We start from the raw sequence: 57,671 nt of genomic DNA on the forward strand, positions 1-57,671 counted from the left end.
ATAGATCAAGGAACGGGTGGCTGCCTGTTCCTTTGGACTTGTAAAACAGCAGTTGTCACATTACTATAAGTATATAAAGTGTTAGGGAGTAGGAAATGACATGAGTGATATACATAAAAAAATAAAGAAAAAGCAATTTGCTTCGTTATACTTGTTATATGGAACAGAGGCATATTTTATAAATGAAACACTTCGGCTTTTGACATCAGAAGCGTTAGCTGAGGAGGATCGTGAGTTTAATGTCGTTACGTATGACTTGGAAGAATCATATATAGAGGAAGTTGTTGAGGACGCAAGGACGCTTCCTTTTTTTGGAGAACGTAAAATTATCGTTGTAAAATCACCGTTGTTTTTAACATCACAAAAAGCCAAAATTGAGCAAAACGTCAAAGTGCTAGAAGAATATATTGCTGAACCTTCGCCATTTTCGATCCTTGTGTTTATTGCTCCGTTTGAAAAATTGGACGAGCGTAAAAAAGTTACGAAGCTCTTGAAAAAAACAGCGGATGTAGTAGAAGCAAATGCTATGCAAGTGCAAGATGTACGTAAATGGATTATAAGCCGTACGGAAGAAATGCATATTCAAATAGAAGAAGCGGCAGTTAGTTTGTTATTAGAGTTTGTTGGAAGTAATGTAACGATGCTTGCTAAGGAAATGGATAAACTAACATTATATGTGGGAACAGGCGGTGAAATTACGGCAAAGCTTGTCGCAGAACTCGTTCCAAAGTCTGTTGAACAAAATGTATTTTCTTTAACAGAAAAGGTAGTAAAAAAAGATATTGCAGGTGCGATGCGTATTTTAGAAGGGTTATTCACACAACAAGAAGAGCCGATTAAACTGCTTGCGCTTCTTGTGAGTCAATTTCGTTTGTTATATCAAGTGAAAGAACTTCAGCAGCGTGGTTATGGGCAAAATCAAATTGCATCTCACATCGGTGTACATCCGTATCGTGTGAAGCTGGCTATGAATCAAACAAATTTTTTCTCGTTTGAAGCGTTAAAACGAGTGATTCACGAACTTGCTGAGGCAGATTACAATATGAAGACAGGAAGAATGGATAAACGTCTTGTGCTAGAATTTTTTCTTATGCGTTTAAATCATATTGGATAGTGGAAAAATGTTCATGTAAACATCTGCATGAACATTTTTTTTTTGTAAATAAAAAACGACCCATACGGATCGTTTTTAAACGCCTTACGCGTTTACTTGTTTCGCTAAGCGAGATTTTTGACGAGATGCAACGTTTTGGTGGATAAGACCTTTACGAGCTGCTTTGTCAAGTTTTTTAGAAGCTACTTTGTATGCTTCTTTTGCTGTTTCAAGATCGTTATTGTTAACTAAAGCTTCTACAGTTTTAACAGCTGTACGCATGTCAGACTTGATAGAAGCGTTATGTGCACGACGCTCTTCACTAAGTTTAGCACGTTTGATAGCAGATTTAATGTTTGCCATATATTTCACCTCCCTGGTGCAATCGAGTGACTCGATTCTTACATAGAACAAGTGATATTCTATCAAACGGAGAAGAGAATTGCAATAGTGGGAACGATGAAATTTCAATATAGGAAAAGAATGTCTGAAAATAAATTGGGGAATTCTAATAAATATTATTATAAATAGTGGAGGAGATTGTATGAACGGACCGCTTGATTTAAGTAAATATGGGATTCGAACAGATCTTGCATTAGAAGCCCACCAAATGCTGCAAGAGAAGCAAGAAGAAAAAACAGCGATTCAAGGTGTAATTGTAAAAGAGCGCGAAGAAGAAGGGATTACAATTACAAAGGTGACAATCGATGAAAGTGCCGCTCCGACGATGGGAAAGAAACCAGGGAATTATTTAACTTTAGAAGTGCAAGGAATTCGTCAGCAAGATACAGCGCTGCAACAAAAAGTAGAAGGGATTTTTGCAAAGGAATTTTCGCACTTTCTAAAAGAAATTGGAATAAGTGAAGAAGCAAGTTGCTTAATTGTTGGTCTAGGTAATTGGAATGTAACGCCGGATGCTTTAGGTCCAATTGTTGTAGAGAATGTCCTTGTTACGCGCCATTTGTTTCAGCTGCAGCCGGAAAGTGTTGAGGAAGGGTTTCGGCCTGTCAGTGCAATTAGGCCGGGGGTTATGGGGATTACAGGTATTGAAACGAGCGATATGATTTATGGGGTCATTGAAAAGACGAAACCAGATTTTGTAATTGCGATTGATGCGCTTGCTGCTCGTTCTATTGAACGAGTAAATAGTACCATCCAAATTTCAGATACTGGTATTCATCCTGGTTCTGGTGTTGGGAATAAACGAAAAGAATTGAGTAAGGATACGCTAGGTATACCGGTGATTGCAATTGGCGTTCCGACCGTTGTAGATGCAGTTTCAATTACAAGTGACACAATTGATTTTATCTTAAAGCATTTTGGGCGTGAGATGCGTGAGGGTGTAAAACCATCTCGTTCTTTACTCCCAGCCGGTTTTACATTTGGTGAAAAGAAGAAACTGACAGAAGAAGATATGCCAGATGAAAAAAGCCGCAATATGTTTTTGGGAGCGGTTGGTACGCTAGAAGAAGAAGAGAAGAGAAAGCTAATTTATGAAGTGCTAGCCCCACTAGGACATAATTTAATGGTAACACCTAAAGAAGTGGATGCGTTTATTGAAGATATGGCGAATTTAATTGCGAGTGGCTTGAACGCAGCTCTTCATCATCAAGTTGATCAAGGCAACACAGGGGCATATACGCATTGATTGAAAAAGGAGAAATAAGAAGTGGGGCAGTTTACACGCAAATGCATCATTGTCGTTGTGAGTGCATTTTTTATAACGTTAGCCGGGATGCAAGTTGCCAATAGTGGATTGAAACGAATGAAGGGCTATAATAATCCCACATATGAGCAAATTGCTCACATAACAGGAACAAACTACGGGGATATAGAAAAAATAATTCCTGGAAATGCATTTTCCGTTGAAGAAAAACAAGCGCAACTAGAAAAATTAAAAAGCTTTAATATGCTCGAAAGTATGGGAAGAGGATTGACTTCTTTGGTGCAAAATGTTATTCGTAGCATAACATGTACCATAGTTGATAAAATAAAAGGTATATTTCATTAATTTAAAGTATAAAAAAGCGGCTATCTTACGTACGAGTAAGGTAGCTTTTTGGATTTTTAGGAAAGGTTTGTCTATTGTTTACAAATTGCATATGATAATAGTAAGAGTACTTGCTTATATCGTAACACCAGTTTTCATTGAATCTTTTTCCTTGTATTGATATAATCAGTGCTAGTGTATATTGGCGAGATTAGTAGGAGTGATAAATAGATGAACAAAGAAGAAAGAGCAAAAAGGCAGTCTAAAATTCGTAACTTTTCCATTATTGCTCACATTGACCATGGGAAGTCCACGTTGGCAGACCGTATTTTGGAGAAAACAAATGCGTTAGCACAACGCGAGATGAAAGCACAGTTGCTTGACTCCATGGATTTAGAGCGTGAGCGCGGGATTACAATTAAATTAAATGCAGTACAATTAACGTATAAAGCGAAAGACGGAGAAGAATATATTCTTCACTTAATTGATACACCAGGACACGTCGACTTTACGTATGAAGTGTCTCGTAGTTTAGCGGCTTGTGAAGGTGCGATCCTTGTTGTGGATGCGGCGCAAGGAATTGAGGCTCAAACATTAGCAAACGTATATTTAGCACTTGATAATAACTTAGAAATTTTACCGGTTATTAACAAGATTGACTTACCAAGCGCTGATCCAGAACGTGTTCGTCAAGAGGTAGAAGATGTAATTGGATTAGATGCGTCTGAAGCGGTTCTTGCTTCTGCAAAAGCGGGTATTGGTATTGAGGAGATTTTAGAGCAAATCGTTGAAAAAGTACCAGCTCCAGCAGGTGATTCGGAAGAACCATTACAATGTATGATTTTCGACTCTTTATATGATCCATATCGCGGTGTAATTGCTTATATCCGTGTTGTAAATGGAACGGTAAAAGTTGGCGATAAAGTACGCATGATGGCAACGGGTAAAGAGTTTGAAGTAACAGAAGTTGGTGTATTCACACCGAAAACAACACAACGTAAAGAGTTAACAGTAGGTGATGTAGGGTTCTTAGCAGCATCGATTAAAAATGTTGGCGACACGCGTGTAGGTGATACGATTACACATGCAAAACGTCCAGCAGCAGAACCTTTGCCGGGGTATCGTAAATTAAACCCAATGGTATTCTGTGGTTTATATCCAATTGATTCGGCACGTTATAATGATTTACGTGATGCATTAGAAAAGTTAGAATTAAATGACTCTGCTCTTGAATTTGAACCAGAAACGTCTCAAGCACTTGGATTTGGTTTCCGCTGTGGATTTTTAGGCTTACTTCATATGGAAATTATTCAAGAACGTATTGAACGTGAATTTAAAATTGATTTAATTACAACAGCACCAAGTGTTATTTATAAAGTATATTTAACAAACGGTGAAGACATGATAGTTGATAACCCATCTAACATGCCAGATCCGCAATCTATTGATCGTGTAGAAGAGCCGTATGTAAAAGCATCTATTATGGTTCCAAACGATTATGTTGGAGCAGTTATGGAAATTTGCCAAGGAAAACGCGGAACATTTATTGATATGCAATATTTAGATGAAACACGCGTTACTTTGACATACGAAATTCCGCTTTCTGAAATCGTATATGATTTCTTCGATCAATTAAAGTCGAATACGAAAGGATATGCATCCTTTGATTACGAGTTAATTGGCTATAAACCATCTAAGCTTGTGAAGATGGATATTTTATTGAATGGTGAGCAAGTTGATGCACTATCCTTTATTGTGCATCGTGATTCAGCATATGACCGCGGAAAAGTGATTGTAGAAAAGTTAAAAGAGTTAATTCCAAGACAGCAGTTTGAAGTGCCTATACAAGCGACAATCGGAAATAAAGTTGTGGCGCGTTCTACAATTAAAGCGATGCGTAAAAACGTATTAGCGAAATGTTACGGCGGTGACATTTCTCGTAAACGTAAACTTCTTGAAAAACAAAAAGAAGGTAAGAAGCGTATGAAGTCTGTTGGTTCTGTAGAAGTACCACAAGAGGCATTTATGGCTGTACTGAAAATGGATGATAACTAATAAAAAGAAGCCGTACAAACGGCTTCTTTTTATTTAGGGAGCAGAAATCAAAGTATTTAAAGTTTTGGTTAATATTTAGACATCTTTGTATCTCTCCTTTACAATAGTGATGAAGCTTTTGATTGTAAGAAGAAAAGTTATTTGGGGAAGAATGCGAATAGATAAAGTTCGCATAGGATTACAGAAGTAAATAAACCTCCGAAATGCGGAGGTTTTCTTTTTAGAAAGGTAGGAACAGAATTTGATACAAGCTGCATATATTCATATTCCGTTTTGTCAGCATATTTGTCACTATTGTGATTTTAATAAAGTGTTTATTGAACGTCAGCCAGTTGAACAATACTTGCAATATTTAGAGAAAGAAATTGTGAATACAATCAACAAAACGTCTTTTAAAGAAATGAAAACGATTTTTGTTGGTGGAGGAACGCCAACAGCGCTAAATATGGAACAGACAAAGCAATTGCTAGACATTATTAATCGTCGTTTACGTCCGTTTGCGCCAAATTGTGAACTAACTTTTGAAGCGAATCCAGGAGATTTACCAAAAGAGAAATTAAATCTTCTACTAGAAGGCGGTGTAAACCGGATTAGTTTTGGTGTTCAAACATTTCGTGATGAATTATTGAAAAAAATTGGACGGAGGCATACGAGAGAAGATGCGTTTATAGCGATTCGTGAGGCGAAGGAAATAGGTTTTGCAAATATTAATGTTGATTTAATTTATGCATTGCCTGGTCAAACGATAGAAGATGTGAAAGAAACGTTAGAGATTGCATTTACACTTGGGGTTCAACATTTCTCTGCGTATTCTTTAATTGTTGAACCGAAAACGGTCTTTTATAATTTAATGAACAAAGGAAAGTTGAGACTTCCAGGTGAAGACAGTGAAGCTAAAATGTATGAAATTGTGATGGATGCCATGGAAAAGCATGGTTACCAGCAGTATGAAATTAGTAATTTTTCGAAAGAGGGCTATGAAAGTAGACATAACCTCACTTATTGGAATAATGAAGAATACTTCGGTTTCGGAGCGGGTGCTCATAGTTACGTAAATGGCGAGCGGATTCAAAATGTAGGTCCACTAAAGCAATATTTTACGAAAATTGATGAGACAGGTTTGCCCTATTTAGATGTTCATACAGTAACGACACAAGAAAAAATGGAAGAAGAGTTATTTTTAGGGCTTCGAAAAACAGCAGGTGTTTCAAAAGTAGAATTTAGCAAAAAATTCGGCGTAGAGATGAACGACATCTTTGCAAAACAATTACGTCATAATAAAGAACATGAATTGCTTCAAGAAACAAACACTCATGTCTGTTTAACAAGAAAAGGGAAGTTATTAGGAAATGAAGTCTTTCAATCATTCTTGGTGGATTAAACGCTGTATCCCGCTCAAACAGACGGTACATAGAGGTAAATCGAGAAGAGAAACCGTCTGTTTGAGCCCGATTGGCAGGGCTAATTAGTAGCAAAAAAAAACGCTGCTAAAAGTTTCACCTTATCTCATCACGTTTCCGTTGACAATTCAATAGCAACTTTGGTAAGTTAGTAATAGATTTAGCACTCGAAACATAAGAGTGCTAACAGAGGTGATGATGAAATGCTTACGGAACGTCAGCTCTTAATTTTACAGACGATAATTGATGATTTTATCGGATCAGCACAACCTGTTGGATCAAGAACATTATCTAAGAAAGAAGTAATTACATTTAGCTCAGCAACAATTCGAAATGAAATGGCTGACTTAGAAGAATTAGGGTTTATTGAAAAAACACATAGTTCTTCAGGGCGCGTTCCTTCTGAAAAAGGGTATCGCTTTTATGTAGATCATCTTCTTGCACCGCAACATTTGCCTAGTGAAGATGTTGTACAAATTAAAGACTTGTTCGCTCAAAGAGTTTTTGAAGCAGAAAAGCTTGCGCAGCAATCCGCGCAAATCTTGTCAGAACTCACGAGTTATACGGCAATTGTTCTTGGGCCAAAAGTTAGTGCGAATAAGCTGAGAAATGTACAAATTCTTCCACTTGGTCATCAAACAGCGGTTGCAATTATTGTAACTGATACAGGACATGTGCAAAGTAAAACCATCACAGTTCCAGAATCTGTTGATTTGCAAGATTTGGAAAAAATGGTTAACATTTTGAATGACAAGTTGTCTGGTGTACCGATTTCAGAACTGCATAATAAAATTTTTAAAGAAATTGTAATGGTTTTGCGTCAGTACGTTCATAATTATGATAGTGTCATGAAGATGTTAGACGGTACATTCCAATTTCCGTTATCTGAAAAAGTATATTTTGGTGGAAAAACAAATATGCTTGCGCAGCCAGAATTCCATGATATTCAAAAGGTCCGATCATTACTCAATATGATTGAAAATGAAGATGCTTTTTATGACATCTTAAAGAGTAAACAAATTGGCATTCAAGTGAAAATTGGCCGTGAGAATTCTTCTGCTGCAATGGAAAATTGTAGTTTAATTTCTGCGACATACTCAATTGGAGATGAGCAGCTCGGAACAATTGCGATTTTAGGACCGACAAGAATGCAATATTCTCGTGTTATTAGTTTGTTACAATTGTTTACAAAACAATTTACAGATGGCCTCAACGGTTTGTATAAACCGAAATAATAAGAAACTTTCATTTGTAGCGGAGATATCTCCCGCTGCTGATGATTAGTTGAATATAAGAAATTAGATGGCTTGGTTCGTGCTGATTTGTGCCTGCCCTGCCTTTTTAAGGAGGTGAAAGTTGTGGAAGAGCGTAATGAACAAGTGGTAGAAGAAGTAAAAGAAGCGCAAACAGAAGAAGCTGTAGCACCAGAAAATAGCGAAGAAACTGTTGAAGAAAAAAGTGAAGCTGCTCTTTTACAAGAAAAAGTAGATGAATTACAAGCGAAATTGACGGAAACGGAAGGTCGCATGCTTCGTCTACAAGCTGATTTTGAAAACCATAAGCGCCGCGTTCAACTAGATAAGCAAGCGGCTGAAAAATATAGATCACAAAGCCTTGTGTCAGATATTTTGCCGGCTCTTGATAATTTTGAAAGAGCAATGCAAGTAGAAGCAAATGATGAGCAGATGAAATCTTTATTACAAGGGATGGAAATGGTATATCGTCAGTTGCAAGAGGCGCTAGTAAAAGAAGGTGTTGAAGCGATTGAAGCTGTTGGAAAGCAGTTTGATCCACATGAACATCAAGCTGTTATGCAAGTAGAAGACAGTGAATTTGAATCAAATGCGGTTGTGGAGGAATTCCAAAAAGGCTATAAGCTAAAAGATCGTGTGATTCGACCATCAATGGTAAAAGTAAATCAATAATTACATAAATGTAGGAGGTTTCCCCATGAGTAAAATCATCGGTATTGACTTAGGTACAACAAACTCTTGTGTAGCTGTTATGGAAGGCGGAGAGCCAAAAGTTATTCCAAATCCAGAAGGTAACCGTACAACTCCTTCTGTTGTAGCTTTCAAAAATGAAGAGCGTCAAGTAGGGGAAGTAGCGAAGCGTCAAGCGATTACGAACCCAAATACAATCATGTCTGTTAAACGTCATATGGGTACAGATTACAAAGTAGAAGTTGAAGGTAAAAACTATACACCTCAAGAAATTTCTGCAATCATTTTACAAAACTTAAAAGCTTCTGCTGAAGCATACTTAGGTGAAACAGTAACAAAAGCTGTTATCACAGTACCAGCATATTTTAACGATGCAGAACGCCAAGCAACAAAAGACGCTGGCCGAATTGCTGGTTTAGAAGTGGAACGTATTATTAACGAGCCAACAGCAGCTGCACTTGCTTACGGTTTAGAAAAACAAGACGAAGAGCAAAAAATTCTAGTATATGACTTAGGTGGCGGTACATTCGACGTATCTATCCTTGAATTAGCAGATGGAACATTTGAAGTTATTTCAACTGCTGGTGACAACCGTCTTGGTGGTGACGACTTTGATCAAGTTATTATCGATCATTTAGTAGCTGAATTTAAAAAAGAAAACAATATTGACTTAAGTCAAGACAAAATGGCACTTCAACGTTTGAAAGACGCTGCTGAAAAAGCGAAAAAAGATCTTTCTGGTGTAACACAAACACAAATTTCATTACCGTTCATTAGTGCTGGAGCTGCTGGTCCATTACACTTAGAATTAAACTTAACAAGAGCGAAATTCGAAGAGCTTTCAGCTAACCTTGTTGAAAGAACACTAGAACCAACTCGTCGTGCGTTAAAAGACGCTGGTCTTTCTGCGAGCGAGTTAGACAAAGTAATTCTTGTTGGTGGTTCTACTCGTATCCCAGCTGTACAAGAAGCGATTAAACGTGAAACTGGTAAAGAGCCATATAAAGGAGTAAACCCTGATGAAGTTGTAGCTTTAGGAGCTGCAGTTCAAGGCGGCGTACTTACAGGTGATGTAAAAGGCGTTCTATTATTAGACGTGACTCCACTTTCTTTAGGTATCGAAACTATGGGTGGCGTATTCACAAAATTAATTGAGCGTAATACAACAATTCCGACAAGTAAGTCACAAGTATTCTCAACTGCGGCTGATAACCAACCTGCAGTTGACATTCACGTACTACAAGGTGAGCGTCCAATGTCAGCGGACAACAAAACACTAGGTCGCTTCCAATTAACAGATATTCCACCAGCACCACGTGGTATCCCGCAAATCGAAGTAACATTCGATATTGATGCGAACGGTATCGTTAATGTACGTGCGAAAGACTTAGGAACAAGTAAAGAACAAGCAATTACAATCCAATCTTCTTCAGGTCTTTCTGATGAAGAGGTAGATCGTATGGTAAAAGAAGCAGAAGCAAATGCTGATGCTGATCAAAAACGTAAAGAAGAAGTTGAACTTCGTAACGAAGCTAACCAACTTGTATTCCAAACAGATAAAGTTGTAAAAGATTTAGAAGGCAAAGTAGATGCATCTGAAGTAGCGAAGGCAACAGAAGCGAAAGATGCATTACAAGCGGCAATCGAGAAAAATGATCTTGATGAAATTCGTGCGAAAAAAGATGCACTTCAGGAAATCGTACAGCAATTAACTGTAAAATTATATGAGCAAGCTCAAGCTGCTGCAGGAGCACAGCAAGCAGAAGGCGCACAAGACAATGCGGGCGCGAAAAACGACAATGTAGTCGATGCTGAGTTTGAAGAAGTTAAAGAAGATAAGTAATAAAATAAGTAAGATGACAAAAAGTCAAAGTCAAGCGTGCCTTGGCTTTGGCTTTTTTCACGAGTGAAGAAAAGACTGAGGGTACGCGAAGACTTTCGCGTGGGAGTCCAATGTTTTTCTTTTTGCATACTGTAAGTGAGGAAACAGTGTTGCAAAGCACTTTCTTTCGATGTTAAAATTACGTTTATGTGAAAGGATTCGGGGGTTGCAAACTTATGAATAAACGAGATTACTATGAGGTGCTCGGCGTTAGCAAGGGTGCTTCAAAAGATGAGATTAAAAAAGCATATCGCCGTTTGGCGAAAAAGTATCATCCAGATGTAAGTACTGAAGAAAATGCAATTGAAAAGTTTAAAGAAGTGCAAGAAGCATATGAAGTATTAAGTGATGATTCAAAACGTGCGCAGTACGATCAATTTGGTCATGCTAATCCAAATCAAGGATTTGGCGGAGGCGACTTTGGTGGTGGCTTTGGCTTTGAAGACATCTTCAGTTCATTCTTTGGTGGTGGAGGCGGTAGACGTCGTGATCCAAATGCACCGCGTCAAGGGGCAGACCTTCAATATCAAGTTACTTTAAATTTTGAAGAAGCAATTTCTGGTAAGGAAATGGATATTGAAATTCCTGCTGAAGATCCTTGTAATACATGTAACGGTAGCGGAGCAAAACCTGGAACTTCTAAGGATACATGTTCACATTGTTCTGGAACAGGTCAAGTTAGCGTGGAGCAAAACACACCATTTGGTCGTATTGTGAATCGTCAAACTTGTAGACACTGCTCTGGAGCAGGTCAAATTATTAAAGAGAAATGTACAACATGTCATGGATCTGGAAAAGTACGCAAACGCAAAAAAATTAATGTTAAAATTCCAGCAGGTATTGATAACGGTCAACAAATTCGCGTTACTGGTAAAGGGGAAGCTGGCATCAACGGCGGCCCGGCAGGAGATCTATATGTAGTTGTTCGTGTGAAAGATCACGAATTCTTCCATCGCGAAGGTGATGATATTATTTGCGAAATGCCATTCACATTTGCGCAAGTAGCACTTGGGGATGAAGTGGAAGTTCCGACTGTGCAGGGGAAAGTGAAATTGAAAATCCCAGCAGGAACACAAACAGGAACAGAATTCCGTTTAAAAGGAAAAGGTGCGCCAAATGTACGCGGCTATGGGCAAGGTGATCAATACGTAGTGGTACGTGTTGTTACACCAACGAAATTAACATCGCACCAAAAAGATTTATTAAAAGAATTTACAGGTCAAGAGGATAAAGATGATAGCCTATTTGGAAAGCTTAAGCGAGCTTTTAAAGGGGAATAATGGAAATAAAAAATGGAGTTGGTAAATTGTGAAATGGTCAGAAATTAGTATTCATACAGCAGAGGAAGCAGTAGAAGCAATCTCGCATATTTTACACGAAGCAGGTGCAAGTGGTGTTGCGATTGAAGATCCTGCGGAATTAACGAAAGAGCGTGAACAACAATTTGGCGAGATTTATGCATTAAATCCAGCTGAATATCCAGCGGAAGGTGTACTTGTAAAAGCGTATTTCCCAAAGAATGATGCCCTGCAAGAAACAATTACAAATGTAAAATCATCCATTGATTTGCTACCTTCTTATGGAATCGAGATTGGAGCAGCAACTGTATCTGTTAATGAAGTAGATGAAGAGGATTGGGCTACTGCTTGGAAAAAATATTACCATCCGGTGAAAATTTCTGATACATTTACAATTGTGCCAACATGGGAAGAGTATACGCCTTCCTCACCTGAAGAAAAAATTATCGAATTAGATCCAGGAATGGCATTTGGAACGGGAACGCATCCGACAACAACGATGTGCATCCGCGCTTTGGAGAAAACTGTTCAACCGGGAGATACTGTCATTGACGTTGGAACGGGTTCTGGTGTATTAAGTATTGCTGCAGCTAAATTAGGTGCTGCTTCTGTTCAAGCATACGACTTAGATCCGGTTGCAGTAGAGAGTGCGGAAATGAATGTACGATTAAATCATACAGAAAATGTTGTAACTGTTGGACAAAACAGCTTACTAGAGGGCATTGAAGGGCCTGTAGATTTAATTGTTGCAAATTTACTAGCGGAAATTATTTTACTATTCCCAGAAGATGCAGCGAAAGTTGTGAAGCAAGGTGGATTGTTCATAACATCTGGTATTATTGCTGCAAAAGAAAAAATTGTAACAGAAGCGTTAGTGAATGCTGGTTTTACAGTAGAAGAAGTGTTAACGATGGAAGATTGGGTAGCAATTATTGCACGTAGAGGATAAGCTAAAGTTTTCCTAATCAAGTGTTTATTACCCGTTTGTACGGGAGATGTATGCGGAAAGTCTCTCGCTGAAAGCAGTGAGGGACTTACCGTTTGTTTCGTCCAAATTATACCGTTTGGCTCTTTTCGTAAGCATTCGTTTACGAAAAGAGCTAAACTTTACTAAGGTGATAAAATGCAACGTTATTTTGTAGAAGAACAAAATGTAAATGAAATGGCGATTCGTATTGTAGGAGATGATGTGCATCACATCGGAAGAGTAATGCGTATGACGCCTGGTGATCAAATTTATTGTTGTACAAATGGGAAGACGGCAATTTGTACAATTGCTGAAATTACCAATGAATTTGTAAATGCGACTATTGTAGAATGGGTAGAGATGTCAACTGAGCTACCTGTTTTTGTGACAATTGCAAGCGGATTGCCTAAAGGAGATAAGCTTGAGTTGATTTTACAAAAAGGAACTGAGCTTGGAGCAGCGGCCTTTTTACCGTTCCAAGCATCGCGATCTATTGTAAAATGGGATGCGAAAAAAGCTGGAAAAAAAGTAGAGCGTTTTAATAAAATTGTCAAAGAGGCAGCTGAGCAGTCTCATCGCAGTGAGATTCCGACTGTGTATGCACCTGTTTCTTTTAAAGAGCTTCTTGCGATGAGTAAAGAATATGATAGCTGCCTTGTTGCGTATGAAGAGGAAGCGAAACAAGGTGAAAAATCAAACTTCGCTAAGGCTTTAACAAAATTAATGCCAGGACAAAAGGTGCTTATTGTATTTGGACCAGAAGGTGGTTTAACGGAAGAAGAAGTATCTTCTCTTTCTGAGCATGCTTTTGTACCTTGTAGTTTAGGACCAAGAATATTGCGGACAGAAACAGCGCCTTTATACGCGCTAAGTGCCGCTTCTTATCATTTTGAATTAATGGGGTGAGTATATGGCAACTGTTGCGTTTCATACGTTAGGTTGTAAAGTAAACCACTACGAGACAGAAGCAATTTGGCAACTGTTTAAACAAGGTGGTTATGAGCGAACTGAATTTGAAAAAACAGCTGATGTGTATGTAATTAATACATGTACTGTAACAAATACAGGGGATAAAAAAAGTCGTCAAGTTATTCGTCGTGCCGTTCGTCAAAATCCTGATGCGGTAATTTGTGTAACGGGATGTTATGCACAAACATCTCCAGCGGAAATTATGGCAATTCCAGGTGTAGATATTGTAGTAGGAACGCAAGACCGTGAGAAAATGCTTGGCTATATTGAAGAGTACCGGAATGAGCGTCAGCCAATTAATGCTGTACGTAACATTATGAAAACGCGTGTATACGAAGAGCTAGACGTACCATATTTTACAGATCGTACGCGTGCATCTTTAAAAATTCAAGAAGGATGTAACAACTTCTGTACGTTCTGTATTATTCCATGGGCTCGTGGTTTAATGCGCTCTCGTGATGGGAAAGAAGTTATTCGCCAAGCGCAGCAATTAGTAGATGCTGGCTATAAAGAAATCGTCTTAACAGGTATTCATACAGGTGGATACGGTGAAGATATGAAGGATTATAATTTAGCCGGACTACTTCGAGATATGGAAGCGCAAGTAGAAGGGTTAAAACGCCTTCGCATTTCTTCTATTGAAGCAAGTCAAATTACAGACGAAGTAATTGAAGTGTTGCGCGATTCTAAAGTTGTTGTCCGTCATTTACACATTCCGCTTCAATCTGGATCTAATACAGTATTGAAACGTATGCGTCGTAAATATACAATGGAGTTTTTCCAAGAGCGTTTAGACCGCTTAAAAGAAGCGTTGCCAGGACTTGCAATTACATCTGATGTTATCGTCGGTTTCCCTGGTGAAACAGAAGAAGAATTCATGGAAACGTTCAATTTCATTAAAGATAATCGTTTCTCTGAACTTCATGTATTCCCATACTCAAAACGTACAGGAACACCAGCAGCACGTATGGATGATCAAGTACTAGAAGAAATTAAGAATGAGCGCGTACACCGCTTAATTGCATTATCAGACCAATTAGCGAAAGAATATGCATCACAGTTTGAAGGTGAAGTACTTGAAATTATTCCAGAAGAATCATTTAAAGAAGCTGATCGTGAAGGGTTATTTGTAGGATATACAGATAATTACTTAAAAGTTGTCTTTGAAGGTTCTGAGGAATTAATTGGTAAATTAATTAAAGTAAAAATTACGAAAGCTGGTTATCCTTACAATGAAGCACAATTTGTTCGTGTGCTAGAAAATGCATCGCCAAAAGAATCAGCAAGCGCGTAACAGAAAAGCATGCAAACAGTTTTGTTTGTATGCTTTTTTATTTGCTGGAGAAGTTAAAATATGAAAACGCTATACGTTATGATATAATGCTGAAGATTAAGGTTGTCAGACAATCGGTGAGCAAAAAATTCACTACGTATAAGTTGAGGAAGGGGCAATTTTAAAATGAACTATGCAAAGTTAATTGATCATACGGCATTAAAACCAGATACAAAAAAAGAAGCAATCGTGACTTTATGTCAAGAGGCGAAACAACATGATTTTGCTTCTGTATGTGTAAATCCAACGTGGATTGAAACGGCAGCAGAATTGCTAAAAGGGACAGATGTAAAAGTTTGTACAGTAATTGGTTTCCCTCTTGGAGCAAATACACCAGAAACAAAAGCATTTGAAACAACAGATGCGATTGCAAAAGGTGCAACAGAGGTTGATATGGTAATTAACATCGGTGCGTTAAAAGATAAAAACGATGCGTTAGTAGAGCGTGATGTTCGCGCTGTTGTAGAGGCAGCAAAAGGAAAAGCGCTTGTGAAAATAATTATTGAAACATGCTTACTTACAGAAGAAGAAAAAGTTCGTGCTTGTGAATTGTCTGTAAAAGCAGGCGTTGATTTCGTAAAAACATCAACAGGATTTTCAACAGGCGGTGCAACAGTAGAAGATGTTGCGTTGATGAGAAAAACGGTAGGACCAAATATCGGTGTAAAAGCATCAGGAGGGGTTCGTGACGAAAAAGGCATGGATGCAATGATTCAAGCAGGTGCAACGCGCATCGGTACAAGCTCTGGTGTAGCGCTAGTAAGTGGAAAAACAGCAACAACTGATTATTAATTTAAAAGCGGAAGCCGCTCGTATAGAACATGAGGACGTTGGAACTCTTGACGTAGAGGCGCTATTTGCCTCGTAGGAAAGAGTGAAGCGACCGATTGTTCTAGCGGCTGCAGCTGGATAAAATAAAAGCGGAAGCCGACTGTTTAGCCCTGTCGGCTAAGGTTCTTTCACGCAGAAGGTGCTCTTTACCTTCTCGCGTGGAAGGTTCTTAGACGTGAGGGGGCTAGGAGGCGCAGCTGGATAAAAAATAAAAGCGGAAGCCGACTGTTTAGTCCTGTTGGCTAAGGTTATTTGACACGAAAAACTAGGGATATTGTATCCAGATGATGAAAAGTAGAAGTAAACATTTTGGTAGAATAATGTTGCATTGGTATAGAAAAATATATCAAAAATGTACGTTTCATGAAAAAAGAAGAGCAAGTGCTCTTCTTTTCTTTTATCTGATAGTTGACCTAAAAGTATAAAATGTATTATAATCGTAAAAGACATGCTGAGAAAGTGTTTACTTTTTGCATGCTGAAATTAGGATGTAAGTGGATGTTTCGGAGGGAGGGAAAGAGAATGTCAAAAACAGTCGTTCGTAAAAACGAGTCTTTGGAGGATGCACTTCGCCGTTTTAAAAGATCAACTTCTAAAGCTGGTACGCTTGCTGAAGCAAGAAAACGCGAGTTCTATGAAAAGCCAAGTGTAAAACGTAAGAAGAAATCTGAAGCGGCAAGAAAGCGTAAATTCTAAGAGAGGGTGTAATTTATGAGTCTTCTCGGTCGTTTAAACGATGATATGAAACAAGCGATGAAGAATAAAGAAAAAAATAAATTAACCGTTATTCGTATGGTTAAGGCTGCTTTACAAAATGAAGAAATTAAACTACAGAACCCTCTTACAGAAGAAGAGGAACTAACAGTTTTAACTCGTGAAGTAAAACAGTATAAAGACTCCCTCCTTGAGTTTGAAAAAGCGGGTCGTGAAGACCTTGTCGATAAACTGAAAAGCGAAATTCAGATTTTAGAAACATATTTGCCAGAGCAATTGACAGAAGAAGAATTGCTTGCTGTTATTCAGCAATCTATCTCTGAAGTTGGTGCAGCTTCTAAAGCTGATATGGGCAAAGTGATGGGTGCTGTTTTGCCGAAAGTAAAAGGCAAAGCAGATGGCTCACAAGTAAATAGGCTTGTTTCACAACTATTAGCATAAAAAAGCGTCTCATTATAATGAGACGCTTTTTTATGTTTTTTTCGAATTGGACGTGATATTACAAGCTTTTTTTTCATACATATGGGATGAGAGGGGGGTCTTCGATGAGAAAGTTGCAGCAAATGAAAAATTGGATTACGAAGCAGATAGACCTACCTGCAGATGTATTCATGGATCTGCCGAGAATTACACTTGTTGGGCAGGTACATATTTATATAGAAAATCATCGTGGATTATTGGTATTTAGTGATAAAGAGGTACGGCTTTTATTAAAACAAGGGCAATTATTAATAAAAGGAGATTCATTTGTAATTAAGACAATTCTGCCAGAAGAGCTTTTACTTGAAGGAACTATTGAACAAGTCTTGTTTTTAGAAGATGAAAAAGAAGGGAAATAAAATGGAATTGTTATTCGTGTGAGGGCCTATGAAACAAATTAGGGGCAAGTGGTTAGGGAATATTTACTTCTTAGTCCTCCTACTACTGACTGTATAAGCGGGGTAAAGTCATAGAGGTGGTGCGCAGATCTCTTAAGGGGCTGCGCCTTTTTTAGAAAGCTGATGGAGGCGAGCTATGAAAAATAAGTGGTTTACAAAATGGATTGGGTATGTAAAAGTGCGAATTCAAGGAAGAGGAGCAGAACGGTTTATTAACGAATGTGTACGAAGAGATATCCTAGTTTGGGACGTCAAGAAAGTTGCAGATGATACAATTGTATTCTGTATATTGCTTCAAGATGTGAAACGATTACGCCCGATTTACCGTAAAAATGAATGCAATCTATATTTTATTGGACGTTACGGAGTTCCGTTTTGGAATAAGCGCTTACTTCGAAATAGTGGTTTTCTTATTGGTTTTCTCTTATTTTTCTTAAGTGTCATTGCCTTATCAAATATGGTATGGAAAATAGAGATAACAGGGGCGAAGCCAGAGACGGAATATATCATGATGAAAGAATTAGATAAAATGGGTATTAAAAAAGGGAAGCTTCAATTTCAAATGCCGAGTGTAGAAAATATACAGCGCTATTTGACTGATAATATTAACGCTATTACATGGGTTGGTTTGGACGTAAAAGGAACGACGTATCATTTTAAAATAGTTGAAAAAAATGAGCCGAAAAAAGACGAAGAACAGGTGCCGCAACATTTAGTTGCCAAAAAAGAAGCGATTGTTACAAAAATGTTTGTAGAGATAGGAAAACCAATAGTTATGAAAAATGATTATGTGCAAAAAGGACAACTTCTTGTGTCAGGAATGTATGGGAAAGAAGAGAGTCCTACAATTGTTTCAGCTAAAGGTGTTGTATTTGGTGAAACTTGGTACAAGTCTGAAGTGGAAGTACCTCTAAAAACGAAATTTCAAGTTTATACAGGGGATTCGTACAAAGAACATTATCTTATTTTTGGAAACATGAAAATAAAAATATGGGGATTTCAGCATGATAAGTATAAGCAGTCTAAAGCTGAGACAGTAAGACATGATGTGAAATTGCTTGGTTTTACACTGCCGATTGCTTATGAGAAAGCGATTGTACGTGAAGAGGAAGAAGCAAACCGTGAATATACAGAAAAACAGGCAATGACGGTGGCCGAGGAAATGGGGCAAAAAGAATTAAAGAAAAAATTGGATGAACGTGCTATGATTATAGGGAAGAAAGTTTTGCATAAACAGGTTGAGAATGGAAATTTAAAATTATTGATGCATTATACAGTGATTGAGAATATTGCAGAGGCTCAACCGATATCTGAATCCGATATTCAAGGAGATTGAGTAATTAATGGCTGAACAATTAGTAGAGATGAATCAACAATTGGAAAACCATAATGAAGCAATTGCTTTGTTTGGAGTAAATGATGCACATTTAAAGATAATTGAGAATGAACTTGAGGTATCGATTGTTACGAGAGGTGAATCTGTCCGTGTTTCCGGAACGAATGAAGCAGTAGCTCTTGTTGAAGGGATATTACAACAACTTCTAGTTGTTATTCGCAAGGGTATATCGATTTCTGAGCGTGATGTAGCCTATGCGATTCAACTTGGACGTCAAGGGAACCTGGCTCATTTTGAAAAGTTATATGAAGAGGAGATTTTTAAAACAGCAAAAGGTAAGTCTATCCGTGTGAAAACAATGGGACAAAGGCAATATATTTATGCCATTAAGAAAAATGACATTGTGTTTGGCATGGGACCGGCGGGTACTGGTAAAACATATTTAGCTGTAGTAATGGCTGTTCGAGCATTAAAAAATGGCTATGTGAAAAAAATTATTTTAACAAGACCTGCTGTGGAAGCTGGAGAAAGTCTCGGGTTTTTACCTGGGGATTTGAAAGAAAAGGTAGATCCGTATTTACGACCTCTTTATGATGCTCTTCATGATGTGCTTGGGCAAGAGCATACGCAAAGAATGATGGAACGCGGTATCATTGAAGTAGCTCCGTTAGCGTACATGAGAGGGCGTACACTCGATGACGCATTTGTGATTTTAGATGAGGCGCAAAATACAACGGGTGCACAAATTAAAATGTTTTTAACACGCCTTGGATTTGGCTCAAAAATGGTTGTAACGGGAGACCCATCTCAGATTGATTTGCCAAAAGGTGTGAAATCAGGTCTCTCTATTGCAGCAAATGTGTTAGACCGTGTGTCTGGTCTTTCGTTTATTAAACTTGAGCAGTCAGATGTTGTTCGTCACCCACTCGTACAGCGTATTATTGAAGCATATGATAAAATGGAATGATCCTGCTTGTAAGGATCATTTCTTTTTATCCAGAATGGAAGTCTCACTGTATCTCGCTCAAACGGTTGGTAGCAGCAGAACAAAGAAGTAAGAACAAACCGACTGTAAGAGCCCGATTGGCTCAACTAACCTTCAAGAGAAGAGCACTCTAGAAGGAAGTTTCACTGCATATTTTTTATAGATATTGTGAACAGGTTGGCTAATGCTTTGTTTTTTATTATCATAAATAAAGGGAAGGGCATTTGTCCTTGTGTTTAAATATGTGAAAAGAGAGTTTCACTTAATATTCGGAGAGGAGAAGGTATTGTAATTATGTCAAGGTTTCAAGAAGTTGCTAAGTGGTTTCGTAATTTACAGCATTCGAAAAAACTGAGCTGGATTTCTTATATTTTAATAGGGGCAGTGTTGTTTTTTGCACTGATGAATAATGTAAAACCGGAACAACTCGATATCAAAATGTTATCTATTTCCAAAAAAACAATTCATTCTCCTATAAAAATTGAAGATAAAGTAACAACAGAAAAGAAAAAGAGAGAAGCGGCTCAAAAGGTTGAAGATCAGTATACATATCGAAGCGGATATAAGCAAAACCGGATTGAGGTTGTGAACTCAGTATTTGATGCAATTAAAGAGGTGGATGCAGAGTCAAATGCAACCGTTTCGGCGCCAGAAGGACAACATAAATTATCGGCGGCAGAAAGATTGGACAAGTTAAAAAAGAAACTTCCAACAGAGTTAACGAAAAGCTTGTCCGATCAAGTGTTATTACAATTTTTAGGTGCGACAGAAGATCAGCTTCTTATAGCGAGGGAATCAACTGTTACAGCTGTTAATAGTCTAATGAGCTCTCACATTAAAATGAATGAAGTAGATCAGTTTAAAGACCGCATTACTAACGATTTAAAAAATGTATCTGTCAGCAATGAATTGAAACAAGCAATTACTGCGCTTGGGCAGTATGCGATTATACCGAACTATTTTTATGATTCGAATGCAACGAAAGAAAGAAAGCAAATGGCAATCGATCAAGTAGCTCCTGTTTACATTTTGCAAGGTCAAATTCTTGTAAAAGAAGGAGAGACAATTACAAGAGAAGCATATGAACAATTAAAGTTAGTAGGGTTATTGGATCAAAGTAATTCGTTTCAACCGTATTTGGGACTAGCAATCTTTATTGGGGTTCTTTTATTTTTTATGCATAAGCAATTTGGTGCATTTTTAAAGCAGAGAAGAGAGGACAAGCCATATATTTTAGCTTATACAACAATTGTCGCTATTACAGTTGTTTTAATGAAAATTATTAGTTTGTTTCAAAAGTTAGAATATGTCGGTATTGCTTATATTGCTCCAGTTGCAATGGGAACTATATTAGTCAAACTGATGATTGGTGATCGATTTGTTTTTATCACAAGTGTGATTTTTTCGGTGTGTGGCAGCATTTTATTTAATGAAGGTGTAACGAGTACACTAAATTATGCAGTCGGAATTTATGTGTTGCTTAGCTCGCTTTCGGTTAGTATTTTCTTACGAGAAAAACATCGTCGCACAATGCTGCTGCAAGTTGGGATACTTGTATCGATTTTAAATGTTGTCGTATTAGCAGCTTTATTGCTACTGCGTAACGGAAACTTTTCGGCAATTGAGATTGGAACACATTTATTAATGGCAGCAGCGTCGGGGATTATTTCATCTATTTTAGCGATGGGGATATTGCCGTATTTAGAAAGTGGCCTTGGTATTGTCTCTAGCATGAAATTAATAGAGTTGGCAAGTCCGAACCATCCGTTGCTTCGTAAAATTCTGTTAGAAGCACCAGGAACGTATCATCATAGTGTTATGGTTGCTAATTTATCGGAAGCAGCATGTGAAGCTGTGGGAGCGAATGGTGTGCTAGCGCGTGTGGGAGCATATTATCACGATATTGGAAAAACGGTGCAGCCGCATTTCTTTATTGAAAATCAAATGGGCATAGCAAATCCTCATGATCGGTTAGATCCTGAAACAAGTAGAGATATTATTATCGCTCATGTTACAAATGGAGTGAAAATGTTAGAAGAACATTATATTCCGCAAGAAATTATTGATATTGCGGCCCAGCATCATGGAACGACTTTATTAAAATATTTCTATTACAAAGCAATACAAGAAGATAAAGAGAAATATACAGAAGAAATGTTTCGTTATCCAGGGCCAAAAGCAACATCTAAAGAATCGGCAATTGTTGGAATTGCTGATAGTGTAGAAGCGGCAGTTCGTTCGATGAATGCACCAACACCTGAACAAATTGATCATCTTGTTCGCAGCATTATTAAAGATCGTTTACAAGATGGCCAATTCAGTGAATGTAATTTAACATTTAAAGAACTGCAAATTGTCGAGAAAACATTATGTGAAACATTAAATGGGATCTTCCACTCCCGGATTAAGTATCCAAAATTAACAGAAGAAAAGGTGAAATAAATGGGATTAATAATTGACTTTTTTGATGAAACAGAAGAAGTGAAAGAAGAGTATGTCGAGCTGATTCAACAATTAGTTGAAAAAGCTGCAGAGATAGAATCTGTAGAGGATGGAGCTGAACTTTCGGTTACATTTGTTAATAATGAACGTATTCAAGAAATTAACCGTGAATATCGTGATAAAGATCAGCCAACAGACGTAATTTCTTTTGCGATGGAAGATATGGGAGAAGGAGAAATGGAAATTGTTGGTGTAGAAATGCCACGCATGTTAGGGGATATTATTATTTCTATTCCGAGAGCGAAAGAGCAGGCTGAAGAATATGGCCATTCTTTTGATCGTGAACTTGGTTTTTTAGCGGTGCACGGCTTTTTACATTTGCTTGGCTACGATCATATGACGGAAGAAGAAGAGAAGGTTATGTTTGGAAAGCAAAAAGAAGTTCTTGCTGCATTTGGATTAACTAGATGAAAAAAGGAAAACTTATAAACAGTTTTCGCTATGCGTTTGCTGGTATTTTCTTTTGTCTTCGCTATGAACGAAATGTACAAATTCATTGTTTAGCAGCGTGTGTTGTTAGTTTTTTCGGTTTTTATTTTCATGTTACAAAAACAGAATGGCTCATTTTGATTTTGACTATTGGTATTGTATTTGCACTAGAAATTGTGAATACAGCAGTGGAAAAAGCCGTTGATTTAGTAACAATGGATGTGAAGCCACTTGCTAAAATAGCAAAAGATGCAGCGGCAGGTGCAGTATTAGTTTTCTCGATTATCGCTGTTGTAATTGGCGCTATTATCTTTGGACCGTATATGATATAGTTGCATTCCAAAGATTTTTATCTTTTCATATTGTGAATGGAAAGGAAGAGAAACAATGAACAACAATGAATTAATTCAAGAAGCGATTGAAGCGCGTAAACAAGCATATGTACCATATTCTAAATTTCAAGTAGGTGCTGCTCTATTAACAACAGACGGGAAAGTATACCGTGGTTGTAATGTTGAGAATGCATCATATGGTTTATGTAATTGTGCGGAAAGAACAGCGCTATTTAAAGCGATTTCTGAAGGAAGTACAGAATTTACTGCAATTGCAGTTGTGGCAGATACAAAGCGTCCGGTACCTCCATGTGGAGCGTGTCGTCAAGTTATGGTAGAATTGTGTAAGTCAAATACAAAAGTATACTTGACAAATTTACATGGTGACATACAAGAAACAACAGTAGGAGAATTGTTACCAGGAGCATTTTTAGCGGAGGATTTACATGAATAGAGAAGGTTTTAAATCAGGTTTTGTCTCTATTATTGGGAGACCAAACGTTGGGAAATCAACATTTTTAAATCGAATTATCGGTCAAAAGATTGCGATTATGAGTGATAAACCACAAACAACACGTAATAAAATTCAAGGTGTGTACACAGAAAATGATGCGCAAGTCGTATTTATTGATACACCAGGTATACATAAACCAAAGCATAAGCTTGGCGATTTTATGGTTAAAATGGCACAAACGACAATAAAAGAAGTAGATATTGTTCTATTTATGGTCAACGCAGAAGAAGGCTTTGGACGCGGTGAAGAGTTTATCATCGAAAAATTACAAGAAACGAAGCAACCGGTATTTTTAGTTATTAATAAAATCGATCAAGTCCATCCAGAAGAGCTTCTGGGACTGATTGATCGATATCGTACGTTATATAATTTTGCTGAAATTGTGCCGATTTCAGCATTACAAGGAAATAATATTGATGCGTTAATCGGAGCAATTAAAAAGTATTTACCAGAAGGTCCTCAGTATTATCCAGAAAATCAAGTAACGGATCATCCAGAACGCTTTATCATTGCGGAACTAATTCGTGAAAAAGTATTGCATTTAACACGTGAGGAAGTGCCACATTCTGTTGCCGTAGTTATTGATGCAATTCAAAAGCGTGAAGGCGGAGCGATTTACGTTAATGCCACAATTATTGTAGAACGTCCATCACAAAAAGGAATTGTAATTGGAAAACAAGGTAAGATGTTAAAAGAAGTTGGAAAAAGAGCGCGTCTTGATGTGGAGTCGCTTCTTGGTTCAAGAGTATTTTTAGAACTGTGGGTAAAAGTGCAGAAAGATTGGCGCAACAAAATGTCCCAGTTACGTGATCTTGGCTTCCGTGAAGATGAATATCTATAAAGTGAAATGTTTTTACTGCTCGCAAATTGCGGGATAAAAGCTGTATAATTTAGAAAAATTTTTCTCACATGAAAATGAACAAAATGGGTCATTTTAATAGCAAAGAAAGAAATTGGATTACATGAACGCTCACTGAGAAAGGTGGATTCTTATGTTAGATTTTACCTGGAAATTTTTCTCGAAAACAGGAAGCATTGAAACATATCTTCTTTTGAAGGAAATGGAAAAAAATGTAGAAGATGAAATGCAACAGCATGAAGAAATACAAGTAGAGCTAGATTCTCCAATTTCCTAACCCATTTTGTTCGAACCTTGGATGGTGACGAACATGTTTCAAAAAATTGAGGGAATAGTCATTCGAACGATTGATTATGGAGAAACAAACAAAATTGTAACTATATTTTCTCGTGAATTAGGGAAAGTTAGTGCGATGGCAAGAGGTGCTAAAAAGCCTAAAAGTAGATTGTCATCCGTTTCTCAATTATTAACTCATGGCCATTTTCTTATTCAAATGGGTTCTGGTTTAGGAACATTGCAGCAAGGTGAGATTATTTCTTCTATGAGAGAAATTCGTGAAGATTTATTTTTAACTGCTTATGCGTCATTTATTGTTGAGTTGACTGATAAAGCGACAGAAGAGAAAAAACATAATCCGTATTTATTCGAAATGTTATATCAAACGTTGCATTATATGGGCGAAGGGGTTGACCCGGAAATTTTAGCATTAATCTATCAAACGAAGATGCTGCCAGTTCTAGGGCTTAACCCATACTTTGATACATGCGCAATTTGTCACCAGTCAACAGACTTTGTCGCCTTCTCTGTTAGGGAAGGCGGCTTTCTGTGTAAACATCACGCTGAGCAAGATCCGTACCGTATTTCAATTAGCGAAGCTATTCACAAGCTGCTTAGATTATTTTATCATTTCGATTTAGCTCGTCTGGGAAATGTCTCTGTGAAAGCAGAAACAAAAAAACAAATGCGCACAGTATTGAATATGTATTATGATGAATACTGTGGGATATATTTGAAATCAAGACGTTTTTTAGATCAACTTGATAAATTTCAAATATAAAGGACCATATTCGGGTCCTTTTTACATACTTTCTTTTTCGAATGATATATTTAGTATATAATATTTAAGAGATAGTATAACTTTTTTCGTTTTGTAATGAAGGTGGTGATTATCATAGAACTGAATAAGCGCCAAGAACATATCATTCAGATTGTAAAAGACAACGGTCCAATTACAGGAGAAGCGATTGCTGAGCAATTAAATTTAACGAGAGCAACGCTTAGACCAGACTTGGCTATTTTAACGATGGCTGGCTATTTAGAAGCGCGTCCTCGTGTTGGGTATTTTTACACTGGAAAAACAGGTGGACAACTGCTTTCAGAAGCAGTTAAAAAGATTGTCGTACAAGATTATCAATCTAGGCCAGTTGTGGTTGATAAAAATGTTTCGGTATATGATGCGATTTGTACAATGTTTTTAGAAGATGTCGGTACTTTATTTATCGTTGATCAAAATACATTGTTAGTCGGTGTTGTTTCTCGAAAAGATTTGTTAAGAGCAAGCTTAGGAAAGCAGGATTTAGCGTCATTACCGGTAAATATTATTATGACAAGAATGCCAAATGTTACGATGTGTCGTAAGGAAGATAGCTTGTATGATGTTGCAATGGATTTAATAGAAAAGCAAATTGATTCTGTTCCGGTTGTAAAAGATACAAAACAGGGATTAGAAGTTGTTGGTCGAATTACAAAAACCAATATTACGCGTGCATTCGTTGATTTTGTGAATCATGAGTAAAGGCAATTCGTTTAAAGTGAGGTAATACAATGAATAGTAAAATCGTATATGTCGTGTCTGATTCGGTTGGAGAAACAGCTGATTTAGTTGTTCGGGCGGCTATGGGACAATTTCCATTTGCGCCGGATATTAGACGTGTGCCGTATGTAGAAGATACAGGGACGTTAAAAGAAGTTATTTCTATTGCCAAAAGTAATAATGCTCTTATTTGTTTTACATTAGTAAAGCCTGATATGAGAAAATATTTACGAGAAGAAGCGGCAAAAGAAGGCGTAGAAGTTTATGATATTATCGGGCCTCTTATCGATCAAATTGAAGGTATAACAAAACAAACTCCAAGATATGAGCCAGGGGTTGTACGAAAGCTGGATGAAGAGTATTTCAAAAAAATTGAGGCAATTGAATTTGCTGTAAAGTACGACGATGGTAGAGATTCACGAGGTCTTTTAAAAGCAGATATTGTATTAATTGGAATTTCTCGTACATCGAAAACACCGCTTTCGCAATATTTAGCACATAATAAGCGATTAAAGGTTGCTAACGTTCCACTCGTACCGGAAGTGGATCCGCCAGAAGAATTATATCATGTACCGAAAGAAAAATGTTTTGGGTTAAAAATAACGCCTGATAAATTAAATCATATTCGCAAAGAACGTTTAAAATCTCTTGGATTAAGTGATGGAGCAAATTATGCAAACATTGAACGTATTAAAGAAGAGATTAAACACTTTGAACGGGTTGTAAGTAAAATAGGTTGCCCGGTTATTGATGTATCGAATAAGGCAATTGAAGAAACAGCAAATATTATTGTGAATGCAGTGCAAAACCAAAAAATGTTTTAGCACATTTACCAAAGGTGAATGTGCTTTTTTCACTCCACTATAAAGTGAAACTTTAATCAGTGGGGGGCATCCCCCACTAATTATTAGGCCTCACCAATCGGACCTTTACGGGCAGTTTATCTACCACCTAACTTCTTAAGAAAAGCAGAAGCGGCTCGCTCAGAATTGTAGGGCGCCCACGCACCCGACAGAGAGGCGCTTTTTGCCTCGTCTGAGGGGGCGAAACGACCGGAAATTCTAGCCGCTAGAGCTGGACAGTGTTTTCGCTGAATTTTGAGGTGGATTATTACTGCCCGCGAATAGCGGGATAAAAATTAAAAGGACATGTAGCTAAGTTTAGAAAAATGTATTATAATAAAAAATTGTGATAAAAACATTCATTTTACGTTTAGACTTCAATTTTTCAGAATAAACTAGTGATAGGTTTTGTAAAGGACATGCTTTTACGTAAAATCGACAAAAATCTGAACAAGAAAACGCACAATGTGGAAGGATTCACAGAAGGGATGTAGAATAGAGAAATATGCAAAACATCACTCGAATTTATGTTGATGCAGATGCATGTCCAGTGAAGGAAGAAATTATGCACGTCGGTGCAAAATTTCATGTCGATATTTGGTTTATCGCATCCTACGCCCATCAGTCAAGAAGTCAGAAGGGGAATTGGGTATATGTAGATTCTGCGCAAGACGAGGTAGATTTTTATATCTATCAGCGTGCAAAAGCAGGAAATCTCGTTATCACACAGGATATGGGACTTGCTGGTCTTCTTGTCAAAAAAGGAGTATATGTATTATCTCCGCGTGGCACAATTGTGACCGATGAGCATATGGATACAATTTTATATAGTCGATACGTATCTGCGAAGTTACGCAGACAAGGAACCTTTACGAAAGGGCCAAAAGCGTTTTCTAAACATGATCGACAATATTTTTTGGCAAATTTAGAAAAAATATTGTCGAATTATAAAGGAATCCTTTAATTTGTATCGAATACAAAATACGACACGGAGATGGAGTTATGGGGAACAGAATTCCCGAAGAAGTTGTAGAACAAATTCGAACATCATCTGATATTGTTGAAGTGATTGGTGAATATGTACAGCTTAAAAAACAAGGTCGAAATTATTTTGGACTCTGTCCTTTCCATGGCGAAAACTCACCATCGTTTTCTGTTTCCGCTGATAAGCAAATTTTTCATTGCTTCGGATGTGGAGAAGGGGGAAATGTTTTTTCCTTCTTAATGAAAATAGATGGACTGGCTTTTGTGGAAGCTGTGCAAAAATTAGGTGAGCGAAATGGTATTCCTGTTGCTAACTTTACATCAGAACTAGAGCAAACACAAAATATATCTGATGATAGCACGATTATGTTGCAAGCCCATGAGCTTTTGAAAAAGTATTATCATCATCTCTTAGTAAATACAGAAGAAGGAAAACAGCCGCTTGCGTATTTATTAGAGCGAGGTATTACAAAAGAAATGATTGCAAAGTTTGAGATTGGATATGCCACCCCTGCTTGGGATGCAGCGGCAAAAATCTTACAAAAACGAGGTTTTTCATTTGCTGTTATGGAACGAGCCGGGTTACTTGTTCGCAGTGAGAAGGATGGTAGTTATCATGATCGTTTTCGCGGACGAGTTATGTTTCCAATTCATACACTGCAAGGAAAAGTAGCAGCTTTTAGTGGACGGGCATTAGGTGATGATACTCCTAAGTATTTAAATAGTCCGGAGACACCTATTTTTCATAAAAGCAAGTTGCTATATAACTTTCATCAAGCAAGGTCATTTATTAGAAAACGAGGACAAGTTCTTCTCTTTGAAGGATATGCGGATGTTTTAGCTGCTGTGAAAAGTGGGATTGAAGAATCTGTTGCTACGATGGGAACGGCTTTAACTGAGGAACAGGCAAAGCTTTTGCGGCGCAATGTTGAAACTGTTGTTCTTTGCTATGATGGTGATAAAGCAGGACAAGAAGCAACAATGAAAGCAGGACAATTGTTATTGCAAACCGGTTGCGAAGTGAAAGTTGTCTCTATGCCAAATAAATTAGACCCTGACGAGTATGTACAGCGTTATGGTACAACAGCGTTTCAAAAACTTGTACAAGCGAGTATAAGTTTTGTTGGATTTAAAATAAATTATCTTCGTTTAGGGAAAAATTTGCAAGATGAGTCTGGAAAAGAAGCTTATGTGAAAAGTGTTTTAAAAGAGTTAGCGTCATTGCAAGATGCAATGCAAGCGGAATCGTATTTGAAGGCATTGTCACAGGAATTTGCTTACTCAATGGAAACACTGCTGGGGCAATTGCACCAATATCGCAAAGAACAAAAGGTACAGCAAAAACAGACAAAGCCAATTGCACAGCCTTCTCAAATTGTTCATGTGAAACCGAAATTTTCTGGTTTTGAAAGAGCGGAAAGAGAGCTTATTTATCACATGTTGCAGAGTGAAGATATCGCTTTTCGTATCGAACCTCATATAGAAGATTTTCATACTGAAGAACATAAAGGGATTTTATATGAGCTATACGCATATTATGAAAAGGGAAATGAACCGTCAGTCGCAAACTTTCTAAGTTGGCTTTCTGATGAAAAGCTGAAAAATATTGTAACTAATATTTCAACAGATCAAATGATTAATCCTGAGTTCTCAGAAGAATTGCTTCATGGCAATGTAGACGCGCTGCGTCGGCAGAAGCAAAAGTTAAAGAAAATGGAAAATATCTTTATGCTGAAGCAAATGGAAAAAGAAGATCATTTAGCAGCAGCACGATTTTTCCAAGAATATTTGCAAAAACGAAAAGCAAGAAAATAGCTTTTTGTATAAAAACTTACTATAATCATTGTTTGTATCTCGCGTAAGGAGGGGAACAAATGGCTGATAAACCAGCTCGTTCTAAACAAATTGAAACTGATGTAACACTTGAGCAAGTGAAAGAGCAACTCACAGAGCTCGGAAAAAAACGTGGCGTTCTTACATATGAAGAGATTGCGGAACGCATGAGCGGATTTGATATTGAATCCGACCAAATGGATGAATATTATGAATATTTAGGTGAACAAGGAATCGATCTAGTTGGCGACAGCGATGAAGATCCAAACACTCGTCAATTAGCCAAAGCTGAAGAAGAGTTTGACTTAAATGATTTAAGTGTACCGCCAGGTGTGAAAATTAATGATCCTGTTCGTATGTACTTAAAAGAAATCGGTCGTGTTGACTTACTATCTGCTGAAGAAGAAATTGCTCTTGCAAAACGTATTGAAGAAGGCGATGAAGAAGCGAAACGCCGCCTTGCAGAAGCAAACTTACGTCTAGTTGTAAGTATTGCAAAACGTTATGTTGGCCGCGGTATGCTTTTCTTAGACTTAATTCAAGAAGGAAATATGGGTCTAATTAAAGCAGTTGAAAAGTTTGATTACCGCAAAGGGTATAAATTTAGTACGTATGCAACGTGGTGGATTCGTCAAGCCATTACACGTGCAATTGCGGACCAAGCAAGAACAATTCGTATACCAGTTCATATGGTTGAAACAATTAATAAATTAATTCGTGTTCAACGTCAATTATTACAAGATTTAGGTCGTGAGCCATCTCCAGAAGAAATTGGTGAAGAAATGGATCTTGCTCCTGAAAAAGTACGCGAAATCTTAAAGATTGCACAAGAGCCTGTATCTCTTGAAACGCCAATTGGTGAAGAGGATGACTCTCATTTAGGCGATTTTATTGAAGACCAAGAAGCAACATCTCCTGCAGATCATGCAGCATATGAATTATTAAAAGAACAATTAGAAGATGTACTAGATACATTAACAGATCGTGAAGAAAATGTTCTTCGTCTTCGTTTTGGTTTAGACGATGGACGAACTCGTACGCTTGAAGAAGTTGGGAAAGTATTCGGCGTTACGAGAGAGCGTATTCGTCAAATTGAAGCAAAAGCGCTTCGTAAATTAAGACACCCAAGCCGTAGCAAACGTTTGAAAGATTTCTTAGAATAGAGCTTTGTGTAAAGTTTACTTCATTAATGTGAAGTAAACTTTTTTCTTTTGTTAATTTTTGTTAAGATTTATTTATCAGTAGCAATTACAATTCTTGTAATTTATTTTACAGAATTGTCTTTTGATTTGCAAATAGTCATTTTTCGATTTTTCGATTAATTTCGTGTATTCTTACCAAAAAAATATGGAGAATGTAACTGTTTATGATGAGAAAAGTGGATATTTAGCAAAAAATTACGTGAATTTGTAGCGAGGCAATTAATTGAATATATGGAATGTTTTTGATTTATTGTAGTTTGGTCTTTTCTGGTAGAGTGTTTTCAAGTACAATAGAAATGACTGAATCATCAAACTATTAGGGGATGTAGAGGGGGAGAAGGGAAAAATGAAGCGTAATCCGTTAATTCCATTTGCTCTTATTGCTGTATTGGGAATAATTATTATGTTTGTATTTTCATTTCAAGGCATGCATAAATCAAAGGAACTAGCTGATGCGAAGAAAAACGGGGGAAAAACGACACAAACAGCAGCAAAGCCAGAAGAGATTGTAAAACAGAGTTGTACAAGTTGTCATGGCGATCAATTGCAGGGAGCAGTTGGTCCTAATTTACAAAAAGTTGGCGGTAAGCTTTCGAAAGATCAAATTCAAGAAGTGATTGTAAAAGGAAAAGGAAATATGCCACCAGGTATTATTCCAGCGGATCAAGCATCTAAAGTAGCGGATTGGTTATCAAAGAAAAAATAATAGTGGATTACATAGTAGCTCTTTACGCCTAAGTAAAGAGCTTTTTTATTTGCTTAACCATTGAATTTAAAAATAAATGGTTTATAAGCGGAGTAAAATGATTTATCTACTTGCAATTACAACTATAAATTCTTTATCATGGAGACAGACTGAAAGAGAAGGAGTAATTGAAATAAATGAATGAAGTAAAGCTTTCAAAACGATTAGAAGAAGTGGCACTTGAAATTCCAGCAGGTTCCACTATTGCAGATATTGGTTCGGATCATGCTTATTTACCTTGCTATACAATTTTACATCATATTGCCGTGCAGGCAGTAGCAGGAGAAGTTGTAGAAGGTCCATTTCGTTCTGCGCAAGCTACAGTAGCAGAATGTGGATTGCAAGATAAAGTGAGCGTACGTAAAGGAAATGGTTTAGAAGTCATTACGCCAGGCGAAGTAGATGTAATTACAATTGCAGGTATGGGTGGTGCGTTAATTCGTGATATTTTAGAAAATGGAAAAGAGAAGCTGAAGGGTGTAACTCGTTTGATTCTACAGCCAAACATTGCTGCACATCATATTCGTGAATGGTTTATTGAGAATGGTTGGGAATTAATAAAAGAAAAAATTGTAAAAGAAGACGGAAAGATATACGAAATTTTAGTAGGAGAACTGGGCGATGTTCTAGCACCCTACAAGGAGAAAAAAGAAGAAGCTTTATTCATGGGACCATTTTTAATGAAGGAGAAAAATGAAGTGTTTGTAGAAAAATGGGAAAGTGAACGAAAAAACTTTGAAAATATTTGTAAGCAATTAGAACGTGCAACAGAAACAGAAGAGGCAAAAGCGAAGCGTGCAGAAGTGTTAGAGAAAATCCGTATGATTGAGGAGATTTTATCGTGAGTAAAATACCTAATGGATACGAAATCATTTCTTTGTTTGAAAGTATGTACCCGAAACATTTAGCAGTCGAAGGCGATAAAGTTGGATTGCAGATTGGTGCATTAAATAAACCAGTAGAGAATGTGTTAATTGCGCTTGATGTAACAGAAGAAGTTGTACAAGAAGCAATTGAAAAAGGGGTAAATTTAATTATTGCTCATCATCCGCTTATTTTTAATCCGCTTAAAGCGATACATACAGAGCAAGCGTACGGGCGTATTATTGAAATGTGTATAAAAAACGATATTGCAGTTTATGCTGCTCATACAAATGTTGATATCGCAAAAGGTGGTGTGAACGATTTGTTAGCAGATGCATTAGGATTGCAGGAAACAGAGGTGCTTGTTTCTACTTATACGGAAGAAATGAAAAAGCTAGTTGTATTTGTTCCTTCTTCGCATGCAGAAACAGTACGTCAAGCAATCGGTGATGCAGGAGCAGGGTATATCGGGAATTATAGTCATTGTACGTTTAATAGTGAAGGCAAGGGTACATTTTTGCCACAAGAAGGCACAAATCCGTATATCGGAGAGGCTGGGCGTTTAGAGCAGGTAGAAGAAGTTCGGATTGAAACGATTATTCCGGCGTCGTTGCAACGTAAAATCATGAAGGCAATGCTTGGCGCGCACCCGTATGAAGAAGTAGCATACGATATTTATCCGTTAGAAAACAAAGGTGAAACGTTGGGGCTTGGGAAAATTGGATACTTGCCACAAGAAATGACATTAGAACAATTTGCGGAACATGTGAAACAATCCCTTGAGGTAAAGGGAGCTCGTGTTGTTGGTAACTTACAGCAAACAGTGAAGAAAATAGCAGTACTTGGCGGAGACGGAAATAAGTATATAAAGCAAGCGAAGTTTAAAGGGGCAGACGTATATGTAACGGGAGATATGTATTATCACGTTGCGCATGATGCGATGATGCTCGGATTAAATATCGTAGACCCAGGGCATAACGTGGAAAAAGTAATGAAAAAAGGTGTGCAAAAACAATTACAAGAAAAAGTGGATGAGAAAAAATTTACTGCGCGTATTCATGCTTCCGAATTACATACAGATCCGTTTACATTTGTATAGAATGAAAAAAGTAAAATCCGTTATCTTATGAGATAACGGATTTGCTTATATCAGCTTGTTATTTGCAGGCAATAAAACCTTCAATGATGAAAGTTTTACTTTATTTTGCTTTAACTTTTGGTAAGATTTTTTGTAATGGTACGTTTCTCTTACGCTCCCACGTTGCAGGATTTGTTGGATCGTACTGTTCAAAGAATGCAATTACTTCTTTTGTAATAGGCGTTGGTGTAGAAGCACCCGCTGTAATAGCGACTGTTTCTACGCCTTGTAGCCATTCTAATTGAATTTCACTTACATCGGCAACGCGGTATGCTTTTGTACTAGCAATTTCTTCAGATACTTGTGCAAGGCGGTTAGAGTTATTACTTTTTGGGTCACCAACGACAATTGTTAAATCAGCAACATTTGCTTGTTTTGCAACGGCTTCTTGGCGCACTTGCGTAGCAAGACAAATTTCTTTATGGAACTCTGCTGTTGGAAACTTTTCTTGAATTTTCTCCATAATATGTTGAACATCCCATTGACTCATCGTTGTTTGGTTTGTAACTAAAATCTTATCTGTTGGAATGGTAAGTGCTTCAAGATCTGCATCTTTCTCGATAAGATGGACAATATCCGGAGCAATCCCGACTGCACCTTCAGGCTCAGGATGTCCTTTTTTACCGATATAAATAATATGGTAGCCTTCTTCTTTTTTTGCTTCAATTAAGTCGTGTGTTTTTGTAACGTCAGGGCATGTTGCGTCAATTGTAGTTAAGCCCTTTTCCTTGGCGCGTTGTTTTACTTCTGGAGATACACCGTGAGCTGTGAAAATAACAGTTCCAGACTCAATTTGTTCCAAAATATCTAAGCGGCTTGGGCCATCAAGCGTAATGATGCCATCTTCTTCAAATGCATCTGTTACGTGTTTGTTGTGGACAATCATGCCTAAAATATAAATTGGCCGTGGTAATGTTTTATCGAGCGCTGCATTGCGCGCAATAACCATCGCGTCTACAACGCCGTAGCAATAGCCGCGAGGAGAAATTTTAACGATTTTCATGTAATTAATCCGCTCCTTTAAAAAAGGATTTGTTTTTATAAAGCTAATCCTTTTCATTATAAAGGAGAAGAAAGCAGATGACAAAGAAATGTTACACGTATAGCTTTGGTTTAGGAGTGGTAGAGTGTACGTTTTCTACTGCTGCCTCATCTTCAATTATAATGTTAGGAGCGGGTGGTTTTCCTGTAATAGGTATTTCTTGAGATGGAGTGGAAGGGGGGGCTTCGACTACTTCTGTTTGTTTTTCTTCAGTGCTTTTTTCAGGTGAAAGTATTTTCATGATGCTAGGAATGTTGCGAACAATTGGACCATATTGCTGCACGACTGGTCCAAAGGACTGGGCCATTTGGACAACTTTTTCAACGTTACTTATCATTCCAGTGGGATTTGAAATAAAGTTTGTGAAAAATCCGCCAATTCCACTAGATGCGCTTCCTCCTCGTGTTTCATCTTCTGCCATCATCTGAGGCTGCATCATTTGTTGTTGCTGATTTGGGCGGTGCATATATGGTTGATTCTGCTGGTATGGTGTATTTGGGTATGTTTCTAATTGTCTATAAGGGGGCATCATATACATATAATCTGCAGCGGGATTGCGTTTTTGAAACAATTTTGCAAGAAGTCCTTTTTTTCTAGGCATCATCGGTTGCATGCCTTGCGTCGGATACATTGTATGAGGATATGGAGACTGAGTGTACATTTGTTGATAGGGAGGAGATTTCATGTACATTAGGAAATCCTCCTTTCTTCAATTAGGTAATATACACTACAATATGCAGTGGAGAGAAAGAAGGTTAGTTTTTCCGTTGAAATGCTAAACTATAGATAAACAAATTGAAAAACAACATAAAAAACCCTCTTTTTTTAGGCGGGCGAGAGCATCTGGCCATGCATAGAAGCGGTCATGGTGTATTTTGCATAGCAGCGACTTATAAAGAAAAGCGGAGCCGACTGTTTAGGTCTGTTGGCTAAGGTTCTTTCACACAGAAGGTGTTTTTTTACCTTCTTGTGTGGAAGGTTCTTAGACATGAGGGTCTAGGAGGCAGAGCTAGACAAAGATGTTGGAAAATGAAAATGAATATATATAAAGATAGATTTTACGGATAGATTTCGATATAATGGTAACTTGACTGATTAATGAACGCAGTAGAAATAAGAAAGAAGGTGGAATGTATGACATTGCAAACATTTACACAATATGATTTTCAACCGTTTTTAATAGATGCAATTCGTGAATTACGTTTTTCAGAACCAACAGAAATTCAACAAAAGATTTTTCCAGTTGTGAAAAAGGGAGTTAGTATTATCGGACAATCACAAACAGGATCTGGAAAAACGCATGCGTATTTACTTCCAACATTAAATCGTATTGATGCAACTAGAGAAGAAGTACAACTTGTAATTACAGCTCCGACTCGTGAGTTAGCGCAGCAAATTTATGAAGAAATCGTAAAGTTAACAAAGTTTTGTGAAGAAGACAAAATGATTACAGCCCGTTGTTTTATCGGTGGAACAGATAAACAACGTTCAATTGAAAAGTTGAAGAAACAACCACATGTTGTGGTGGGAACACCAGGACGTATTAAAGATTTAGTGGAAGAGCAAGCATTATTTGTACATACGGCTTCTGCGATTGTTGTCGATGAAGCAGATTTAATGCTTGATATGGGCTTTATTCATGATGTGGATAAAATTGCAGCACGTATGCCTAAAAATTTACAAATGCTCGTTTTCTCAGCGACAATTCCGCAAAAGTTAAAACCATTTATGAAGAAATATATGGAAAATCCGGAGCATATTCATATTAATCCAAAGCAAATAGCAGCGATTAATCTGGAACATCACCTTATTCCGTCAAGGCACCGTAATAAAGTAGAACTTGTAAAAAATCTGTTACTGCAATATCAGCCGTATTTAGCAATCGTTTTTACGAATACAAAGAAAATGGCTGATGAAGTAGCTGATGGTTTAACGGAGCGTGGCTTGAAAGTTGGTCGTATTCACGGTGATTTATCACCACGTGATCGTAAGAAAATGATGAAACAAATCCGTGATTTAGAATTTCAATATATTGTAGCGACAGATTTAGCTGCACGTGGTATTGATATTGAAGGGATTAGCCATGTTATTAACTACGAAATTCCTTCTGATTTAGATTTCTTTATTCACCGTGTGGGTCGAACAGCGCGTGCTGGATATTCTGGTATTGCAGCAACCATTTATGACCAAGCGAATGAAGAAGCATTAGATACATTAGAAAAGCAACGTCATATTGAATTCAAGCATGTGGACTTGCGTGCAGGGGAATGGGTTGAATTGGGACCTCGTCGCCGCCGTCAAAGCCGTAAGAAACCAAATGATGCATTGGATTCTATGGCGCAAAAAGTTGTGAAAAAACCCAAAAAAGTAAAGCCGAATTATAAGAAAAAGCTTGAATGGGAACGCGAAAAAATTAAGAAGAAATATAACAAAAAGAAAAGATAAGGGACTTCCTTATCTTTTTTTTGCGAGAAAGTTAACAGTGTCAGATTTCTACAAATTATGCTATCATTATAGCTATTGCATTTATAAGAGGTGATTACATGTTGAAAATTGGATCTCACGTTTCGATGAGCGGAAAGAAAATGTTATTAGCAGCAAGTGAAGAAGCTGTTTCATACGGTGCAACAACGTTTATGATATATACAGGGGCACCGCAAAATACGCGAAGAAAACCGATTGAAGAGTTAAATATAGAAGCTGGCCGTAAACATATGGAATTGCACGGAATTGAAGAAATCATTGTTCATGCACCGTATATCATTAACATCGGTAATACAACGAAACCTGAAACATTCCAACTAGGTGTTGATTTTCTCCGCATGGAAATTGAAAGAACATCAGCATTAGGCGTTGCAAAGCAAATTGTACTCCATCCAGGAGCTCATGTTGGAGCAGGAACGGATGCAGGAATCCAAAAAATTATTGAAGGATTAAATGAAGCATTAACAACCGATCAAACAGTGAACATTGCGCTAGAAACAATGGCTGGAAAAGGAACAGAGTGTGGACGAAGCTTTGACGAGCTTGCGAGAATTATTGATGGTGTAACACATAACGAGAAATTATCAGTTTGCTTCGATACATGTCATACGCATGATGCTGGCTATGATATCGTTAATGATTTTGATGGCGTTTTAAACGAGTTTGATAAAATTATAGGTATTGATCGTTTGCAAGTATTGCACATTAATGATAGCAAGAATGACCGCGGCGCTAGAAAAGACCGTCATGAAAATATCGGTTTCGGTCATATTGGTTATAAAACGTTACATCACATTGTACATCATCCCCAATTACAGCATGTACCAAAAATTCTTGAAACACCATATGTAGGTGAGGATAAAAACGATAAAAAGCCGCCGTATAAATTTGAAATTGAAATGTTGAAAAATGGTGTGTTTGATGAAGAGGTTCTTCAGAAAATTAAAGGACAATAAAAAAGGGGAGCATCCCCTTTTTTTATTTTATCCCGTTATTCTTGGGAAGTCATCCTCTGCTTTAAGATTAAGAGAGAATCGTTGTCCAGTTCCAGTGGCTAGAATGGTTGGCCTTCCTGCGAGGTAAAAAGTACCTCCATGTCAGGAGCCCTCCCATTCTGAGAGAGCCACTTTCACTTTTCTAAAGAAGATGGGTGGAGGATCTGATAGAAGTTTCACTTTATCCCGCATTAACGGGCAGTAATATTCCCGCCTCAAAATTCAGCGGAAGCAAAGAAGCTTTAGGTGGGAGATAAACTGCTCGTAAAAGCCCGATTGGTTCAACTAATAATCAGTGGGGGATGAAAAAAAAACCACTGATTAAAGTTTCACTTTATTAGTTTTTGAAATAGAGTATTAATTTGTTGTGCGGTAGCGGGAGAAGTGACCATTGCAATTTGTTTTAAAAGTTGTAATCTTTCTTGGTCATCATAAATATTAATTTGTTTTCCTTGAATTAATGTGACAATTTTGTCTGCTTGTTCGTTTGTAATGGACACCCCGTATTCTGCACTATATTTTAATAATTCCTTAGAAGTCATATTGTTTAATTTTTTATTTACAAACTGTTGAATGAGGTTCATGTTGCTCCCTCCTTTATTTTGTCCTCATATCCGAATATATGTAAAATATGCTTGTGTATATTCCAAAGCAGGCAGTTTTCTCATTAAAAAAGGGAGGGTATGTTATAATAAAGGGAAAAATATATAGATACTTGAGGAGGTAGTATGGCAAAACAACAGCATAAAAAAGAAAGTATAATTCATCTTGTGTATCGTCTTGTTATGATTGTCATAGGTGCTGGCTGTGCAGCAGTTGCACTTGAGCTATTTTTAATTCCAAACAAAATTATTGATGGTGGTATTATCGGTGTTTCCCTCATATTAGATTTCCTTACACCAAATATTTGGTGGCTAAGCTTTTCCACTTTAGTTGTGATCCTCAATTTACCGTTTATGTACTCAGGTTATAAGCAAATCGGAAAAACATTTATGTTATCTTCTGTTTTTGCAGTTATATGTTTAGCTTTGATTGAATCAACATTACATTCCCTTCAGCCTTTTACGACAGAGCCAATTTTAGCGACCGTCTTTGGAGGTTTAATTTTAGGTATTGGTGTTGGGCTTGTGATTAGACATGGTGGTTCATTGGATGGCGCGGAAATTCTAGGTATTTTACTAACAAAGAAATTACCGTTTTCTGTCGGTGAATTTGTTATGTTTATGAATATTTTCGTTTTTGCTTGGGCGGCAGTTGTATTTGGCGTAGAACAAGCAATGTATTCTGTCATGACATACTATATTGCCTTTAAAACGATTGATACGGTTATCCAAGGTTTAGATGAAACAAAAGCAGTAATTATTGTTTCGGACCATTATGAAGAGGTGTCAAACGCAATTTTACATCGACTTGGCCGCGGAACAACGAAATTAATTGGAAAAGGTGGCTATACGGATAAAGAAAAAGAAGTGATTTATGCAGTTATTACTCGTTTAGAGGTAACGAAGCTAAAATCGATTGTTCATGAAGTAGACGAAAATGCTTTTATTACCATTATGAATACACAGGAAACAAAAGGTGCAAAATTTAAATCAGCAATTCACTAAAAGCGGAGAGATTTTCTCTGCTTTTTGCTATACTAGATAAGTTATCTAAAATGAAAGGTATATTTTAGGGCAGATTGGTTTACAACTCGTAATGAGCTATAATATAATTTAAACAGAAATAAATCGGAATCATTCTGAATTAAAATAGGTGAGGTATGATGAATTATATATTAGAAATCGAGAATTTAACCTTTCGTTATGAAGAGCGAAATGTGTTAGAGGACATTCACTTGCAAGTTCCTAAAGGAGCTTTTTTAGGTTTAGTAGGACCGAATGGATCAGGAAAATCTACATTATTGAAATGTATATTAGGGATTTTAAAACCGAAACAAGGAACGATTCGGTTGTTTGGTATGGATAGTAAAAAATTTAAAGATTGGAATAAAATTGGCTATGTCTCCCAAAAGGCAAATAGTTTCAACTCTGGATTCCCAGCCACTGTATTTGAAGTTGTTTCGATGGGACTCGTTTCTAAGAAAGGCTTGTTTCGGTTTTTAACAAAGATGGATAAAGCGAAAGTGACAAAAGCGATTGCTGATGTTGGAATGAGTGAGTTTATGAACCGGAATATTGGTGAGCTTTCTGGTGGGCAACAACAACGTGTTTTTATTGCACGTGCGCTTGTAAGTGATCCAGAGTTATTAATTTTGGATGAGCCTACTGTCGGTATAGATGTAAAGAATGTAGAAAGTTTTTATGAAATGCTAGAACATTTAAATAAGCGTTTAGAGATTACACTTATTCTTGTCACTCATGATATGGGAGCTGTGACTGAGAAAGTTACACATGTTGCTTGTTTAAATAAGCGTCTTCATTTCCACGGAAATGTCGATGCGTTCCAAAAGTTAGAAGATGCTGAAATGTCATTATTATATGGTTATCATGTTCATCGTTTAGAGCATGATCACGAGCATCACGGGGGGATACGATGATACAGGATTTTTTGCAATATGACTTTTTACGCAATTCTTTATATGCTGGAATTTTAATTGGACTTGTTGCCCCGATGCTTGGTGTTTTTGTTGTCATTCGTCGTTTATCGTTGATTGCGGATGCATTAAGTCACGTTACGCTATCAGGTATTGCAGCCAGTTTATTATTAGAAAAAACCGTATTTACGGGCGGTTTTTTAAATCCACTATATATGGGGATGATATTTTCTATTGGTGGCGCTCTGCTGATTGAAAAATTAAGAACGGTATATAAACATTTTCAAGAACTAGCAATTCCTATTATTATGTCAGCGGGTATTGGGATTGGTGTAATTTTCATTTCTCTTGCTAATGGGTTTAATACAGATTTATTTAGTTATTTATTTGGTAGTGTAAGTGCAGTTACAAGTAGTGATTTGCTTATTATTGGATTCGTTGCTGTGATTGTAGTGGCTGTCATTATATTATTATATAAAGAACTGTTTTTATTATCTTTTGATGAAGAATACGCTGTAGCGACAGGTTTACGCGCAAAATGGATTCACTTTATTTTTATTATTTTAGTTGCACTCGTTATTGCGATTTCAATGCGTGTTGTTGGTATTCTTCTCGTTTCATCGTTAATGACATTACCAGTTGCAGCAAGTATTCGAATTGCGAAAGGTTTTAAACAAACAATCGTTTTCTCCATTGTGTTTGGTGAGATTGCAGTAGTCGGAGGCATGTTAGCTTCTTATCAACTTGACCTTGCTCCAGGTGGTACAATTGTTGTATTATCAGTTCTTATTTTAATCGGTGCAATCTTATGGAAGAAGAAAAAAACTGCGTAAAGTAGGGATAACTATGAATCTTACAGAAGCTTTACACCTTATGAAAGAGAAGGGTTATAAACATACTGGAAAAAGGGAAGACATGTTGCGTTTGTTTGCCAATCATAATAAATATTTAACGGCAAGAGATGTTTTAGCTAATATGAAAGGTGATTATCCGGGACTTAGTTTTGATACCATTTATCGCAACTTAACTCTGTTTGTAGAAATCGGTATTTTAGAACAGACAGAGCTAAATGGTGAAAAACATTTTCGCTTCAAATGTTCTACTATAGAACATCATCACCATTTTATCTGTTTAGATTGTGGAGGAACGAAGGAAATTACATCGTGTCCAATGGAATTTATGAATAAAGACTTTACAGGATATGAAGTAACGGGACATAAATTTGAAATATATGGACGCTGTCCGAAATGTGCACAATAAAAAGCTTGTCAGTTTTCAAACTGACAAGCTTTTTTTATTAGTAGCTTTACATTTTATTTTTCTTGCTTTGCTGCGTATTCTTCTGCGATTTTATCAATTTCTTTCTTTAACTCTTCCACCATGGTTTCTTCTGGTACTTTACGTACAATTTCACCTTTGCGGAAGAGAAGACCTTCTCCGCGTGCTCCAGCAATCCCGATATCTGCTTCACGCGCTTCACCAGGGCCGTTTACTGCGCAACCAAGGACAGCAACTTTAATCGGTGCCTTAATTTTTGAAATATATTCTTCTACTTCATTTGCAATGCTAATTAAGTCAATTTCAATACGTCCGCAAGTTGGACAAGAAATCAATGTAGCGGCATTAGAAGCAAGTCCAAATGATTTTAATAGCTCACGCGCTACTTTTACTTCTTCAACTGGGTCTGCACTTAATGAGATACGTAACGTATTACCGATACCTTTGCTTAAGATTGCACCAAGACCAGCTGCACTTTTTACAGTTCCAGCAAATAAAGTTCCAGATTCTGTAATGCCAAGGTGTAATGGATAATTGAAAGCACGAGATGCTTTTTCGTACGCTTCAATCGCCAAATTCACATCAGAGGCTTTCATCGATACGATGATGTCATGAAAATCTAGATCTTCTAAAATTTTAATGTGATGCAATGCACTTTCTACCATACCGTCAGCGGTTGGATATCCATATTTTTCTAGAATATGACGTTCTAATGAACCAGCGTTTACACCGATGCGGATTGGAATGCCGCGTTCTTTCGCAGCATTTACAACTGCTTCAACTTTATGACGACGACCGATATTTCCTGGGTTGATACGAACTTTGTCAATGCCGCCTTCAATTGCTTTTAATGCTAGACGATAGTCAAAGTGAATATCAGCAACAAGAGGTATATTAATTTGTTTTTTAATATCTGCAATTGCATTTGCAGCGCGCTCATCGGGAACGGCTACACGAACAATTTGACAGCCCGCCTCTTCTAAACGCTTAATTTCAGCAACTGTTGCTTCTACATCATGAGTTTTCGTTGTTGTCATGCTTTGTATAATTAATTCATTATTACCGCCAATTGTTAAATTTCCAACTTTAACAGGGCGTGTTTTTGTACGATGAGTTATTTCATTCACGAATAGATCGCTCTCCTTATAAAAGAAGTTTCTTATTTTGTAGACAAACACATTTATATTGTATGCAGTATTTGTCAAGTGAAGCCAAATGTCTATATAAATCCATTTTGATTTTTCAACATATGAGTTGCTTCTATGCATGGGCCAGATGTTCTCACCCGACTAAAAAAGGACTGTTGTTTTTTCAATTTGTATTTATATAGCTTCACTTTTACTATTGTATCAGCGCCTTACTGCAATTGACAAGGATTATGTGATGTTATTACGGATAGAGGGGGAATTTGTATTTTTTTCCGACTTGTAATTTTGCTGGCGAATCGTTTTGATTTAAGTCTTTGAAGTCTGTAACAATTTTTTCGATAGAAGGGATTTTTTTCTTATTAATTTCTTCTGTAATAGAGAGAACGGTATCGCCTGTTTTTACTTCAATGACTTTATATTTTGTTAGTGATGTATTTCCTTTTTGTTTATCATTTGAAACTTTAGCTGAAGTTTCTTTTGTTTTGGAATATGTATGAAGCAACGGTAACGTGCCAATTGTCATATCATAGTATAAGACGTAACCGAGAACAAGTAGTAACAAGACACTGCCAAGCCTTTTCATATTTTTCCACTCCTTTGTAGAGAAATATATGCTTGTCCAAAAAAAAAATGCCTTGAAGGCATTTTTTAAAGTGAATTTTTTTCTTTTGGTTTTGGCACTTCTTTTATTGTTAAATAAAGAACGATGAGAACAACACCAATGAATATAAATAATGAGAATGGAACATGCACTTTTAATAGGTCCATAATCATAAAGAATATAGTTGGGATTGTATAACTATAGGCAGTTAATGTCCAAACTTGTTTGTAAGATAATTTACGTTCTCCGCTTATTGCAGAGCCGATAAATGCCAATAGCGTAACACCAAGAAATGTAATAAATAGTTCGAATAAGTAAATAAAGATCCCAATTAAGAATATAGCAACTGGTAAGATGTTATCAACGAATGAGACGAATTCTTGGATATCTTTCTTTTCAATAGTTGTATTTCCAAAATCACTATATGGGAAGGATTGTGTTTGTTGTTGTGCCGTTGAAACCATTTTATCTTTTAAAATGAATATACCATCGCGGTTTGGATAAGCTTTTGTGTCTGCTCTGTTTGGATCAAATACAAAAATAAAATCTGTTTCATCTTTTACAATTGGTTTGCTAATGTCTGCGTGAAGTTCACCATTTTCAATTTTAAAATCAGGCACATCTTTTTCGACAGAGCGATCGATTAAATGAATGCCCTCTTGAATGAAATTTCCAAATAAAATCGTTTTTGGAACGGTAGCAAGCAGGCAGAGTAACATTATGTAAAGAATTGTCTTTCCGATTTTTTGAAAACGAAAGAGAGCCATTTCTTTTGGTGCGTATAAGCTTTTAAACAGTTGTATAAATATGGACATGCATTCACTTCCTTCTTTAAATATATTGATTCACAATCTCATTGTAACGTATGTTTTTAAGGAATCACAAGATATATCATGTCGTATGTCAAAATACAATTGACACATTTCTTTTTACTATGGTAAATTTATCTTACATTTTTACATATAATCATCCATTCCATCGTAGTTGAATTTGCTAGAGCGTATGGTTGATAACTGCTGTACTGTAGTTGCTATTCATATATTGCGGACCCTTAGCTCAGCTGGTTAGAGCAGACGGCTCATAACCGTCCGGTCGTAGGTTCGAGTCCTACAGGGTCCATATCTATTTCGCATATTGATATATGGCGGATAAGCTTCCTTGTAGAAGGGAGCTTTTTTTTACGAAATGTATGAGCATTTCGTTTGAAAAGAAATGGGAAATTTGCTACTTTAATGTTAGCGAGGCAATACGCTAAATTTGTTTTCACTCTTATGTAATTAGGGTAAAATGGATTTGTATGCCAAGTCATTATCGGCAATACATACAATGGGAGGAATATAACAATGGCGAAACATGAATTACCAAATTTACCTTATGCGTATGATGCATTAGAACCTCATTTTGACAAAGAAACTATGAACATCCATCATACAAAACATCACAACACATATGTAACAAACTTAAATGCTGCATTAGAAGGACATGCGGAATTAGCAGAAAAAAGCATTGAAGAGTTAGTTGCAAACTTAAACGAAGTGCCAGAAGCAATTCGTACAGCAGTACGCAATAACGGTGGTGGACATGCAAACCACTCTTTATTCTGGACAATCCTTTCTCCAAATGGCGGCGGACAACCAGTAGGTGAACTTGCAAGTGCGATTGAAGCGAAATTTGGTAGCTTCGATGCATTTAAAGAAGAGTTTGCAAAAGCAGGCGCAACTCGTTTTGGATCTGGTTGGGCATGGCTAGTTGTAAACAATGGTGAATTAGAAGTAACAAGCACACCAAACCAAGACACTCCATTAATGGAAGGAAAAACTCCAGTTTTAGGATTAGACGTTTGGGAGCATGCATACTACTTACATTACCAAAACCGTCGTCCTGACTACATCAATGCTTTCTGGAGCGTTGTAGATTGGAATGCGGTTGAAAAACGTTACCAAGATGCAAAATAATTATAATTGTAAAAACTAGGGGATATTTCTCCTAGTTTTTTTGTGTGCTCTTTTTCTCGGGTGTGGATCGGCTTACCTCAATGCTAGTGAGAAAACTGCTTACTAATGAAAGTTTCACTTTCCGTTTTTCTTCTTTACATAATTGTGACCTTCTTTGGAAGACTAGAACATGAAGTAAAGGAGAGTTTATATGAAATGGAAACATTTAGTTGGCGATGTTGAGGTGAATCGTGATTTAGTTTTATTACTCATAATTGGCGGGTTATATACGTTGGCCATTTCGTTGTCTAATACGTTTGTTAATATTTATTTATGGAAGCAAACGAAGGATTTTATGAATATTGGCTTTTATAATTTAGCAAGCGTTGTTTTACAGCCGCTAACTTTTCTTGTTGCTGGAAAACTAGCGAAACGAGTAGATCGTACGATTTTACTTCGCATCGGTGTAACAACATTAGCTGTTTTTTTTATTGTTGTATTACTGACGGGAACGAATGCTTCGCAGTATATTTTACTTATTGGTGGCATACTTGGGATAGGATATGGATTTTACTGGCTCTCATTTAATTTGTTAACATTTGAAATTACAGAGCCGGAGACACGTGACTTTTTTAACGGATTTCTCGGACTGCTTACCTCATTTTCAGGTATGATTGGTCCAATTGCATCCGGGTTTATCATTTCACGTATGGAAAAGTGGAATGGGTATACGTTCGTTTTTTTCCTATCTTTAACCTTATTTACCATTGCAATCGTTGTCAGTTTTTTTCTGACAAAACGTGAATGTGAAGGACGTTACGAAATTGTTGAAGTAATGAAAGAGAGAAAACATAATAAAAACTGGGGAAGAATTACGCTTGCTCATTTCTTTCAAGGGCTTAGAGAAGGGACATTTATATTTGTTATTTCTGTATATGTGTATATGGCTTCCGGTAGTGAATTAGCACTGGGGAAATATGGACTTGTAAATTCCGCTGTTTCTTTCATTTGCTATTATATAGTAGCGCGCGTATTGAAAAAGGAATGGCGAAAACAAGCCATTTTACTCGGTGGAATTATTTTATATGCAGTTGTATTTTTAGTTGTCTTTCATGTCACGTATGCGAAATTACTTATTTATGCAGCTTGTATTGCCATAGCGTATCCAATTCTTCTTGTTCCATATGGTTCAATGACATATGATATAATAGGCAGAGCTAAACAAGCAAAGGAGCGGCGAGTAGAATATATTGTTGTTCGTGAACTATGGCTAAACGGAGGAAGAATTTGTTCGGTTTTAAGTTTTTTACTAGCTGTTTCATTATTTCCGGCAGAAAAAAGCTTGCCTATCTTATTATTAATATTAGGTGCTGGACATTTGCTTATCTATTTTGCGATTCGAAATGTCAAATATGATGATGAAAAAGTATGCCATGCAGGGCTTGCAGCTGTACAAACGACGCAAAATACAACAGAAGGAGAAGGTTAACTTCTGCAGTATTTTATGTTAAAATGGTAAAACATATATGACAGTAGCGAGGACACCTGAAGAAGGTGTCCCTTTCCGCTTACAAAGCTGTTGGCAGAGGGGGTCCGTATGAGTAAGAAAAAGAAAAAGAAGAAAACCCACGTTCCATTTCGGTTAAACGTGTTGTTTTTCTGTGTGTTTTTACTGTTTTCAACAGTAATTGTCAAATTAGGTATGATACAGATTGTCCATGGTGAAGATTATAAAAATGAAGTAAACAGGAAGGAAAACTTAACGGTAAGTACCCCTGTTCCGCGCGGGAAGATTTTTGACAGGTATGGCCGTGCAGTAGTGGATAATACACCACTTCGAACGATTACGTATACAAGAACGAAGGAATCAAAACCTGAAGAACGTTTAGAAACAGCAAAACAACTTGCAAAGCTGCTTGATGTACCGACAGATAAATTAACAGAGCGAGATAAAAAAGATTTTTGGATTCTGTTAAATGAAGACCGGGCAAAAGCGAAAATTACGAAAAAAGATGACGCTGATTTTAAAGCGAAAAAAATTACTGATAAACAATTGGCACAACGTCAGCTTGATCGTATTACAGAATCAGAATTAAATGAATTAACGCCTCAAGATTTAGAAGTGTTAGCCATTAAGAGTAAGATGGAAGGCGGCTATGCAATGACGCCGCAAATTATTAAGAAAGATGTTACACCGGAAGAATATGCTGTAGTTAGTGAGAATTTAGCAAAACTTTCAGGGGTAGACACTACAGTTGATTGGGACCGTCACTATGCTTATGGAGATATGTTCCGCACTGTACTTGGCGGTGTAACAAGCTCTGATGAAGGATTACCGCGAGAGAATATCGACTATTATTTAGTTCGTGATTACAACCGAAATGATCGCGTCGGAAAAAGTTATCTTGAGCAGCAATATGAAGATGTATTGCACGGTACGAAAGCACAAGTGAAAAATATTACGGACCAAAAGGGAAATATTCTTGAGACTGTCTATCTTTCTAAAGGAGAAAGTGGAAAGAATGTAAATTTGACCATTGATATGGAGCTACAAAAGAAAGTTGAACAAATTATTGAAGAAGAAATGAAAGCAGCAAAGGCTTCAGGCTCAGCGGAGTATATGGACCGTGCGTTTGTTGTGATGATGAATCCGAAAAACGGAGAAATCTTATCAATGGCTGGTAAACAGTTTGGGGAAGAAAATGGACAAAGAGTTATAAAAGATTATGCACTTGGCACGATGACGAGTGCATATGAAATGGGTTCGGCTGTAAAAGGGGCGACTCTTTTGACTGGATATCAAACAGAAGCTATTAAACCGGAGCAAGTACTTGTCGATGAACCACTTGTATTTAAAGGTACGAAAGTGAAAAAATCGTGGACTGGATCGGGAATGGGACCAATTAATGACTTAACTGCCTTGCAGCGATCTTCAAACGTATATATGTTTAAAACTGCAATGGAAATTGCTGATGCTCCGTATGTGCCGAATGGTACATTAAACATTAAACAAAAAGCTTTTGATACAATGCGTTATAACTTTAGTCAATTGGGTCTTGGAGTACCAACGGGAATAGATTTACCAAATGAAATGGCAGGAGTAAAAGGAAACGCAGTAAGAGAACCTGGTAAGTTACTCGATTTAGCAATCGGACAGTTTGATACGTATACACCGCTGCAATTGGTGCAATATGTGTCAACAATTGCTAACGGTGGTTATCGTATGAAACCACAGGTTGTAAAAGAAATTCGCACTCCGACTTCAAAACCTGAAGAGTTAGGAAAAGTAGTGGAGTCGGTGGAGCCGGTTGTTTTAAATCGAGTAGATATGAAAGATGAGTACATTAACCGCGTTCAAGAGGGCTTTAAAATGGTAATGCAAACACCACAAGGAACAGGCTATGGAACAGGTTATCCTAATGGTTTTGCTGGTGCGACATATGATCCGGCAGGAAAAACAGGAACTGCACAAGCGTCTTATGCTGGTCCAAATGCAAAAGAAGTAAGAGCAAAGTTAGGTGATAGAGACATATATAACTTAACGATGGTTGGATATGCACCGGCATCTGATCCGGAAGTTGCCTTCTCTGTTGTTGTTCCGTGGCTTACCGATGATCACAACCCAGTAAGTAAAAGAATTGCACGCCGAATTACGGACGCATATTTCGATTTGAAAAAGCAAGAAGCAAACGGAAATACTGGAACATTAGAAGATACGAAGAAAACAACAAATGAAGAATAAAAATGTGTAAGATTGGCACACTATCTGTGAAGATAGTGTGCTTTTTTATATATATGTCGCATATAGTGATGATAGAAGTGTACAAGCCTAAAGGAACATTATATACAGTGTTTACTTTCAAAAGGAGGGATGGAGAATAGCGCGTAAATACGTGTATATATATTCGTTTTGTTGTAACGTTGCACGAGACAGGAAAAGGCCCTGACCGTTTCTATGCATGGCCAGATGTTCTCGCGCATTTAAAAAGAAAAGGGTTTATCTTTCGATTTTTTAACTTATATTTACAAAACTTTTACAAACTATTAAAACCGCATTAATAGTTCAACATTATTCTTATATATGTACTCCTGTTAGCAGGAGGCTCCTAGGAGGAAATATTACGTGAAACGTAATAGAGCAAACACCATGGTTTTTATCATAGCACTGTTTTGTTTATCTGTTCATACGTTACCTGCTTCCGCCGCTAGTATGGTAGGAGAAGTACAAATGGATGGATCTTCTACAATTTTTCCAATTATGGAGGCTGTAGCAGAAGAGTATACGAAGCGAGAACCTTATGTGAAACTTTCTATTGGTATATCTGGAACGGGAGGCGGATTTCATCGTTTTGGAAAAGGAGAAGTGGATATAACAAATGCTTCTCGGCCAATGAAATGGGAGGAAGAACAGCTTGCTAAGAAGCACCATATTACGTATACGCCATTTCAAATTGCTTATGACGGTCTTACGCTTATTGTGAATCGTGAGAATACGTGGGCAGATAATCTTACAATAGAAGAATTACAAACGATATGGAGTGAAAGTGAAACGCCGAAAAAATGGTCACAAATTCATCCGAAATGGCCGCATGAAACGATACAATTTTACGCACCAGGCATAGATTCTGGTACGTACGATTATTTTCAAAGTGTAGTGTTGCAACAAAAGCGGATTACAAAAACAGTTACATTATCCGAAGATGACAATGTTTTAATAAGAGGTGTTATGAGTAATAAACACGCAATTGCCTTTGTTGGCTATGCTTATTATGCTGCGAATCGTGACAAAGTAAAGGCCGTAAAAATTAACGGTATTTCTCCGGCGAAAAAAACAATACAATCTGGGGAATATAAGCCGTTGTCTAGGCCGCTTTATGTATATGTAAATAACGCTTCTATCCGCGCAAACAATAGTGTGGCAAACTATGTATCTTTTATGATGAAGCATGCTGGAGAGCTTGTAGAAGAGATTGGATATGTGAAGTTGCCGCAATATAAATATAATGAACAGCTGCAAATGTTAACAGAAATGCAAAAATAATGTCAAGATGGAAAGGGGTTTTCATCTTTGGCTCGTAATAAAAAGGGTCATGTTACGATTTCTGTTCAACATTTGATTGAAAGAAATACAGGCAAGCGAAAGAAAGCACAGCGAATCAATCAAATGGTTCCTTTTGTGTTACGAATAATCGCCAGTATCTCTATTATTACAACAATGGGGATTATTATAACTTTGGCAAATGAAACATTTATGTTTTTTGAAAGAGTATCAATAATTTCCTTTTTTACAGAAAAAGAATGGCTTCCTTTTTTTGAAAATCCTAAGTTTGGTATTTTGCCGCTAATATATGGAACGATGCTTGTTACTGGTATTGCCATGGTTGTTGCAATTCCGATTGGATTGGGCTGTGCGGTGTTTTTAAGTGAATATGCGTCTAATGCATCAAGAAAGGTGTTAAAACCCGCATTAGAGCTATTGGCAGGGATTCCAACAATTGTATACGGTTTTTTTGCTTTAACAGTTGTCACCCCTATTTTGCAGCGCATCGTTCCAGATTTACAGTTTTTTAACGCACTTAGTCCAGGGATTGTAATTGGTATTATGATGATTCCGACGATTGCATCTCTTAGTGAAGATGCGATGCGAGCTGTTCCTCATAAAGCGCGAGAGGCTTCTTTTGCAATTGGCGCCACTCGTTTTGAAACGACAAAGCACATCGTGTTACCAGCTGCCTTTACTGGAGTGTTAGCGGCAATTGTGCTAGCTGCTTCAAGAGCGGTTGGAGAAACGATGATTGTCGTCATTGCAGGTGGTTCGACGCCAAGCTTAGCGTTAGATCCGACACAATCTATACAGACGCTAACAGCGTATATTGTGCAAGTTAGCTTAGGAGATGCTCCTTATGGAACAATGACCTATTACAGCATGTACGCTGTCGGAGCGACGCTATTTATGTTTACGTTGATTATGAATATGATTGCACAGCGTATTATGCGTCGTTTTAAGGGGGCAACATAATATGCGAATGCTAAATGAGCGAAACATAGAAGAACATATGCCGCCGCGCTTTTGGAAAGATCGTGTATATAAAACTGTATTTCGCATAGCGATGTTATTTTCACTTTGTATATTGTTTTTTTTACTATACCAAATTTTCCAACAAGGAATAACATATATTTCATTAGATTTTTTAATCCGTTTTGCATCGCGAAATCCAGAGCAAGCTGGGATTGCAGCGGCTTTATCGGGAACGATTTTATTTATGAGTGTTGTCGCTCCTACCTCCTTTTTATTTGGAGTAGGAACAGCCCTTTATTTAGAATACTATGCAAAACAATCATGGTTTACAAAAATAATTGAGGTCAACATTCAAACGTTGGCAGGAGTACCATCAGTTGTGTTTGGGTTATTAGGATTAACAATGTTTGTATATGGCTTACAGTTAGGTGAAAGTATATTGGCAGCCGCATTAACGATGAGCCTGCTCGTCTTGCCAACGGTTGTTGTTGCGGCGCAAGAAGCACTTCGCTCTGTACCCAAATCGTTGCTAGAAGCTTCTTATGGAGTGGGGGCGACGAAGTGGCAAACGATGTACCATGTTGTGATTAGAGCAGCAATGCCAGGGATTTTAACAGGTTGTATTTTAGCGTTGTCTCGAGCGATTGGAGAAGCGGCCCCGCTACTTGTCATTGGGGCACTTGCTTTTGCAAACTATGTACCGCTTGATGTAATGGATAGATTTACAGTTTTACCAATTCAAATCTTTAATTGGATGAATAGGCCGCAAGAGGAGTTTCAACATGTAGCAGCAGCTGGAATTATTGTGTTACTCGTGCTGCTATTGTTTATCAATACTTTTGCAATATGGCTGCGAAATCGTAAGTGAGAAGGACTGGATGAAAGGGGATTTTCAAAATGGTATCTACAGTAGTAAAAGTTCAGGTGAAAAATGAAGAAAAGGCAGAACCGCAAACAAAAAAAGTTGTATTTGATACGAAAAATTTAAACTTATGGTATGGGGAAGACCATGCGTTAAAAGACATAAATTTAAGCATTCATGAAAATGAAGTGACAGCGATTATTGGACCGAGTGGGTGCGGAAAATCTACGTATTTAAAAACATTAAATCGTATGGTTGAGCTAGTGCCAATTGTCCGGACAACAGGGGTAATTGAGTATCGTGACCGCAATATTTTTGATAAATCTTATCCTGTTGAAGAACTGCGTACGCATGTTGGAATGGTATTCCAGAAGCCAAATCCATTTCCAAAATCAATCTATGAAAATGTTGCGTATGGTCCGAAAATTCATGGTATTCGAGATAAGAAAACGTTGGATGAAATTGTTGAGAAAAGTTTGCGCGGTGCGGCGATTTGGGATGAATTGAAAGATAGATTACATGATAATGCATACGGATTATCCGGTGGACAGCAGCAACGTTTATGTATTGCTCGTTGCTTAGCGATTGAACCAGATGTCATTTTAATGGATGAACCAACATCAGCATTAGATCCAATTTCTACATTAAAAGTGGAAGAGTTAATTCAGGAGTTAAAGAAAGATTTCAGTATTGTAATTGTTACGCATAATATGCAACAAGCAGCTCGTATTTCTGATAAAACAGCTTTCTTCTTAAGCGGAGAAGTTGTGGAATATACAGATACAAATAAGTTATTTACAACTCCAACTGATAAACGAACAGAAGATTATATTACAGGGCGCTTCGGTTAAGCGTATTTGTTTGAGGCCTTGTCTTATACGGAAGTACGTGTGGAACGAATGAAGGAGGAAACAACATGGTACGCGAACAATTTCAATATGACTTACAATCATTACAGCAAAAAGTTATTGAACTAGGTGAATTAGCAAAACAAGCTCTTGAAATTGCAATGGAAGGATTGCGTACAAGAGATGTAGAGAAAGCAATTGAGGTAATCGATGGTGATTACCGTATGGATAATTTGGAAGAAGAAATTAATGATTTTGCCTTAATGCTCATTACGAAACAACAACCTGTTGCTAGTGATTTACGAAGAATTTTTGTTTCGATTAAAACGGCAACAGATTTAGAACGTATTGCAGATCATGCGGTAAATATTGCTAAGTCAACTATTCGTCTTGGAGAAAAAGAGCTTCCAGTTTCATTACAAAGCCTTGAAAATATGTTTAAAATTGCATTAGATATGTTGCAAAATGTGATTCAAGCTTATGGAGAAGAAAACTTAACATATGCGAAAAAGATTGCTGAGATGGATGATGAAGTTGATGAACTGTATGGAAAATCAATTCGTGAATTTATTTCTTCTATTCCAAATAAGCCGGAGTCCATTGGACAAATTACACAACTATCGTTTATTGCCCGCTATATTGAACGAGTAGCAGATCACGGTACAAATATTGCAGAAAATGTTTTTTATCTTGTAAAAGGAAAGCATTATTTGTTAAATGAATAAGGTGAAACTTCCAGCAGTGGGTGCCTTACTGTCCGCTGATGCGGGATGAAATTTATTACGAGAGGAATGCAAAAGCATTCCTCTTTTTTTAGTCAAAATATGACGAAAAAGTACCATTGTTACTTTCTTATTGCAATGATAATATGGATTATAATGGAATTATTAGAAAACGCTTACTTTTGAGTGGGATGTCCCGCTCTATCGGCTGGTAAGAATTACGGGCAAAGAGAAAAACAAACCATCCGTAAGAACCCGATTGGTTCAACTAACCTTTCATGAGAAAGGCGTTCATGAAAGGAAGTTTCACTTTAGTCTTCTATATGAAGAGAAAAGAGGGATGTATGGAGCCTTTGCGTATTTTAATGTTGGCATGGGAATATCCCCCGATGATGGTAGGTGGTCTTGGAAGGCATGTGTATGAATTATCACGGGCTCTTGCGCGTAATGGACATGATGTGCATGTAGTAACGATACACGAAGAGCAATGTACGATATATGAAAAGGTACACGATGTACATGTACATCGTGTTGCAGTTGATTATCGCGAAAAGTACCATTTTTATGAGTGGATTGCTCAGTTAAACAAGTCTATGCTTGCTCATGCACAAGAACTATGTAAAGTTTACGCGTTTGATGTGATTCACGCTCATGATTGGCTTGTTGCTATTTGTGCAATGGATTTGCAAAAGCAGCAACAATTGTCTCTCGTCACAACGGTTCATGCAACAGAACGTGGACGAAATAGTGGGATTTATACATCATTGCAATGGAAAATACATATGCATGAAAAAGAACTAGTAAAAGAATCTAATGTTGTGATTGTTTGTAGTCAATTTATGAAAGGTGAAGTTGTGCGGGATTTCGAAGTAAATAGTGAAGCTGTTATTGTGCATCCTAATGGAATTGATCAATATTTTTTCCATGCGGTTACGCCTTCGCTAGAAATCACAAATTATTATAATTTAGTGAATCGATTGGTTGTATTTTCAATTGGCCGTATTGTGAATGAGAAGGGATTCTATACCATTATTGAGGCGGCACCGCATATTATTGAGCGGTACCCGCAGATTTTATTCATTATTGCAGGTCAAGGAACCATGTTAGAGCAATATCGTGCAGCTGTACAGGGGATGGGACTGCAACATTCTATCCATTTTCTCGGTCATATTACAGAAGAAGAGCAGCGCGCATTTCTTCAAAGGTGTGATGTATTATTAATTCCAAGCTTGTATGAACCTTTTGGGATTGTTGCATTAGAAGGGATGCTCGCAAAGAGGCCAGTTTTAGTTTCGCGTGTGGGTGGTCTGCAAGAGATCATTGTAGATGGTGTGAATGGATTTCAAATGCAACCAGGTTGTTCGCAAAGTTTGAGTGAGAAATTAATATGGGTTATAGAACAGCCGAAAATTTCTCAACGCGTCGCGAATAAAGGATATGAAGATGTTCTTGTTCACTATAATTGGGGTGAAATTGCAAGAACAACTGCACAGACGTATGAAAAAGCAGTTCAACATCATAAATGTGGAGGTTGAATGCCGATGAAGGGGGTTATTTTAGCTGGAGGGAAAGGAGTGCGTTTACGCCCGTTAACATGCAACCTTCCAAAACCCATGTTACCCCTACTACAAAAGCCAGTGATGGAATACAGTATTGAACTATTGAAACAGCATGGTATTTGTGAAATTGCTATTACTGTTCAATATATGAGTTCTGTTATTCAAAATTATTTTGGTGATGGTAGTAAATGGGGAGTGAAAATACATTACTTTGAAGATACTCCCCCTCTTGGTACAGCGGGGAGTGTAAAACAAGCAGAGGAGTTTTTAGATGAGCCATTTGTTGTAATTAGCGGAGATGCGCTAACAGATTTTCATCTATCGAAAGGAATTGATTTTCATAATAGTCATAATGGGATCGTTACGATGTTTGTTAAAGAAGTAGTTAATCCATCATCGTATGGATTAGTTGTTACAAATCAGCATCAGGAAATTATTAAATATATTGAAAAACCTAGTTGGAATGAGGTAATTTCCAATACAGTAAACACAGGTATTTATATTATGGACCCCGACATTTTTTCTTATATTACACCTCGTACGTTTTTTGACTTTAGTCATCATGTATTTCCTTTATTAGAAAACAAAGAAGCAATGTATGGATATGTAGCAGAGGGATATTGGCTTGATATTGGAACGTTTACACAATATCGCCAAGCTCAATTTGACTTGCTTACAAAGAAAGTTCATGTACCTATTCCATATACAGAAGTGTTGCCAATGGTATGGATTGGAGAAGATGTAACAATTGAAAAAGGAACAAAGATACACGGCCCTGCTTTTATTGGTGAGGGAACAACTGTGCAAACAGGAGTTACTATTGAGCCGTATTCTATTATTGGTAAGCATAGCGTAATTTCTGCGTATACTCGTCTTCAAAAAAGTATTTTACTCGCTCATACGTATGTAGGAAAGCGATGTGAATTAATCGGGACCACAATTGGAGCCAGTACAATTATTGAAGATGGAGTTACTTTATTTGAAAAGAGTGTTGTAGCTGATCATTGTCGAATTGGTCAAAATGCTGTGATTAAGACGAAAGGGAAAGTATGGCCAGAGAAAGTGGTTGAGAGTAGTGCAATTATTGCTTCATCTGGAATTACAGAACATGAAAATATTTCGTGTTTTTTGCAGAAAAGTCGTATATGCGGCAGAAGTAATTTAGATATTACGCCACAAGTTGTTGTAAAATTGGCGATGGCATATGGTTCTTTATTATCAGAAGGAGAAAGTTTGTTGATTGGCAGCAGTACACATGCAGAAGTGCAAATGTTTAAACATATTTTTTTACATGCTGTTCATACAGTGGGAGTGCATACAATGGAATGCCAAGACATGAATGAATCTTGCTTCCGATATGCAACTGGGCAAACAAATGTCGTTGGAGGAGTGTTTTTTTGTAAGGGAAAAGATGAGAAACTTATGATTCAATTTTATAATGAAGAAGGAATGGCATTAACATATAAAAAGCAAAAAGAGATAGAAAATTTGTATATGGCAGAGTCATTTCGTTATGTCGATAGTAAAAAAATTGGGGATAACGAAATCATAGATGTTTGTTCAGAAGCGTATATTGAATCTACTTTGCAATTCATAGATATCCCTGTTATAAAAAGACAACATTTTCACCTTCTTATAAATAAGCCAGATGAACTATTTCAGCCTTTGCTATTTTCTTTTTTACTGGAAATTGGCTGCACAGTAACGTGGATGTATGCTGCAGAGCAAAAAGAACATATTAAGTCATTAATGAAATCAAGCAGAGCAGATATGGCGATTCTATTTCAAGAACAAGGAAATACATTTGAATTATATGATGCTTACGGGAATATTTATAAAAATACAAATTGCGAAGAAATGGATATTCCTAATTTATTATTTGAAAAAGATAAAGGTTTCTACCCATTAGCAT

Annotated in this window: 56 protein-coding genes and 1 tRNA gene (1 of these 57 running past the window's edge); 50 read left to right on the forward strand and 7 right to left on the reverse strand. The window is 37.2% G+C overall.

Going from position 1 to position 57,671, the window contains the following annotated elements; translation table 11 throughout:
- Positions 1 to 100 precede the first annotated feature (100 nt).
- Positions 101 to 1,114 carry a DNA polymerase III subunit delta gene (gene holA, locus AB1280_RS00060; protein WP_272186776.1) on the forward strand — a complete coding sequence of 338 codons (1,014 nt, stop codon included), beginning with the start codon at positions 101 to 103 and terminating at the stop codon, positions 1,112 to 1,114.
- Between the two features lie 84 nt (positions 1,115 to 1,198).
- Here the strand turns inward: holA and rpsT are convergent, their stop codons facing one another.
- Positions 1,199 to 1,456: a 30S ribosomal protein S20 gene (gene rpsT, locus AB1280_RS00065; RefSeq protein WP_020062230.1), complete on the reverse strand. Its 258-nt coding sequence runs from the start codon at positions 1,454 to 1,456 to the stop codon at positions 1,199 to 1,201.
- A gap of 181 nt (positions 1,457 to 1,637) precedes the next feature.
- Here rpsT and gpr point away from each other — a divergent pair, with 181 nt between their 5' ends.
- From gpr to AB1280_RS00225, 32 genes are all read left to right on the forward strand, one after another.
- The gene (gene gpr / locus AB1280_RS00070) at positions 1,638 to 2,741 is read left to right on the forward strand and encodes a GPR endopeptidase (RefSeq protein WP_429754505.1); all 1,104 of its coding nucleotides are present in this window, start codon (positions 1,638 to 1,640) and stop codon (positions 2,739 to 2,741) included.
- A gap of 21 nt (positions 2,742 to 2,762) precedes the next feature.
- Positions 2,763 to 3,104 (forward strand): DUF3679 domain-containing protein, encoded by a 342-nt coding sequence (locus AB1280_RS00075; protein WP_429754506.1) that lies wholly within the window; start codon positions 2,763 to 2,765, stop codon positions 3,102 to 3,104.
- 210 nt (positions 3,105 to 3,314) lie between these two features.
- Positions 3,315 to 5,138, forward strand: a complete 1,824-nt coding sequence (gene lepA / locus AB1280_RS00080; protein WP_272186779.1) for an elongation factor 4 — start codon at positions 3,315 to 3,317, stop codon at positions 5,136 to 5,138.
- A gap of 241 nt (positions 5,139 to 5,379) precedes the next feature.
- Positions 5,380 to 6,519: a radical SAM family heme chaperone HemW gene (gene hemW, locus AB1280_RS00085; protein WP_429754507.1), complete on the forward strand. Its 1,140-nt coding sequence runs from the start codon at positions 5,380 to 5,382 to the stop codon at positions 6,517 to 6,519.
- 222 nt (positions 6,520 to 6,741) lie between these two features.
- The gene (gene hrcA, locus AB1280_RS00090) at positions 6,742 to 7,773 is read left to right on the forward strand and encodes a heat-inducible transcriptional repressor HrcA (RefSeq protein ID WP_272186781.1); all 1,032 of its coding nucleotides are present in this window, start codon (positions 6,742 to 6,744) and stop codon (positions 7,771 to 7,773) included.
- Between the two features lie 123 nt (positions 7,774 to 7,896).
- Complete coding sequence (gene grpE / locus AB1280_RS00095) at positions 7,897 to 8,463, forward strand: nucleotide exchange factor GrpE (protein WP_242222884.1); 567 nt, start codon at positions 7,897 to 7,899, stop codon at positions 8,461 to 8,463.
- A 25-nt stretch (positions 8,464 to 8,488) separates the two neighbouring features.
- Positions 8,489 to 10,324, forward strand: a complete 1,836-nt coding sequence (dnaK, locus tag AB1280_RS00100) for a chaperone protein DnaK (protein ID WP_429754508.1) — start codon at positions 8,489 to 8,491, stop codon at positions 10,322 to 10,324.
- Between the two features lie 215 nt (positions 10,325 to 10,539).
- Positions 10,540 to 11,643, forward strand: coding sequence for a molecular chaperone DnaJ (dnaJ, locus tag AB1280_RS00105; RefSeq protein WP_272186783.1), 1,104 nt, complete (start codon positions 10,540 to 10,542; stop codon positions 11,641 to 11,643).
- A 28-nt stretch (positions 11,644 to 11,671) separates the two neighbouring features.
- A complete protein-coding gene (gene prmA, locus AB1280_RS00110) occupies positions 11,672 to 12,610 on the forward strand; it encodes a 50S ribosomal protein L11 methyltransferase (RefSeq protein WP_272186784.1) in 939 nt (312 codons plus the stop codon).
- 174 nt (positions 12,611 to 12,784) lie between these two features.
- Positions 12,785 to 13,534: a 16S rRNA (uracil(1498)-N(3))-methyltransferase gene (locus AB1280_RS00115; RefSeq protein WP_429754509.1), complete on the forward strand. Its 750-nt coding sequence runs from the start codon at positions 12,785 to 12,787 to the stop codon at positions 13,532 to 13,534.
- A gap of 4 nt (positions 13,535 to 13,538) precedes the next feature.
- Complete coding sequence (gene mtaB, locus AB1280_RS00120) at positions 13,539 to 14,891, forward strand: tRNA (N(6)-L-threonylcarbamoyladenosine(37)-C(2))-methylthiotransferase MtaB (RefSeq protein WP_272186786.1); 1,353 nt, start codon at positions 13,539 to 13,541, stop codon at positions 14,889 to 14,891.
- Between the two features lie 165 nt (positions 14,892 to 15,056).
- On the forward strand, positions 15,057 to 15,722 hold the full coding sequence (gene deoC, locus AB1280_RS00125) for a deoxyribose-phosphate aldolase (RefSeq protein WP_429754510.1): 666 nt from the start codon (positions 15,057 to 15,059) through the stop codon (positions 15,720 to 15,722).
- Positions 15,723 to 16,283: 561 nt separating this feature from the next.
- Positions 16,284 to 16,457, forward strand: a complete 174-nt coding sequence (gene rpsU / locus AB1280_RS00130) for a 30S ribosomal protein S21 (RefSeq protein ID WP_020062243.1) — start codon at positions 16,284 to 16,286, stop codon at positions 16,455 to 16,457.
- Positions 16,458 to 16,472: 15 nt separating this feature from the next.
- Entirely contained in the window at positions 16,473 to 16,916 is a 444-nt protein-coding gene (locus tag AB1280_RS00135) for a GatB/YqeY domain-containing protein (protein ID WP_272186789.1), read from the forward strand.
- A 104-nt stretch (positions 16,917 to 17,020) separates the two neighbouring features.
- Positions 17,021 to 17,314 (forward strand): sporulation protein YqfC, encoded by a 294-nt coding sequence (gene yqfC / locus AB1280_RS00140; RefSeq protein WP_272186790.1) that lies wholly within the window; start codon positions 17,021 to 17,023, stop codon positions 17,312 to 17,314.
- Between the two features lie 175 nt (positions 17,315 to 17,489).
- Positions 17,490 to 18,689: a sporulation protein YqfD gene (gene yqfD, locus AB1280_RS00145; RefSeq protein WP_429754511.1), complete on the forward strand. Its 1,200-nt coding sequence runs from the start codon at positions 17,490 to 17,492 to the stop codon at positions 18,687 to 18,689.
- Positions 18,690 to 18,696: 7 nt separating this feature from the next.
- Positions 18,697 to 19,656 (forward strand): PhoH family protein, encoded by a 960-nt coding sequence (locus AB1280_RS00150; protein WP_429754512.1) that lies wholly within the window; start codon positions 18,697 to 18,699, stop codon positions 19,654 to 19,656.
- A 312-nt stretch (positions 19,657 to 19,968) separates the two neighbouring features.
- On the forward strand, positions 19,969 to 22,116 hold the full coding sequence (locus tag AB1280_RS00155; protein ID WP_429754513.1) for an HD family phosphohydrolase: 2,148 nt from the start codon (positions 19,969 to 19,971) through the stop codon (positions 22,114 to 22,116).
- On the forward strand, positions 22,117 to 22,587 hold the full coding sequence (gene ybeY, locus AB1280_RS00160; protein WP_272186795.1) for an rRNA maturation RNase YbeY: 471 nt from the start codon (positions 22,117 to 22,119) through the stop codon (positions 22,585 to 22,587).
- Entirely contained in the window at positions 22,584 to 22,937 is a 354-nt protein-coding gene (locus AB1280_RS00165; protein ID WP_272186796.1) for a diacylglycerol kinase family protein, read from the forward strand. The genes ybeY and AB1280_RS00165 overlap by 4 nt, the downstream gene beginning before the upstream one ends.
- Before the next feature lie 55 nt (positions 22,938 to 22,992).
- Entirely contained in the window at positions 22,993 to 23,391 is a 399-nt protein-coding gene (locus AB1280_RS00170; RefSeq protein WP_272186797.1) for a cytidine deaminase, read from the forward strand.
- The gene (gene era, locus AB1280_RS00175; RefSeq protein WP_272186798.1) at positions 23,384 to 24,292 is read left to right on the forward strand and encodes a GTPase Era; all 909 of its coding nucleotides are present in this window, start codon (positions 23,384 to 23,386) and stop codon (positions 24,290 to 24,292) included. The genes AB1280_RS00170 and era overlap by 8 nt, the downstream gene beginning before the upstream one ends.
- 151 nt (positions 24,293 to 24,443) lie before the next feature.
- Positions 24,444 to 24,587 (forward strand): YqzL family protein, encoded by a 144-nt coding sequence (locus AB1280_RS00180; protein ID WP_020062253.1) that lies wholly within the window; start codon positions 24,444 to 24,446, stop codon positions 24,585 to 24,587.
- 33 nt (positions 24,588 to 24,620) lie between these two features.
- Positions 24,621 to 25,367 carry a DNA repair protein RecO gene (gene recO / locus AB1280_RS00185; protein ID WP_272186799.1) on the forward strand — a complete coding sequence of 249 codons (747 nt, stop codon included), beginning with the start codon at positions 24,621 to 24,623 and terminating at the stop codon, positions 25,365 to 25,367.
- A 105-nt stretch (positions 25,368 to 25,472) separates the two neighbouring features.
- Positions 25,473 to 26,105 carry a helix-turn-helix transcriptional regulator gene (locus AB1280_RS00190; protein ID WP_272186997.1) on the forward strand — a complete coding sequence of 211 codons (633 nt, stop codon included), beginning with the start codon at positions 25,473 to 25,475 and terminating at the stop codon, positions 26,103 to 26,105.
- A gap of 29 nt (positions 26,106 to 26,134) precedes the next feature.
- Entirely contained in the window at positions 26,135 to 26,947 is an 813-nt protein-coding gene (locus AB1280_RS00195) for a pyruvate, water dikinase regulatory protein (RefSeq protein WP_242222918.1), read from the forward strand.
- Positions 26,948 to 27,470: 523 nt separating this feature from the next.
- A complete protein-coding gene (locus tag AB1280_RS00200) occupies positions 27,471 to 27,929 on the forward strand; it encodes a YaiI/YqxD family protein (protein ID WP_272186800.1) in 459 nt (152 codons plus the stop codon).
- Between the two features lie 38 nt (positions 27,930 to 27,967).
- A complete protein-coding gene (gene dnaG / locus AB1280_RS00205; RefSeq protein WP_429754514.1) occupies positions 27,968 to 29,764 on the forward strand; it encodes a DNA primase in 1,797 nt (598 codons plus the stop codon).
- A gap of 59 nt (positions 29,765 to 29,823) precedes the next feature.
- Positions 29,824 to 30,945 carry an RNA polymerase sigma factor RpoD gene (rpoD, locus tag AB1280_RS00210; RefSeq protein ID WP_272186802.1) on the forward strand — a complete coding sequence of 374 codons (1,122 nt, stop codon included), beginning with the start codon at positions 29,824 to 29,826 and terminating at the stop codon, positions 30,943 to 30,945.
- 385 nt (positions 30,946 to 31,330) lie between these two features.
- The gene (gene cccA, locus AB1280_RS00215; RefSeq protein WP_272186803.1) at positions 31,331 to 31,690 is read left to right on the forward strand and encodes a cytochrome c550; all 360 of its coding nucleotides are present in this window, start codon (positions 31,331 to 31,333) and stop codon (positions 31,688 to 31,690) included.
- Positions 31,691 to 31,866: 176 nt separating this feature from the next.
- A complete protein-coding gene (locus AB1280_RS00220; protein ID WP_429754515.1) occupies positions 31,867 to 32,574 on the forward strand; it encodes a tRNA (adenine(22)-N(1))-methyltransferase in 708 nt (235 codons plus the stop codon).
- Complete coding sequence (locus tag AB1280_RS00225; protein WP_429754516.1) at positions 32,571 to 33,692, forward strand: Nif3-like dinuclear metal center hexameric protein; 1,122 nt, start codon at positions 32,571 to 32,573, stop codon at positions 33,690 to 33,692. The genes AB1280_RS00220 and AB1280_RS00225 overlap by 4 nt, the downstream gene beginning before the upstream one ends.
- A 100-nt stretch (positions 33,693 to 33,792) precedes the next feature.
- Here AB1280_RS00225 and AB1280_RS00230 read toward each other — a convergent pair whose 3' ends face one another.
- Positions 33,793 to 34,734 carry a 4-hydroxy-3-methylbut-2-enyl diphosphate reductase gene (locus tag AB1280_RS00230; RefSeq protein ID WP_272186806.1) on the reverse strand — a complete coding sequence of 314 codons (942 nt, stop codon included), beginning with the start codon at positions 34,732 to 34,734 and terminating at the stop codon, positions 33,793 to 33,795.
- 91 nt (positions 34,735 to 34,825) lie between these two features.
- Complete coding sequence (vrrA, locus tag AB1280_RS00235; protein ID WP_429754517.1) at positions 34,826 to 35,464, reverse strand: VrrA/YqfQ family protein; 639 nt, start codon at positions 35,462 to 35,464, stop codon at positions 34,826 to 34,828.
- Between the two features lie 443 nt (positions 35,465 to 35,907).
- On the opposite strand from vrrA, the gene AB1280_RS00240 reads away from it, so the two are divergent.
- Both AB1280_RS00240 and AB1280_RS00245 read left to right on the forward strand, forming a co-directional pair.
- On the forward strand, positions 35,908 to 37,218 hold the full coding sequence (locus AB1280_RS00240; RefSeq protein ID WP_429754518.1) for a DEAD/DEAH box helicase: 1,311 nt from the start codon (positions 35,908 to 35,910) through the stop codon (positions 37,216 to 37,218).
- Positions 37,219 to 37,316: 98 nt separating this feature from the next.
- Entirely contained in the window at positions 37,317 to 38,213 is an 897-nt protein-coding gene (locus AB1280_RS00245; protein ID WP_429754519.1) for a deoxyribonuclease IV, read from the forward strand.
- A gap of 368 nt (positions 38,214 to 38,581) precedes the next feature.
- On the opposite strand, the gene AB1280_RS00250 is transcribed toward AB1280_RS00245, so the two are convergent.
- Entirely contained in the window at positions 38,582 to 38,836 is a 255-nt protein-coding gene (locus AB1280_RS00250; protein WP_429754520.1) for a DUF2624 domain-containing protein, read from the reverse strand.
- A gap of 144 nt (positions 38,837 to 38,980) precedes the next feature.
- Between AB1280_RS00250 and AB1280_RS00255 the strand changes: the two genes are divergently transcribed.
- From AB1280_RS00255 to AB1280_RS00270, 4 genes are all read left to right on the forward strand, one after another.
- Positions 38,981 to 39,859 carry a YitT family protein gene (locus AB1280_RS00255; RefSeq protein ID WP_272186811.1) on the forward strand — a complete coding sequence of 293 codons (879 nt, stop codon included), beginning with the start codon at positions 38,981 to 38,983 and terminating at the stop codon, positions 39,857 to 39,859.
- A gap of 158 nt (positions 39,860 to 40,017) precedes the next feature.
- Entirely contained in the window at positions 40,018 to 40,791 is a 774-nt protein-coding gene (locus AB1280_RS00260) for a metal ABC transporter ATP-binding protein (RefSeq protein ID WP_429754521.1), read from the forward strand.
- A complete protein-coding gene (locus tag AB1280_RS00265; protein WP_429754522.1) occupies positions 40,788 to 41,621 on the forward strand; it encodes a metal ABC transporter permease in 834 nt (277 codons plus the stop codon). The genes AB1280_RS00260 and AB1280_RS00265 overlap by 4 nt, the downstream gene beginning before the upstream one ends.
- 13 nt (positions 41,622 to 41,634) lie before the next feature.
- A complete protein-coding gene (locus tag AB1280_RS00270) occupies positions 41,635 to 42,048 on the forward strand; it encodes a Fur family transcriptional regulator (RefSeq protein WP_098914927.1) in 414 nt (137 codons plus the stop codon).
- A 53-nt stretch (positions 42,049 to 42,101) separates the two neighbouring features.
- On the opposite strand, the gene ispG is transcribed toward AB1280_RS00270, so the two are convergent.
- The 3 genes from ispG to AB1280_RS00285 all read right to left on the reverse strand — a co-directional run bounded on the left by ispG (position 42,102) and on the right by AB1280_RS00285 (position 44,630).
- Positions 42,102 to 43,193 (reverse strand): flavodoxin-dependent (E)-4-hydroxy-3-methylbut-2-enyl-diphosphate synthase, encoded by a 1,092-nt coding sequence (gene ispG, locus AB1280_RS00275; RefSeq protein ID WP_020062652.1) that lies wholly within the window; start codon positions 43,191 to 43,193, stop codon positions 42,102 to 42,104.
- A 262-nt stretch (positions 43,194 to 43,455) separates the two neighbouring features.
- The gene (locus tag AB1280_RS00280) at positions 43,456 to 43,797 is read right to left on the reverse strand and encodes a hypothetical protein (RefSeq protein WP_429754523.1); all 342 of its coding nucleotides are present in this window, start codon (positions 43,795 to 43,797) and stop codon (positions 43,456 to 43,458) included.
- Between the two features lie 65 nt (positions 43,798 to 43,862).
- The gene (locus AB1280_RS00285; protein ID WP_429754524.1) at positions 43,863 to 44,630 is read right to left on the reverse strand and encodes a DUF1189 domain-containing protein; all 768 of its coding nucleotides are present in this window, start codon (positions 44,628 to 44,630) and stop codon (positions 43,863 to 43,865) included.
- A 230-nt stretch (positions 44,631 to 44,860) separates the two neighbouring features.
- Between AB1280_RS00285 and AB1280_RS00290 the strand changes: the two genes are divergently transcribed.
- From AB1280_RS00290 to AB1280_RS00340, 11 genes are all read left to right on the forward strand, one after another.
- Positions 44,861 to 44,934: transfer RNA gene (locus AB1280_RS00290), tRNA-Ile, on the forward strand.
- Between the two features lie 224 nt (positions 44,935 to 45,158).
- The gene (gene sodA / locus AB1280_RS00295) at positions 45,159 to 45,770 is read left to right on the forward strand and encodes a superoxide dismutase [Mn] (RefSeq protein WP_020062649.1); all 612 of its coding nucleotides are present in this window, start codon (positions 45,159 to 45,161) and stop codon (positions 45,768 to 45,770) included.
- A gap of 190 nt (positions 45,771 to 45,960) precedes the next feature.
- A complete protein-coding gene (locus AB1280_RS00300) occupies positions 45,961 to 47,238 on the forward strand; it encodes an MFS transporter (protein ID WP_429754525.1) in 1,278 nt (425 codons plus the stop codon).
- Positions 47,239 to 47,346: 108 nt separating this feature from the next.
- Positions 47,347 to 49,491, forward strand: a complete 2,145-nt coding sequence (locus AB1280_RS00305) for a peptidoglycan D,D-transpeptidase FtsI family protein (RefSeq protein ID WP_429754526.1) — start codon at positions 47,347 to 47,349, stop codon at positions 49,489 to 49,491.
- Positions 49,492 to 49,896: 405 nt separating this feature from the next.
- Positions 49,897 to 50,790 carry a PstS family phosphate ABC transporter substrate-binding protein gene (locus AB1280_RS00310; RefSeq protein ID WP_429757247.1) on the forward strand — a complete coding sequence of 298 codons (894 nt, stop codon included), beginning with the start codon at positions 49,897 to 49,899 and terminating at the stop codon, positions 50,788 to 50,790.
- Between the two features lie 27 nt (positions 50,791 to 50,817).
- Positions 50,818 to 51,768: a phosphate ABC transporter permease subunit PstC gene (gene pstC / locus AB1280_RS00315; protein WP_429754527.1), complete on the forward strand. Its 951-nt coding sequence runs from the start codon at positions 50,818 to 50,820 to the stop codon at positions 51,766 to 51,768.
- A gap of 1 nt (position 51,769) precedes the next feature.
- The gene (gene pstA / locus AB1280_RS00320; RefSeq protein WP_272186820.1) at positions 51,770 to 52,636 is read left to right on the forward strand and encodes a phosphate ABC transporter permease PstA; all 867 of its coding nucleotides are present in this window, start codon (positions 51,770 to 51,772) and stop codon (positions 52,634 to 52,636) included.
- Between the two features lie 29 nt (positions 52,637 to 52,665).
- Positions 52,666 to 53,481: a phosphate ABC transporter ATP-binding protein gene (gene pstB / locus AB1280_RS00325; protein ID WP_272186821.1), complete on the forward strand. Its 816-nt coding sequence runs from the start codon at positions 52,666 to 52,668 to the stop codon at positions 53,479 to 53,481.
- Between the two features lie 65 nt (positions 53,482 to 53,546).
- A complete protein-coding gene (gene phoU, locus AB1280_RS00330; protein WP_272186822.1) occupies positions 53,547 to 54,203 on the forward strand; it encodes a phosphate signaling complex protein PhoU in 657 nt (218 codons plus the stop codon).
- A 341-nt stretch (positions 54,204 to 54,544) separates the two neighbouring features.
- Positions 54,545 to 55,735 (forward strand): glycosyltransferase family 4 protein, encoded by a 1,191-nt coding sequence (locus tag AB1280_RS00335; RefSeq protein WP_272186823.1) that lies wholly within the window; start codon positions 54,545 to 54,547, stop codon positions 55,733 to 55,735.
- 6 nt (positions 55,736 to 55,741) lie between these two features.
- Positions 55,742 to 57,671, forward strand: the 5' portion of a protein-coding gene (locus AB1280_RS00340) for a sugar phosphate nucleotidyltransferase (protein ID WP_429754528.1). Its footprint extends 428 nt past the window's final position; only the first 1,930 of its 2,358 coding nucleotides appear in the window; it begins with the start codon at positions 55,742 to 55,744; its stop codon lies off the right edge, out of view.

The sequence above is a fragment of the Bacillus sp. S10(2024) genome, assembly GCF_050473865.1.
Taxonomy (GTDB): domain Bacteria; phylum Bacillota; class Bacilli; order Bacillales; family Bacillaceae_G; genus Bacillus_A.

Coding starts and splice junctions, on each gene's coding strand:
- AB1280_RS00335 (WP_272186823.1), top strand. CDS start 54,545: ATGGAGCCTTTGCGTATTTTAATGTTGGCATGGGAATATCCCCCGATG.
- rpsT (WP_020062230.1), bottom strand. CDS start 1,456: ATGGCAAACATTAAATCTGCTATCAAACGTGCTAAACTTAGTGAAGAG.
- ybeY (WP_272186795.1), top strand. CDS start 22,117: ATGGGATTAATAATTGACTTTTTTGATGAAACAGAAGAAGTGAAAGAA.
- AB1280_RS00260 (WP_429754521.1), top strand. CDS start 40,018: ATGAATTATATATTAGAAATCGAGAATTTAACCTTTCGTTATGAAGAG.
- gpr (WP_429754505.1), top strand. CDS start 1,638: ATGAACGGACCGCTTGATTTAAGTAAATATGGGATTCGAACAGATCTT.
- AB1280_RS00255 (WP_272186811.1), top strand. CDS start 38,981: ATGGCAAAACAACAGCATAAAAAAGAAAGTATAATTCATCTTGTGTAT.
- AB1280_RS00230 (WP_272186806.1), bottom strand. CDS start 34,734: ATGAAAATCGTTAAAATTTCTCCTCGCGGCTATTGCTACGGCGTTGTA.
- AB1280_RS00310 (WP_429757247.1), top strand. CDS start 49,897: ATGGTTTTTATCATAGCACTGTTTTGTTTATCTGTTCATACGTTACCT.
- vrrA (WP_429754517.1), bottom strand. CDS start 35,464: ATGTACATGAAATCTCCTCCCTATCAACAAATGTACACTCAGTCTCCA.
- yqfD (WP_429754511.1), top strand. CDS start 17,490: ATGAAAAATAAGTGGTTTACAAAATGGATTGGGTATGTAAAAGTGCGA.
- AB1280_RS00180 (WP_020062253.1), top strand. CDS start 24,444: ATGTTAGATTTTACCTGGAAATTTTTCTCGAAAACAGGAAGCATTGAA.
- deoC (WP_429754510.1), top strand. CDS start 15,057: ATGAACTATGCAAAGTTAATTGATCATACGGCATTAAAACCAGATACA.
- AB1280_RS00115 (WP_429754509.1), top strand. CDS start 12,785: ATGCAACGTTATTTTGTAGAAGAACAAAATGTAAATGAAATGGCGATT.
- AB1280_RS00250 (WP_429754520.1), bottom strand. CDS start 38,836: ATGAACCTCATTCAACAGTTTGTAAATAAAAAATTAAACAATATGACT.
- AB1280_RS00170 (WP_272186797.1), top strand. CDS start 22,993: ATGAACAACAATGAATTAATTCAAGAAGCGATTGAAGCGCGTAAACAA.
- recO (WP_272186799.1), top strand. CDS start 24,621: ATGTTTCAAAAAATTGAGGGAATAGTCATTCGAACGATTGATTATGGA.
- AB1280_RS00155 (WP_429754513.1), top strand. CDS start 19,969: ATGTCAAGGTTTCAAGAAGTTGCTAAGTGGTTTCGTAATTTACAGCAT.
- mtaB (WP_272186786.1), top strand. CDS start 13,539: ATGGCAACTGTTGCGTTTCATACGTTAGGTTGTAAAGTAAACCACTAC.
- AB1280_RS00150 (WP_429754512.1), top strand. CDS start 18,697: ATGGCTGAACAATTAGTAGAGATGAATCAACAATTGGAAAACCATAAT.
- dnaG (WP_429754514.1), top strand. CDS start 27,968: ATGGGGAACAGAATTCCCGAAGAAGTTGTAGAACAAATTCGAACATCA.
- AB1280_RS00305 (WP_429754526.1), top strand. CDS start 47,347: ATGAGTAAGAAAAAGAAAAAGAAGAAAACCCACGTTCCATTTCGGTTA.
- pstA (WP_272186820.1), top strand. CDS start 51,770: ATGCGAATGCTAAATGAGCGAAACATAGAAGAACATATGCCGCCGCGC.
- AB1280_RS00300 (WP_429754525.1), top strand. CDS start 45,961: ATGAAATGGAAACATTTAGTTGGCGATGTTGAGGTGAATCGTGATTTA.
- AB1280_RS00245 (WP_429754519.1), top strand. CDS start 37,317: ATGTTGAAAATTGGATCTCACGTTTCGATGAGCGGAAAGAAAATGTTA.
- lepA (WP_272186779.1), top strand. CDS start 3,315: ATGAACAAAGAAGAAAGAGCAAAAAGGCAGTCTAAAATTCGTAACTTT.
- AB1280_RS00200 (WP_272186800.1), top strand. CDS start 27,471: ATGCAAAACATCACTCGAATTTATGTTGATGCAGATGCATGTCCAGTG.
- yqfC (WP_272186790.1), top strand. CDS start 17,021: ATGAGAAAGTTGCAGCAAATGAAAAATTGGATTACGAAGCAGATAGAC.
- holA (WP_272186776.1), top strand. CDS start 101: ATGAGTGATATACATAAAAAAATAAAGAAAAAGCAATTTGCTTCGTTA.
- AB1280_RS00285 (WP_429754524.1), bottom strand. CDS start 44,630: ATGTCCATATTTATACAACTGTTTAAAAGCTTATACGCACCAAAAGAA.
- AB1280_RS00270 (WP_098914927.1), top strand. CDS start 41,635: ATGAATCTTACAGAAGCTTTACACCTTATGAAAGAGAAGGGTTATAAA.
- cccA (WP_272186803.1), top strand. CDS start 31,331: ATGAAGCGTAATCCGTTAATTCCATTTGCTCTTATTGCTGTATTGGGA.
- pstB (WP_272186821.1), top strand. CDS start 52,666: ATGGTATCTACAGTAGTAAAAGTTCAGGTGAAAAATGAAGAAAAGGCA.
- AB1280_RS00135 (WP_272186789.1), top strand. CDS start 16,473: ATGAGTCTTCTCGGTCGTTTAAACGATGATATGAAACAAGCGATGAAG.
- AB1280_RS00265 (WP_429754522.1), top strand. CDS start 40,788: ATGATACAGGATTTTTTGCAATATGACTTTTTACGCAATTCTTTATAT.
- rpoD (WP_272186802.1), top strand. CDS start 29,824: ATGGCTGATAAACCAGCTCGTTCTAAACAAATTGAAACTGATGTAACA.
- rpsU (WP_020062243.1), top strand. CDS start 16,284: ATGTCAAAAACAGTCGTTCGTAAAAACGAGTCTTTGGAGGATGCACTT.
- AB1280_RS00220 (WP_429754515.1), top strand. CDS start 31,867: ATGAATGAAGTAAAGCTTTCAAAACGATTAGAAGAAGTGGCACTTGAA.
- phoU (WP_272186822.1), top strand. CDS start 53,547: ATGGTACGCGAACAATTTCAATATGACTTACAATCATTACAGCAAAAA.
- dnaK (WP_429754508.1), top strand. CDS start 8,489: ATGAGTAAAATCATCGGTATTGACTTAGGTACAACAAACTCTTGTGTA.
- AB1280_RS00280 (WP_429754523.1), bottom strand. CDS start 43,797: ATGAAAAGGCTTGGCAGTGTCTTGTTACTACTTGTTCTCGGTTACGTC.
- era (WP_272186798.1), top strand. CDS start 23,384: ATGAATAGAGAAGGTTTTAAATCAGGTTTTGTCTCTATTATTGGGAGA.
- sodA (WP_020062649.1), top strand. CDS start 45,159: ATGGCGAAACATGAATTACCAAATTTACCTTATGCGTATGATGCATTA.
- hrcA (WP_272186781.1), top strand. CDS start 6,742: ATGCTTACGGAACGTCAGCTCTTAATTTTACAGACGATAATTGATGAT.
- AB1280_RS00195 (WP_242222918.1), top strand. CDS start 26,135: ATGAATAGTAAAATCGTATATGTCGTGTCTGATTCGGTTGGAGAAACA.
- AB1280_RS00165 (WP_272186796.1), top strand. CDS start 22,584: ATGAAAAAAGGAAAACTTATAAACAGTTTTCGCTATGCGTTTGCTGGT.
- AB1280_RS00240 (WP_429754518.1), top strand. CDS start 35,908: ATGACATTGCAAACATTTACACAATATGATTTTCAACCGTTTTTAATA.
- dnaJ (WP_272186783.1), top strand. CDS start 10,540: ATGAATAAACGAGATTACTATGAGGTGCTCGGCGTTAGCAAGGGTGCT.